The sequence below is a fragment of the Pyxidicoccus sp. M15 genome (genome assembly GCF_056858435.1).
This window is the reverse complement of record NZ_CM166495.1, coordinates 6,705,001-6,762,671: the sequence shown is the minus strand read 5'-3', so window position 1 is coordinate 6,762,671 and position 57,671 is coordinate 6,705,001. Positions and strand designations below refer to the sequence as shown.

Genomic DNA, 57,671 nt, shown 5'->3' with positions numbered 1-57,671 from the left:
AGGCGATGTGCTCCCGGTGGGGCGCGTCCGAGATCGGCTGGCCTCAGGAAACATCCTCATCAACGGGTACGGCCCGACGGAGAACACGACGTTCTCCGCGTGCCACCGGATGGAGGGCGCGGAAGAGCTGGGCGCCTCGGTGCCCATCGGCCGTCCCATCACCAACACGTCGACGTACGTGCTGGACGGGGCGATGCAGCCGGTGCCGGTGGGAGTGCCAGGCGAGCTGTACGTGGGAGGAGAAGGCCTTGCGGTGGGGTACGTGGGCCGGCCGGAGCTGACGGCGGAGCGCTTCGTGCCCAGTCCCTTCGGGCAGGGAGCCCGGCTGTACCGGACGGGCGACGTGGTGCGCTGGAGAGGGGACGGGACGCTGGAGTTCCTGGGCCGGCGAGACACGCAGGTGAAGGTGCGGGGCTTCCGCATCGAGCTGGGAGAGGTGGAGACGGCACTGGCGCAGCACTCGGGCGTCAACGAAGTCGTCGTCATCGCGAGGGAGGACGGCACCGAGGGCAAGCGGCTGGTGGCGTACGTGACGGCGAAGGAGGGTGCGGCCCTCGACGCGGCCACGCTGCGCACGCACGTGAAGCAGCGGCTGCCGGAGTACATGGTGCCGTCGGCGTACGTGGTGCTGGACGCGCTGCCACTGACGCCCAACGGCAAGGTGGACCGAAAGGCCCTGCCGACACCGGACGCCCAGGCTCCGAAGCCGGAGACGTTCGAGGCGCCGCGCACGGAGACGGAGCAGAAGCTGGCGGCCATCTTCGCGGAGGTGCTGAACGTCGAGCAGGTCGGCCTGCACGGGGACTTCTTCGAGCTGGGCGGGCACTCGCTGCTCGCCACGCAGCTGGTCTCGCGCGTGCTGGAAGCCTTCCAGGTCGAGCTGCCCCTGCGCGATGTCTTCGAAGCCTCCACGGTGGAGACGCTGGCCGGGCGGATAGATGCAGGGGCCCGCGGGGACTCGAAGGGCCTCCGGGCGCCCCCCTTGAAGCGTGCGCCGCGCGACGGAGCACTTCCGCTGTCGTTTGCGCAGCAGCGGCTCTGGTTCCTGGACCAACTGGAGCCGGGCAGCGCCTTCTACAACGTGCCGTCGGTGGTGAAGCTGACGGGGCATCTGGATGTCGATGCCCTGGAAAAGAGCTTCCGCGAGCTGGTCCGCCGTCATGAGTCACTGCGAACCACGTTCCGCACCGAAGCGGGCACTCCCGTGCAGGTCATCTCGACGGAGCCGGCACCCGCCATCGTGCGGGAGGACCTGAGCCTGCTGCCGGAAGCGGAGCGGAGCACCGCGGCCCAGCGCTGGGTGGAAGAGGAAATCGAGCGTCCCTTCAACCTGGAGCAGGGCCCGCTGTTGAGGACGACACTGGTGAAGGTGTCGGAGCAGGAGCACGTGCTGGTGCTGGTGATGCACCACATCGTGTCGGACGGCTGGTCGATGGGCATCCTCGTGCGCGAGATGGTGGCGCTGTACGAGGCGTATGCACAGGGCCGACAGCCGACCCTGCCGGAGTTGGCGGTGCAATACGCGGACTACGCGGTGTGGCAGCGCGAGTGGCTCAAGGGCGAGGTGCTGGACGCGCAACTCGGGTACTGGAGGAAGCAGCTCGAAGGTGCACCGGCCGCGCTGGAGCTGCCGACGGACAAGCCGCGTCCGGCGGTGCAGAGCTTCCGTGGCGACACGCGCACCTTCCAGTGGTCGAAGGCGCTGTGGGAGTCGGTGAAGGCCCTGGCCCAGAAGGAAGGGGCCACGCCCTTCATGGTGCTGCTGGCGGCTTTCCAGACGGTGTTGGGGAGGTACTCCGGGCAGGACGACGTGAGCGTGGGCACGGCCATCGCGAACCGCACGCGCGCGGAAACGGAAGGGCTGATTGGCTTCTTCGTCAACACGCTGGTGCTGCGGGCTCGGCTGGACGGCAACGCCACCTTCCGCGAGCTGCTGAGGCAGGTACGGGAGACGACGCTGGGCGCGTACGCGCACCAGGAGGTGCCCTTCGAGCGACTGGTGGAGGAGTTGCAGCCCGAGCGGGACATGAGCCGGGGCGCGCTCTTCCAGGTGATGTTCGTGCTGCAGAACGCGCCGGGCTCGGCGGTGAGCTTGCCGGGACTGACGCTGGAGGGGACCGAGTCGTCGGGCAAGACGTCGAAGTTCGACCTGACGCTCGGCATGGCCGAGTCGGGCGACGGCGGAGTCGCGGGCGCGCTGGAGTTCAACATCGACCTGTTCGAGCCGGCCACCATCGAGCGGCTGATGGGGCACCTGCGCGTGCTGTTGGAGTCGGCGGTGTCCCGCCCGGAGCAGCGGTTGGAATCGCTGCCGCTGATGCTCGGAGTGGAGCGGCGGCGACTGGTGCAGGACTGGAGCGGGAGAGCTGGGGAGTACCCGCGAGAGGCGTCGCTGGCGGAGCTGTTCGAGGCACAGGTGCGGAGGACGCCGCGTGCCGTGGCCGTGGAGTATGCGGGCCAGCGAATGACGTACGCGGAGCTCAACCGCGGGGCCAATCAGCTGGCGCACCATCTGAGGGGAATGGGAGTGGGCCCCGAGGTGAGAGTGGGCCTGTGCGTGGAGCGCTCGCTGGAGCTGGTGGTGAGCGTGCTGGGCATCCTGAAGGCCGGTGGCGTGTACGTGCCCCTGGACGCGAGCTACCCGTCGGAACGCCTGGCGTGGATGAAGCAGGAGTCCGACGTAGCGCTGCTGGTGACCCAGCAGAAGCTGCTTCCTTCCTTGCATCTGAAGGACGTCGAGCGGGTTGTGTGCGTGGACACGGATGGGGCCGCCATCGCGCGCCAGCCGGAGAGCAACCTGCTGGCACGAGTGGGAGGAGAGAACCTGGCGTACGTGATGTTCACGTCGGGAAGCACGGGCCGTCCGAAGGGAGTGGGAGTGCCGCACCGGGCGGTGTCGCGACTGGTGCTGGGGACGGACTACGCACGCTTCGGGCCGGAAGAGGTGTGGCTGCAGCTGGCACCCATCTCCTTCGACGCATCGACGCTGGAGGTGTGGGGAGCGCTGCTGCACGGGGCGAAGCTGGTGGTGTACCCGGCGGGAGCGCCTTCGCTGGAGGAGCTGGGCCGCACGCTGGGCGAAGCGGGCATCACGTCACTGTGGCTGACGGCGGCGCTCTTCGAGCAGATGCAGGCAAGGCAGCCGGAAGCCCTGGCCGGAGTGAAGCAGTTGCTGGCCGGTGGTGACGTGCTGCCCGTCGGACGGGTGAAGGAGCGACTGGCTGCCGGTGGGGTCCTCATCAACGGCTACGGCCCGACAGAGAACACGACGTTCTCCACGTGCCACCGGATGGAGGTCGCGGAAGAGCTGGGTGCTTCGGTGCCCATCGGCCGTCCCATCACCAACACGTCGGCATACGTGCTGGACGGGGCGATGCAGCCGGTGCCGGTGGGAGTGCCAGGCGAGCTGTACGTGGGAGGAGAGGGTCTTGCGGTGGGGTACGTGGGCCGGCCGGAGCTGACGGCGGAGCGCTTCGTGCCCAGTCCCTTCGGGCAGGGGGCCCGGCTGTACCGCACGGGCGACGTGGTGCGCTGGAGAGGGGACGGGACGCTGGAGTTCCTGGGCCGGCGCGACACGCAGGTGAAGGTGCGGGGCTTCCGCATCGAGCTGGGAGAGGTGGAAACGGCACTGGCGCAGCACTCGGGCGTCAACGAAGTTGTCGTCATTGCGAGGGAGGACGGCACCGAGGGCAAGCGACTGGTGGCGTACGTGACGGCGAAGGAGGGAGCGGCCCTCGACGCGGCCACGCTGCGCACGCACGTGAAGCAGCGGCTGCCGGAGTACATGGTGCCGTCGGCGTACGTGGTGCTGGACGCGCTGCCGCTGACGCCCAACGGCAAGGTGGACCGCAAGGCCCTGCCCGAACCGACGGACTCGACCCGCACCGCCAGCACGGAATACGAGGCGCCGCGCACGCCCACGGAGGAACTGCTCGCAGGGCTCTTTGCCCAGGTGCTGGGAGTCGAGCGCGTCGGCACGAAGGACAATTTCTTCGAGCTGGGCGGTCACTCCCTGCTGGCGACGCAGGTCGTTTCGCGGATACGGAGCACGTTTGGTGTCGAGCTTCCGTTGCGTGAGCTCTTCGAGGCACCCACGGTGGCGTCACTCGCCGGCCGGACCGAGCACGCGGCACGTGCGGGTCATGCGCTGGCGGCTCCTCCGCTGAAGCCGCGTACGGAACGGCAGGCGGTACTGCCACTGTCGTTCGCGCAGCAGCGGCTGTGGTTCCTGGACCGTCTGGAGCCGGGCAGCGCCTTCTACAACGTGCCGGCCGTGGTGCGTGCGGAGGGCGCGCTGGACGTGGGGGTCCTCCAGCGAAGCTTCGAAGAGCTGGTCCTCCGGCATGAAGCGCTGCGTACGACCTTCGGTAGCAAGGACGGGAAGCCCGTCCAGGTCATCTCCTCGGAGTCGTTGCTTGGCTTCGACGTGCGGGACCTGCGCGCGGTGGCGGAAGGCGTTCGCGAAGCGGAGGCCATGCGGCTCGTGGAGGAGGAGGCGCAACGGCCCTTCGACCTGGAGCACGGGCCGCTGCTGCGGATGACGCTGCTGAAGCTGTCGGAGCAGGAGCACGTGCTGGTGCTGGTGACGCACCACATCGTCTCGGATGGCTGGTCGATGAATGTCCTCGTGCGCGAGATTGCGGCGCTCTACGAGGCGTTCTCGGAAGGCCGCTCGTCCCCGCTGCCGGAGCTGGCGGTGCAGTACGCGGACTACGCGGTGTGGCAGCGCGAGTGGCTCAAGGGCGAGGTGCTGGAGGAGCAGCTCGGGTACTGGAGGCGACAGCTCGAAGGGGCCAGCCGAGCCCTGGAGCTGCCGACGGACCGGCCTCGCCCGGCGGTGCAGACCTTCCGCGGAGGACACGTCGAGGTCCAGTGGTCGAAGCGGTTGTGGGACGGCGCGAAGACCCTGGCACAACGCGAGGGGGCAACGCCGTTCATGGTGCTGCTGGCGGCGTTCCAGACGGTGCTGTCGCGCTACGCGGGTCAGGAGGACGTGAGCGTGGGAGCGCCCATCGCGGGGCGCACGCAGGGGGAAACGGAAGGGCTGATTGGCTTCTTCGCCAACATGCTGGTGCTGAGGGCGAAGGTGGAGGGAGGGCAGAGCTTCCGGCAGCTGCTGAGGCAGGTGCGGGAGACGACGCTGGGGGCGTATGCGCACCAGGAGGTGCCGTTCGAGAAGCTGGTGGAGGAGCTGCAGCCGGAGAGAGACCTGAGCCGCAGTCCGCTGTTCCAGGTGACGCTGACGCTGCAGAACACGCCGACGACGGAAGTGAAGCTGAAGCAGGGGCTGACGCTGTCGGGAGTGGAGTCGGAAGACAGGACATCGAAGTTCGACCTGTCGCTGGTGGTGCAGGAGGTGCCGCAGGGAGTGGCAGCGGCGGTGAACTACAACAGCGACCTCTTCGACGCGGCGACGATGGAGCGGTTGCTGAGCCATCTGCGCGTGCTGCTGGATGCGGCAGTCACCCATCCGGAGCAGCGACTGGATGCGCTGCCGCTGATGGGCGAAGAGGAGCGGCGACTGGTTACGCAGTGGAGCGGTCGCGCCGTGGAGTACCCGCGAGAGGTGTCGCTCGCGGAGCTGTTCGAAGCGCAGGTGCGGAGGACGCCGCGTGCCGTGGCCGTGGAGTATGCGGGCCAGCGACTGACGTACGAGGAGCTGGACCGCCGGGCCAATCAGCTGGCGCACCACCTGAAGGGGATGGGACTGGGCCCCGAGGTGAGGGTGGGCCTGTGCGTGGAGCGTTCGCTGGAGCTGGTGGTGAGCGTGCTGGGCATCCTGAAGGCCGGTGGCGTGTACGTGCCGCTGGACGCGAGCTACCCGCTGGAGCGTCTGTCCTGGATGAAGCGAGAGGCGGGCGTCGCGGTCCTCGTCGCGCAGGAGAAGCTGGCGGATGAGATTGCCGAAGGCGGCGAGCTGCTGGTGTGCGTCGATTCGGACTGGGACGCCATCGCACGCCAGCCGGAGAGCGCCCTGTCGTCCCCGGTGGGAGGAGAGAACCTGGCGTACGTGATGTTCACGTCGGGAAGCACGGGCCGTCCGAAGGGAGTGGGAGTGCCGCACCGGGCGGTGTCGCGACTGGTGCTGGGGACGGACTTCGCACGCTTCGGGCCTGAAGAGGTGTGGCTGCAGTTGGCGCCCATCTCTTTCGACGCGTCGACGCTGGAGGTGTGGGGAGCGCTGCTGCACGGCGCGAAGCTGGTGGTGTACCCGGCGGGAGCGCCGTCGTTGGAGGAACTGGGCCGCACGCTGGGAGAAGCGGGCATCACGTCGCTGTGGCTGACGGCGGCGCTCTTCGAGCAGATGCAGGCGAGACAGCCGGAGGCGCTGGCTGGCGTGAAGCAGTTGCTGGCCGGCGGCGACGTGCTCCCGGTGGGCCGAGTCCGAGAGCGACTGACGTCCGGAAACATCCTCATCAACGGGTATGGACCGACGGAGAACACGACGTTCTCCGCGTGCCACCGGATGGAGGGCGCGGAAGAGCTGGGCGCCTCGGTGCCGATTGGCCGCCCCATTACAAATACGTCGACGTACGTGCTGGACGGAGCGATGCAGCCGGTGCCGGTGGGAGTGCCGGGCGAGCTGTACGTGGGAGGAGAGGGCCTTGCGGTGGGGTACGTGGGGCGGCCGGAGCTGACGGCGGAGCGCTTCGTGCCCAGTCCCTTCGGGCAGGGGGCCCGGCTGTACCGGACGGGCGACGTGGTGCGCTGGCGAGGGGACGGGACGCTGGAGTTCCTGGGCCGGCGAGACACGCAGGTGAAGGTGCGCGGCTTCCGCATCGAGCTGGGAGAGGTGGAGACAGCGCTGGCGCAGCACTCGGGCGTCAACGAGGTCGTCGTCATCGCGAGGGAGGACGGCGCGGAGGGCAAGCGACTGGTGGCGTACGTGACGGCGAAGGTGGGGGCGGAGCTGGAGCCCGGCGTCCTGCGCACGCACGTGAAGCAGCGGCTGCCGGAGTACATGGTGCCGTCGGCGTACGTGGTGCTGGATACGCTGCCGCTGACGCCCAACGGCAAGGTGGACCGCAAGGCCCTGCCCGCACCGGACGCCCACGCTCCGAAGCCGGAGTCGTTCGAAGCGCCGCGCACGGAGGCCGAGCAGAAGCTGGCGGCCATCTTCGCGGAGGTGTTGAACGTCGAGCGGGTCGGCCTGCACGAGGACTTCTTCGAGCTGGGCGGACACTCGCTGCTGGCGACGCAACTCGTCTCCAGGGTGCGCGAGGCGTTCCAGGTCGAGCTGCCCCTGCGCGACGTCTTCGAAGCCTCCACGGTGGAGAAGCTCGCGTTGAAGCTGGACGGGGCGGGCACGAGTGCAAGGTTGAAGGCGCCGCCTCTGGCCCGCGTATCTCGCGATCGCGCCCTGCCGCTGTCGTTCGCGCAGCAGCGCCTGTGGTTCCTGGATCAATTGGAGCCGGGCAGCTCCTTCTACAATGTCCCCGTGGCGGTGAAGCTGACCGGGACGCTCGACTTCCGAGCCCTGGAGCGGAGCTTCGAAGCGCTGGTCCGCCGTCACGAGTCGCTGCGCACGGTGTTCCGAACCGAGAACGGGCTCCCCGTGCAGGTCATCGAGCACGGGATGCAGGCTCGGCTGGAGGTGGTGGACCTGGGCTCCCTGCCCGAGGTTGCCCGTGCCACCGAGGCGAAGCGCCTGGCCGGACAGGAAGCCCAACGCCCGTTCAACCTGGAGCAGGGCCCGCTGCTGAGGACGACGCTGCTGAAGGTGTCGGAGCAGGAGCACGTGCTGGTGCTGGTGATGCACCACATCGTGTCGGACGGCTGGTCGATGGGCATCCTCGTGCGCGAGGTGGTGGCGCTCTACGAGGCGTATGCACAGGGCCGACAGCCGACCCTGCCGGAGTTGGCGGTGCAGTACGCGGACTACGCGGTGTGGCAGCGCGAGTGGCTCAAGGGCGAGGTGCTGGACGCACAGCTCGCGTACTGGAAGAAGCAGCTCACCGGGGCTCCGCGAGCGCTGGAGCTGCCGACGGACAAGCCGCGTCCGGCGGTGCAGAGCTTCCGGGGCGACACGCGCACCTTCCAGTGGTCGAAGGCGTTGTGGGAGTCGGTGAAGGCCCTGGCCCAGAAGGAAGGGGCCACACCCTTCATGGTGCTGCTGGCGGCCTTCCAGACGGTGCTGTCCCGCTACTCCGGGCAGAATGACGTGAGCGTGGGCACGGCCATCGCCAACCGGACTCGGGCGGAGACGGAGGGGCTCATCGGCTTCTTCGTCAACACGCTGGTGCTGCGGACCCGGCTGGACGGCAACGCCACCTTCCGCGAGCTGCTGGGGCAGGTACGGGAAACGACGCTGGGCGCGTACGCGCACCAGGAAGTGCCCTTCGAGCGATTGGTGGAGGAGCTGCAGCCCGAGCGGGACATGAGCCGCGGTCCGCTCTTCCAGGTGATGTTCGTGCTGCAGAATGCGCCGGGCTCGGCGGTGAGCTTGCCGGGGCTGACGCTGGAGGCCGCCGAGTCGTCGGGCAAGACGTCGAAGTTCGACCTGACGCTCGGCATGGGTGAGTCGGAGGAGGGCCTCTCCGGCGGCCTGGAGTTCAACAGCGATTTGTTCGAGCCCGCCACCATCGATCGGCTGCTGGGGCACCTGCGCGTGCTGCTGGAGTCGGCCGTCTCCCATCCGGAGCAACGCCTGGAGGCCCTGCCGCTGATGGGCGAGCAGGAGCAGCGGCGACTGGTGGAGGAGTGGAGTGGGAAGGCCGTGGAGTACCCGCGCGAGGCGTCGCTGGCGGAGTTGTTCGAAGCGCAGGTGCAGCGGACGCCGCGGGCCGTGGCCGTGGAGCATGCGGGCCAGCGGCTCACGTACGAGGAGCTGAACCGGCGGGCCAACCAACTGGCGCACCACCTGAAGGGGATGGGAGTGGGCCCCGAGGTGAGGGTGGGCCTGTGCGTGGAGCGCTCGCTGGAGTTGGTGGTGAGCGTGCTGGGCATCCTGAAAGCCGGCGGCGTGTACGTGCCGCTGGACGCAAGCTACCCACGGGAGCGGCTGCAGTGGATGAAGCGCGAGGCCGGCGTCACGGTGCTCGTGTCTCAGGAGAAACTGGCTGTGGCCGAGGACGGCGAGCCGGTGGTGCTCGTGGACTCCGGGCTATCGGCCTTCTCGAGTCAACCCGAGAGCACGCCACCGGTCCGGGTGGGTGGCGGCAATCTCGCCTACGTGATGTTCACGTCGGGAAGCACGGGCCGCCCGAAGGGCGTGGGGGTGCCGCACCGGGCAGTGTCGCGGCTGGTGCTGGGGACGGACTACGCACGCTTCGGGCCGGAAGAGGTGTGGCTGCAGCTGGCGCCCATCTCCTTCGACGCGTCGACGCTGGAGGTGTGGGGAGCGCTGCTGCACGGGGCGAAGCTGGTGGTGTACCCGGCGGGAGCGCCATCGCTGGAGGAGCTGGGCCGCACGCTGGGCGAAGCGGGCATCACGTCACTGTGGCTGACGGCGGCACTCTTCGAGCAGATGCAGGCGAGGCAGCCGGAGGCGCTGGCCGCTGTGAAGCAGGTGCTTGCGGGTGGTGACGTGCTGCCCGTCGGACGGGTGAGGGAGCGACTGGCGTCTGGAAACATCCTCATCAACGGGTACGGCCCGACGGAGAACACGACGTTCTCCGCGTGCCACCGCATGGAGGGCGCGGAAGAGCTGGGCGCCTCGGTGCCCATCGGCCGTCCCATCACCAACACGTCGACGTACGTGCTGGACGGAGCGATGCAGCCGGTGCCGGTGGGAGTGCCAGGCGAGCTGTACGTGGGAGGAGAGGGCCTTGCGGTGGGGTACGTGGGCCGGCCGGAGCTGACGGCGGAGCGCTTCGTGCCCAGTCCCTTCGGGCAGGGGGCCCGGCTGTACCGGACGGGCGACGTGGTGCGCTGGCGAGGAGACGGGACGCTGGAGTTCCTGGGCCGGCGAGACACGCAGGTGAAGGTGCGCGGCTTCCGCATCGAGCTGGGAGAGGTGGAGACGGCACTGGCGCAGCACTCGGGAGTCAACGAAGTCGTCGTCATCGCGAGAGAGGACGGCACCGAGGGCAAGCGACTGGTGGCGTACGTGACGGCGAAGGAGGGGGCGGCCCTCGACGCGGCCACGCTGCGCATGCACGTGAAGCATCGACTGCCGGAGTACATGGTGCCGTCGGCGTACGTGGTGCTGGACGCGCTGCCGCTGACGCCCAACGGCAAGGTGGACCGCAAGGCCCTGCCCGCACCGGACTCGGTGTCGGCTTCCCACCGTCACGACTACGTCGCGCCGCGCACGCCGGTGGAGCAGACCCTGGCCAGGTTGTGGTCGGAAGTCCTGCGCCATGACCGCCCCGGCGTCCTCGATGACTTCTTCGAGCTGGGCGGGCACTCGCTGCTCGCCACCCAGCTCGTGTCGCGCATCCGCGATGCGTTCCAGGTGGAGCTGCCGCTGCGCGAGCTGTTCGAGTCGCCCACGGTGGCCCGACTGGCTCAACGCGTGGAGGCCGCTCGCGCCCGCACGGCCGGGACACAAGCTCCCCCCTTGAAGCGCGCTCCTCGCGACGGCGTACTCCCGCTGTCGTTCGCGCAGCAGCGCCTGTGGTTCCTGGAGCAGCTGGAGCCGGGCAGCACCGTCTACAATGTGCCCTCCGTGGTGCGACTGTCCGGGGGGCTCGACACGCACGCCCTGGAGCGCGCCTTCGACGCGCTCGTGGACCGCCACGAGTCGCTGCGCACGACGTTCCAGGTGGTGAACGGCTCGCCGGTCCAGGTCATCCACCCGCTCGGCCACACCCGACTCCACGGCGTGGACCTCACCTCCCTTGCCGAGGCCTCGCGCGACGCTGAGGCACGTCAGTGGGCGCTGGTGGAGTCTCAGCGCCCGTTCGACCTGGCGCAGGGGCCGTTGCTGCGGACCACGCTCCTGAAGCTCTCCGAGCAGGAGCACGTGCTGGTGCTGGTGATGCACCACATCATCTCCGACGGCTGGTCCATGGGGCTGCTGGTCCACGAGGTCGCGGAGCTGTATGCGGCCTTCTCCCAGGGGCGTCCTTCGCCGCTGCCAGAGCTGCCGCTCCAGTACGCGGACTACGCGGTATGGCAGCGCGAGTGGCTGCGTGGCGACGTGCTGGACGCACAGCTCGGCTACTGGAGGCAGCAGCTCGACGGCGCTCCTCGCTTGCTGGAGCTGCCCACGGACCTGCCTCGGCCCGCGGTGCAATCACTGGAAGGCGCCATTGCGCCGTTCTCCCTCGGCCGCGAGCTGACGGACGCCGTGAAGGCGCTCGGCAGGCGTGAGGGCGTGACGCCGTTCATGGTGATGCTGGCCGCATTCCAGGCGGTGCTCGCGCGCTACTCGGGGCAGGACGACGTGTGCGTCGGCTCGCCCATCGCGGGCCGGACGCGAGCGGAGACGGAGGGCCTCATCGGCTTCTTCGTCAACACGCTCGTGCTGCGGACCCGCCTGGACGGCAACCCCTCCTTCCGCGAGCTGCTGGCTCGGGTGCGCGAGGTGACGCTCGGTGCCTACGCGCACCAGGACGTGCCCTTCGAGAAGCTCGTGGAGGAGCTGCGCCCCGAGCGCAGCCTGAGTCACTCGCCGCTCTTCCAGGTGATGCTCACCCTCGACAGCACGCCCAAGGCGGCTGGGCAGGGCCTCCCGGACCTGCTGCTCCATCCTGTCGAGGTGGAGCACCGGGTGGCACGGTTCGACCTCACCCTGGGCCTCGTGGATGGGGAAGATGGGCTCACCGGCGGGCTGGAGTACAGCACCGCGCTGTTCGAGCCCGAGACGGTGGAGCGGCTGCTTGGCCACCTGAAGACGCTGCTCGAAGGCGCTCTGGCCCGGCCCGAGGCGCCCGTCTTCACCGTACCCATGCTGCGCGACGCGGAGCAGCGCCGCCTGCTGGTGGAGTGGAACGACACCGGCTCGACGGGTCCCGCGGACGCATGTATCCACACCCTCTTCGAGCGGCAGGTGTCCGCCACCCCGGACGCACTGGCGGTGCTCGCGGGGGACGTGTCGCTGACGTACCGGGAGCTCGACACGCGGGCCAACCGGCTCGCACACCACCTGCGCGGCCTGGGCGTGGGGCCCGAGGTGCGCGTCGGCCTGTGCGTCGAGCGCACGGCGGAGCTGGTGGTCGCGGTGCTCGGCATCCTCAAGGCGGGCGGCGCGTACGTCCCGTTGGATCCGGCGTACCCGCGCCAGCGGCTCGCGTTCATGCTGGAGGACGCGAAGCCCCGCGTGCTCGTGGGGCAGCGCCACCTGCTGGACTCCCTGCCACCGGCGGAGGCGGCATGGGTGGCGCTCGACGACGCGAACACCCTGGCGGCCGGGCCCGCGGAGGTATCGGTCTCCGGCGTCACGCCGGACCACCTCGCCTACGTGCTGTTCACGTCGGGCAGCACCGGCAGGCCCAAGGGCGTCGCGCTGGAGCACCGGAGCGCGGTGGCCTTCCTGCGGTGGACGGCGCGCGTCTTCCCCGCGGACACGCTCGCCGGCGTGCTGGCCTCCACCTCGCTCAACTTCGACCTCTCCGTCTTCGAGCTCTTCGCGCCGCTCACCCGCGGTGGCGCGGTGGTGGTGGCGAGGAATGCGCTCGAGCTGCCCTCGCTGCCGGCGGCCGGTCGTGTCACCCTCATCAACATCGTCCCCTCGGCCATGGCGGAGCTGGTGCGCGCCCACGCCGTCCCCGGCTCGGTGCGCACGGTGAACCTCGCGGGCGAGCCACTGGCCAACTCGCTGGTGCAGGCCATCCACGAGGCCGCTCCCGGCGTGGAGCGCGTGCTCAACCTCTATGGCCCCACCGAGGACACGACGTACTCCACCTGGACGCTGGCTCCCCGGGGCGCGGCGCGGGAGCCGACGCTGGGCAGGCCGTTGGCTGGGACGCGGGCGTACGTGCTGGATGTATTCGGCCAGCCCGTCCCCACGGGCGTCGCGGGCGAGCTGTACCTCGCAGGCGCCGGCCTGGCCCGGGGTTACGTCGACCGGCCGGAGCTGACGGCGGAGCGCTTCGTGCCGGACCCGTTCAGCACGACGCCGGGCGCGCGCCTGTACCGCACGGGAGACCGGGTGCGGTGGCTCGCGGAGGGGGTGTTGCAGTACTTCGGCCGCATCGACCAGCAGGTGAAGGTGCGTGGCTTCCGCATCGAGCTGGGCGAAATCGAGGCGGCGCTGCGCCAGCATCCCGACGTGCGCGAAGCCGTCGTGCTGGCCCGCGAGAGCGGCGCCGAGGGCAAGCGACTGGTGGCCTGGCTCGTGGCCCGGGAGGGGGCGACTCGGGACACGGCGGAGCTGCGGCGCTTCCTGAAGGAGCGGGTGCCTGACTTCATGGTGCCCTCCGCCTTCGTGCCGCTGGACGCGCTGCCGCTCACACCCAACGGCAAGGTGGACCGCAAGGCGCTTCCGTCGCCGGACGCCCCGACGGAGCCGGCCCGTGCCTACGTGCCCCCGCGCGACGACCTGGAGCTGCGCCTCGCGCGCATCTGGGAGGAGCTGCTGGGGGTGTCGCCCATCGGCATCCACTCGGACTTCTTCGAGCTGGGGGGCCACTCCCTCCTGGCGATGCGGATGATGTCCCTCATCCGCGAGCGCCTGGGCCGGAGCCTGCCGGTGGTGTCCCTCTTCCAGTCGGGCACGCTCGAGGAGCTGGCCGCGCGGCTGCGCGAGGCGCCGGGACAGCTGTCACCGTGGGTGCCACTCACCACCGGAGGCTCGCGCCGGCCGTTCTTCTGCGTCCACCCCGTCAGCGGCAATGTCCTGCCCTACCTGGAGCTGGCTCGTGCGCTGGGCCCGGACCAGCCGTTCCACGCCTTCCAGGCGCCCGGCCTCGAGGACGCACAGGCCCCGCTGGAAACGGTGGAGGCCCTGGCGGCGCGCTACGTGGAGGCCCTCCGCGAAGTCCAGCCCGCCGGCCCGTACCGGCTGGGTGGCTGGTCCCTGGGCGGCATGGTGGCCTTCGAGATGGCGCGCCAGCTGGAGCAGCGGGGCGAGCGGGTGGAGCAGCTCGTGCTCATCGACTCCTACGCCTTCGACCAGCGCCCGCCGGAAGGGGCAGGGGAGTCATGGCTCGCGGCCCGGTTCGTGGAGTTCACTGCCCGGCTCGCCGGTCTGCCGGCTCCCGAGCTGGATGAGCAGGCCCTGCCAACGGGCGACGCGCTGCTGCACGGGTTGCTGGAGGCAGGGAGGAACGCCGGAGTCCTCGCCCGGGGCGTGGGCGTCGAGCAGCTCCGCACGCTCTACCGCGTCTTCGCGAGCAATCTCCGCGCGCTCTGGCGCTACGAGCCCGGCGCGTACGGAGGCCGCGTCACGCTGGTGCGTGCGAGCGAGACGCAGGTGCCCACCGGCCCGGATGGCGGCTGGGCCCGGCTCGCGGCCGGCGGCGTGGAGGTGTGCGAGCTTCCTGGCGACCACCACTCCGTGCTTCGTGCCCCGACGGTGGAGGCGCTCGCGAAGAAGCTCCAGGAGTGAGCGGGACACGGGCGTGTCGAGCGGCACGCCCGTGTCCTGGCGCGGACGGGCTCAGCCCTGGGCGCTCGCGTCCTGCTCGGCGTCCCGGGCCTCAGGGGGCGCGATGGACGATGACCGTCGACTGTTCCTCGATGGGGAGCGCGTCACGCGGCTCCATGGTCCGCGTGGGCGCATCATCCAGCGCGGGTTCCGCCGGACGCTCCCGCGTGAGCAGCACCTCGACCTCGGAGGGCGTGGGGTCGCTGAGCTCCGACAACTCCCGCTCGCGGCCCCAGCGCTCCGCGAAGTTCTCCCGCAGCCAGGGGGCGAGGTCGCTGGCCGGAAGCACCTGTCGAATCGGGTCGAGCGCGCGCTGGAAGCGCCAGGCTTCGGTGAAGCGCTCCTCCGGGCGCGCCTGGAGCGCGGTGTCGAGGACGTCCCGGAGCCTCCGGTACGCCTCGGGTGCCTCGGGCCGCTCCAGGCTCGGAAGGCGGGGGGCTCCCGTGGCCGAGTGCGGGGCCGGAAGCGTGCCGAACAGCAACTCGTGGAGCACGCAGCCGAGCGCGTAGAGGTCGCCGGACGCGGTCGCCTCGGCCCCCGCGCGGCGCTCGGGCGGCATGTACGCGTACTTTCCGATGACGTCGCCCACCTGGGTGAGCCGCTCCGAGGACGGAACCGCCCACGTCCCCGTGACCTGCTCACGGGCGTCCCGGGAGCCATGCGCGATGCCGAAGTCGACGACCTTCACCACGCCATCGAAGGACACGACGAGGTTGTCCGCGCTGATGTCGCGATGCACCACGCCCCGCTCATGCGCGTAGGCGAGCCCGCGCAGGGCCTGGTGGCAGAGCTCCACCACCACCTCGAGCGGCAGCGCGGCGCCCTTCCTGACGCGCCGTGCGAGCTCCAGCATGCTCACGCCGCTCAGGTACTCCATGACGATGAACCACCCGCCATCCATCTGCCCGAGGTCGTAGACGGACACGACGTGCGGGTGGTGCAGGCGCGCGGCGGTGCGGGCCTCGCCGATGAAGCGGTGGAGCCGGACCGTGGGGTCCTCGCCGCCGCCCTCGTCCAGCATCCGCTTGAGCACGACGAGCCGGTTGAAGCCCGCTCGTCCCGTCCTCACCGCGAGCCACACCTCGCCCATGCCGCCACGCCCCAGCCGGACGAGCCGGCGGTAGCGGTGGATGCCCGTCCCCAGGTCCGCGCCCCGGAGCGAGCGCGCGGTGAGGATGGCGAGCGCGGTGGAGGCGAGCAGGAGGAACGGCAACCCCACCAGCGCGAAGAGCGAAGGCCCCGGAAGCCAGCCGACGTCAACCGCCAGCTCACGGCCCAGGAGCGCGAGCGCGCAGAGCGAAGCGACGAGCACGGCCACCGCCATGGCCCCACGGCGCTTCAGGAGGCGCACCGCTTCGAAGGCCCACGTCCCCGCCACACACGCCGCGAGGAGCCAGAACAGCGGCAGGCTCAGGCCCGCCGTCGCCCGCGAGAGCTCCTCCGACGTCAGTCGCGTCGCCGGGAGTGCGAGCACTGAGGCGGAGATGTCGAGCACCCGCACCGCGCCGAGCGCCACGGCCACGCCCAGCATCACCCGCCGGCCGAAGGTGAGCGGCTGGTCCAGCAGCGACCACGCCACGCGAAGCAGGGGGTAGGGGAGCACCACCGACGTGAGCGTGCCGAACACCAGCCACGGGCGCGTGTCGGCGAACATCGCGCTGGCCTCGCGGCTGGTGAGGCCGATGGTGAAGCTGATGACCGCGAACCCGAGGAAGCTCCAGGCGAGCCAGAGCTGCACTCGCTGCGAGCGGACCGCGAGCCAGGTCGCGAGGTGCACCAGCGCGAGCACGAAGAACGCTCCCGCGAGCGCCAGGTGCAGCATCGTGTAGGGGGTCACAGGCCGGGAGCGTATTCGAGCCTGCGACTGTGCGTGAAGGCCGGGGGGCTGGAACGAAGCCAGCAAGGGGGGAGTCGCGGTACACTCATGGTGTCAGGGGAAAGGACGGCTTCCGCGTGCCCGTGCGAACGACGAGAACTTCCGGTGGGGCGCCAGGCTGGGGGCTCGTCGCCCTGTGCGCGGCGCTGCTCTCCGTCACGGCGGGCGCCCAGACGTCCGAGGACCGCGCCTACGTCAGCTACAGCCTCGCGCGCGGCACCGCCATCGGCTCGGACGGGGGGAAGCTCGACCACTGGAATCAGCTGGACCTCCGCCTGCCCCTGCCGCCCGTCTTCCTCGGGAAGACGATTGTCGTCCCGTCGCTGGCGTATGAGACACGCTGGCTGGCGCTGGAGCCGCGGGGCGCCCTGGCGGGCCTCGACGAGGACGTACTGGGCCGTCGCTTCCACCGCCTCCAGCTGGGGCTGACGGTGGTGCGGCCGCTCGCGCCCCGGTGGCTGCTGTTCGCGGGCGGGTCCGGCATCGCACGCACCGACTTCCGCAACAGCTTCGACGTCGGCATGGACATGTCCTGGGTGGGCTACGCCATGGCGAACTACCTGATTGGTGGTGACCCGGGCATGCGGCTGATGTTCGGGCTCGTCGTGCTGTGGCCCTTCAACCTCCTTCCCGTCATCCCCATGGTGGGCTTCACCTACCGCAAGGGGGCCTATGTCGTGGAGCTCGGCCTGCCGCGGCTCGCCCTGCTGCGGAAGTTCGGTGACGGGCTGGAAGTGGGCCTCACCGGCGCGTTCGATCAGCAGATCTTCCACGCCCGTCTCCCCGGGGACGGACAGCCGCTGGGTGCGCACTTCGTGCGGGAGACGTCGATGCACGTCGGACCCACGGCGAACGTCCGGCTGGGGGGCGGCAGCGTCTGGCTGAGCACGTCCGTCGGGCTCGACCTGCTCAACGACTTCGCGCTGCTCGACGGCGACCGGGAGCGGCTGGACCTCGGTGCCAGCTCCACGCGCGCCGCGCCCTTCGTCCGGGTGGCGGTGAACTGGCGCCCACCCCGGCGCATGCCGAAGGCTCCGGAGCCGCCAGGCAGCGGCGCCGCCCCCGCGGCCCGATGAGCGCCGTGGGGGCGTCACGCCGTCACGTCATCGCGTGGCGGTCGGCTTCTCGAGGCGCTTGAGGGTCTCCACCGCGCCCGTGTTCTTGGGGTTCAGCTCCACGGCGCGGCGGTAGTTCAGGAGTGCCTGCTCCTTGTTCCCGCCGGCCAGGTACGCCTCGCCGAGGCTGTCGTAGACGTTCCCCGCGCCGGGGAACATCTCCACGTTGAGCTTGAAGATTTCGATAGCCTCGGCCACGCGCCCGGAGCCGAGCAGCTGGTAGCCCACATCGTTCAGCTCGCGCTCGGCGAAGTCGTACTCGGCGGCCCGGGTGGCTTTGAGGGTCCGGTACCGGGCGATGGCCTCCGCTGCAGAGGACTTCTCGAGGACCGTCATCACGACCTCTCCGATGGACGCCTGCGGCTGCTTCGGAGGGATGCCATGGAGGATGCTCAGTGTCCCCGTCGCAATCGCCTTCAACTTCGAGCCACGGGCCGTGTTGTCGAGGAGGATGACGACCTCCTTCCGCTCGGGCGCGCGGATGAGCAGGGCGCTGAAGCCATTGATGCCGCCGCTGTGGCTGATGGTGGCGACCTCCGTCTTGCCGTCATCCAGCCGCAGGGGTTTGACGTGCCAGCCGAAGGCGTAGTCGCTCAGCGCCGGAGTGAACATCCGCTGCTTGAGCGGTGCGGGAAGCAGCGTGTCTCCGTAGAGGGCGCGGTCCCAGCGGTAGAGGTCCTGCACCGTCGAGTAGATCGAGCCCGCGGCGAAGGGGAGACTCATGTCGAGGTAGGGCGCGTTGACGTACCCGCGGGGCTGCGCCTCGTAGCCGCTGGCGCGCTTCGGGAGCACCGTGGCGGACACGTCGTAGCCCGTGTTCTTCAGGCCCACCGGGTCGAAGATGCGCTGCTGCAGGGCCTGCGCGTACGTCTGTCCGGTGAGCTTCTCGATGACGGCGCCGAGCAGGAAGTAGCCGGAGTTGCTGTAGTTGAACTTCGTGCCGGGCTCGAACTCCAGGTCGCCGCTGCAGAACTTCTTCACGAAGTCCGCGACGGGGTATGGGTCGCGTGAGGCGGTCTTGAAGAAGGTGGCGTTCGTGTAGTTGGGGAGGCCGGAGGTGTGGTTCAGCAGGTGGGCGATGGTGATGCGGTCGCCCGTGTCCTTGCGGTAGTCGGGCAGGTGCTTCGTGACGGAGTCCTCGACCTGGAGCTTCCCCTCCGCCACGAGCTGCATGATGACCATCGCGGTGAACTGCTTCGTCACCGAGCCGATGCGGAACTTCGTGTCCGGCGTATTGGGCACCTGCCACTCGAAGTTCGCGGAGCCGTAGCCCTTCTCGAGGATGACGCCCTTCTCGTTCGCCACGAGCACGCTGCCGTTGAACTGGTTCATCTGCTGGTACTTCGTGATGAGCCGGTCCAGCTCCTGCCGCTGCGTCGCCGCCTCGGCGGCAGGCCCCACGCACACCCACGCCACCAGCGCGCCCACGCAGAGCGCCTTCAGCCAGTTCATTCGTCCTCCAGGAGGTTCCCGGAGCATACGTTGGCTGGCGGCGGTGATTGCGTGGGGGCGTCACACCGCCAGGGCGAACTGCAGGCGCTACTCCGAGACGGCGAGCCGGCGCCCGAGGCCGAAGAGCTTCGGCAGGTTCCGCTCGACGGCTTCGACGAGCTCACGTCCCCGCAGCTCATAGGTCTCCACCTCGGAGGGGGCCTGGCCATTGGCGAGCTCGACGGTGTAGCGGGCAGAGTAGACGAAGCGGAAGTCAGGCGGCGCGAACCAGTGCTCGGGGTCACCGTCGGGATGGAGCGTCACCGGCCACCGGCTCACGAAAGGAGGCGGCTGCAGCTTCCGCTGTGCCATCAGGAAGTGCTCTTCCGTGTAGTTGCCCGTCATCTCCTCGAGCGTCGCGCCCTTCTCGAAAGGCACGTGCGGGAAGAGCCGGTAGTTCGTGTGGTGGTAGTCGAGCGCGTAGAGCCACGCCTCAGGAGGAACGAGCTCCCGGAAGACCGCGAGCATCCGCTCCGCCAGGTCTCGATAGAGCTGGAGCAGCTCATCCCTTGCCCGTGAGCGCAGCGCCTCGTCGACGACGAACCGGACGCCGCCCTCCCGTGGCTCGGGCCATGGGTGATTCAGCGCGGACGTCTCTTCGTCGCCGGAGAGGCGGACCCAGGCCTGGGGCTCGTGCGTGCTCATGCCAGCGGTTATGGCCCTGGATGCCGGCCGGGGCAATGCGTCACGCTGTCCGCTTCCGGGATGCCGCGTGCCATCTCCGAACATGGCCCGGGCCTCATGTGCACGTCGGCTGCGTGGAGGGCGGGGCCGAGCGCCCCGCTGCCGTCTGGCGCTAGAGTTGCAGTCGCCCCAGGTCCCCCATGTCCCAGCTCCTCCAGGACGTCCGTCTCAGCCTGCGCCGCATGCGGCGCGAGCTCGGCTTCACGCTGGTCATTATCGCCACGCTGGCACTGGCCATCGGCGCCACCACCGCCGTCTTCAGCGTGGTGTACCAGGTGCTGCTGCGGCCCCTGCCGTACACCGAGCCGGAGCGGCTGGTCCGCCTGTTCCAGTCGAGCCCCCGGATGGAGCGCGTGGGCGTGTCGCTCCACATCCTCCAGGCCTGGCGCGAGCGCACGCATTCCTTCCAGTCCATGGAGGGCCTGTCGGTGCGTGACTTCACGCTCACCGGCGACGGCCCGGCGGAGCGCCTGCGCGCGGGGCGCGCGACGGTGAACCTGCTCCCCATGCTCGGCGTGCGCCCCATCCTCGGCCAGACGTTCGGCGCGGAGATGGAGGTGGCCGGGCGCGACCAGGTCCTCCTGCTGTCCCATGCGCTGTGGCAGCGCCGCTTCGGCGGAAGCCCGGACGTGGTGGGCCGGACGATGAACCTCGGTGGCCGGCCGTACACGGTGCTGGGCGTGCTGCCCGCGGACTTCCGCCTCGCGCCGGGCGTGGACCTCTGGACGCCGCTGGCTCCGGACCTCGCCGGCGGAGAGCGCCCGGAGGACATCTACCTGCGCGCCCTGGGCCGCCTCCGTCCCGGCATTCCGGTGGAGCGCGCCCGGGAGGAGCTGGATGCGCTGGCGGCCTCGATGGCCCAGGAGGAGTCCTTCAAGAGCGAAGACCCGGGCGTGCGCATGCTGCCCCTGCACGCGCAGGTGGTGGAGAACACGCGGGGGCAGCTCTGGCTGCTCGCGGGGGTGGTGGCGCTGGTGCTGCTCGTGGCCTGCGCCAACGTGGCGAACCTGCTCCTGGCCCGGGCCAGCGCGCGGGAGCGCGAGGTGTCGGTGCGCGCCGCCCTCGGCGCGGGCCGTGTCCAGTTGATGCGGCAGTTCCTGGTGGAGAGCGGAATGCTCGCACTCGCCGGAGGCGCGGCGGGCCTGCTGCTGGCCCTGTGGGGCACGGACCTGCTGCGTGCGTTGATTCCCGCTGAGGTGCTGGCCCCGGAGTCGGTGCGGTTGGAGCCGCACGTGCTGGCCACCGCCGGGGCGCTGTCCCTGCTCACCAGCGTCCTGTTCGGCCTGGTGCCCGCGCTGAGGGCCGCTCGGGCCGACGGACGTGGAGCGCTCGGGGGATTGCAGGGCGGCCGGGGCGCCACGGGGCGGGGGCGGACTCGCGCCGCGCTGGTGGTGGCGCAGGTGGCGCTGGCGCTGGTGCCGCTGGTGGGCGCGGGGCTGATGCTGCGCACCCTCCACTCGCTGCACCAGGTGCCGCTGGGCTTCGAGCCTCGCGGCGTCACCGTGGCGGAGGTGTTCGTTCCCCGGGAGAAGTACAAGGACGACACGGCCCGGCGCGCGGTCCTCGCTTCCGTGCTGGAGCGGGTACGGGGGCTGGCGGGCGTGGAGTCCGCGGGCATGGCCAGCACGGTGCCGCTGTGGGGGCGCAAGGGCATGGCCCCGGTGCTGCTGCCCGGCGAGCCCGCCTCCGTCGCGAAGACGCGCGAGCTGAGCACCTTCCGCACCGCGAGCGACAGCTACTTCGCCACCCTGCGCATCCCCATCAAGGAGGGGCGCGGCCTCGAGGCCTCGGATGGCCCGGGCACGGCGCCCGTGGTGGTGGTCAGTGAGACGTTCGCCCGCCGCTACTTCCCCGGCCGCAGCGCCGTGGGGCAGCGTGTGAAGCTGGAGCTCGACGACGAGCCCTTCCGCGAGGTGGTGGGCGTGGTGGGTGACGTCCACCACGACAGCGTGGACGAGGAGCCGGCCCGCGAGGTGTACCTCCCCGTGGGCCAGTTCGAGGTGCTGTACATGCTGCTCACCGTGCGCACCTCGGAGGACTCGGCCGCGCTGGCGCCCCTGCTGCGCGAGACGCTGCGCGCGGTGGACCCGGACCTGCCGCTGGTCCAGGTCCGCTCCATGGTGGACCTGGTGGACGCCAATCTCGCTGGCACGCAGGTGCTGGGCACGCTGCTGGCGGCGCTGGCGGTGCTGGGGCTGGCGCTGGCGGGGGTGGGGCTGTACGGCGTGCTGGCGTACTCGGTGAGCCAGCGCACCCGCGAGCTGGGCATCCGCATCGCGCTGGGCGCCCGGGACAGCCAGCTGGTGTGGCTGGTGGTGGGGCAGGGCGTGCGGCTCGCCGCGGTGGGGGTGGCCCTGGGCCTGGTGGGGGCCGCCGTGCTCGCGCGCAGCCTCTCCAGTCTGCTCTACGGCGTGGGCGAGTTCGACGCCTTCACCTTCGGCGTCGTGCCCCTGTTGCTCGGGGCCGTGGCGCTGCTGGCCAGCTGGCTCCCCGCCCGCCGCGCCTTGCGCGTGCCTCCCAACGAGGCACTTCGCGGCGACGGCTGAGCGACGCGCACGGGCCCGGTAGGCGCCGGGCCCGCGCGCTTCAGCTCACTACGGGCAGCTCATCAGGCCGGTGGCCGACTTGCGCGTCCCCGTGCCACCGCTGGCGGTGCTGCCGGAGTGGGCGCCGCAGGTGGCCCAGGCCCTCACGGCGGCGGGCGGGTTGAAGGGGTTGAAGGGGCCAATCCAGAACGAGCCGCGCTCCACCTTCTCCGTGTTGCTGGCGGTGGTGGTGCCGCCGCTGAAGGCGGTGCCCAGCAGGTCCACGTACGTGACGGCCACCCGCATCGAGTGCGGCTCGCCGACCTGCCGCGAGCACACCCACGGGATGAAGCCCTTCCAGCAGAAGTAGCGCTCCGTCCGCATCCCGCCGCTGACGCGCTCGGTGGCGCTGCTGGTCCAGCTGAACACCGAGTGCAGGTTGATGGCGTAGCCCCGGATGCACAAGCCGGAGGCGTTGCAGAACGTGCCGGTGCCATCGGACGCGTAACGCTCCCCCTGCGCCGTGGGGCCCGTGCCCGGAAGCGCCTGCGCGGCCTTCCCGTCCTTCGGCGGAATCTGCACGTCCCCGCAGATCTCCGGGCGGACGCAGATGGGCTCCTTGCCGATGTAGATGTACCCCTGGAGCCCGCCGAGGAAGGCGCCTACCGGGTTGACGACGTCGTGCACCGTCTTCGTCTCGGCGTCCGCGATTCCCGGCGCACCGGCGATGTCATAGTCGCCGCTGACGCCCTCGAATTCGCCCGTCTCGGGGTGGAGGTGGACGCGGGCGTTGACCGTCTTCTGCGCGAACTCCGCGAAGGCCTTCCAGTCCCTGAACTGCAACGGATTGGCGCTGGCGGGCTGGAACACCACCTTGTCACCGGTGGCGTCGAAGCGGACGAAGCCCGGCTTCTCGGTGCTGAAGACGGTGACGGTGGGCTGCCCCGGCAGGGGCTCCTCCGCGAGGGCGGTGACGGTGCCAGGCTCCACTTCGGGTGTCTCGCCCGCCGTGCCCCCGCACGCGGTGGTGAGCGCCATGAGCCATGCGACGAGCTGCTTCCTGTTGCTGTACATGATGTTTCCCCCATTTCTCGCGCGGATGGATGTGAGGCTTTGCGCGAGCGGGGGCAGTATTCACGGCCTTTCGTGTTTCATCCAGTTTGTCTTTGTTTTTTTATCCGTGGAGGGGCGTGCGCTCACCCGGGGTGAGCCACGTCACGCGGTCCGCGAGCCCCGCCAGGGTGAGCTCCCGCCGGGCCTCGTCGGGGCCCTGCTTGAAGTGGGTCCACCCGTCGTAGTGCACTGGGATGATGCGCCGCGCCGCGAGCGCCTGGGCGGCGACCACGGCCTCCCGGGCGTTGAACGTGTAGCGGAGCGGCCCGGTGATGGGGAACCCCACGCTGCCCAGGTGGAGGAAGGCGGTGTGGACGCGGAAGCGCCGGGCCACCTCCGCGACACCGTCGAACCAGACGGTGTCGCCGGAGATGTAGACGGGCCCCGGGAGCGCCGGGGACTCCAGGAGGAAGCCCACCACGTGCCCGACGATGGGCAGCGAGCCCGGCGGGCCATGGCGCGCGGGCGTGGCGGTGATGCGCACGTCGCCCACCAGGGTCGACTCGAAGGGCTTCAGTCCCACCGCGCCAGCGTGGCCCAGGCGCCGGGCCGCCGCCTGCGTCGTCACCACGTGGGGCGCGCGGGGTAGCAGGGCGCGACCCGCGTCATCCAGGTTGTCGGCGTGCTGGTCATGGGTGAGCAGCACCGCGTCAAGGTGTCCGAGCCCCTCCAGGGGAAGGGCGGGGCCCGCGGTGCGCTTCGAGCGCGTCCCCCAGCCGAAGCCGTAGGTGCGCCCCGGCGGGTCGAACGCCGGGTCCGTGAGGATGCGGAGCGGGCCGATTTCGAGCAGCAGGGTGGCAGTGCCGATGTGGGTCGCCGCGAAGTTCATGGCTCACCTTGCTCGGGGGCTCCCCCACGAAGGCAACGTCCAGGGTTTCATTACCCTGGGATGTCTCGCTTCACACGTGGTGAATATCGTACAGTCTAGGATTCGTGGAATTTTCTGCCGATTCCACGAGCCTGGACCACGACCGGCCGGGGTCCATCCATGGCAGGGGGCGCGGCCGTCCGCGCGAGTACGAGGTCACACATGAAGCGGGTGAGTGATTGGAAGCAGAGCTCCTGGCGTCTGGCGCTGGGAGGCGTCGCGCTGGCGTGGGCGGTGGGCTGTGGCGAGGCGCCTCCGGAGGCCTCGCCTCCCGTGGCGATTCCGGATGTGGCTCCGGAAGTCGCCGTCCCGGAGCAGTCGTCGCACCCGGAGCGCCGCGGCATCGGCGCGGTGGCGCTGCCGCCACAGGGGCCCTCGGCGCAGGTCGTCATCGTGGACCCGCGCAGCTCGCTCATCGTCACCGATGACGCCATCGTGAAGAACTTCCCGCTGCTGAAGGTGATGCAGCAATTGGTGTCCCAGTCCGGCGTCCCGGGCCTCACCCCGCTGGCGCTCTTCCAGGACTGGTGGAGGACGGAGCTGCCGCCCTTCTGTACGCCGCTCTTCAACAACTACGCCTACCAGTGTCCGCGCGTCGAGGGGAACCAGTCCACCGTCAACCCCTTCATCAACCCCGGGGTCAACCCGGACGAGTACGTGCCCACCGCGCTGGTCAACCGCTTCGACCTGGCGCCGCTGAGCGGAACGGACTGCGGCGAGTACCGCATCATCTACGCGAAGCGCTCCGGCTTCACCAACCCGGGCCAGCGCAACCTCATCATCTTCGAGGCGGTGCTGCCCAACCCCAACCCGGGCCTCGGGCTGGCGGGCTGCACGCCGGTGGCGAACTTCTGGGCGGCGCTGACCTCCACGACCAGCCTCACCACGCGCATCTCCATGCTGCAGAACTTCTACTTCACCGGTCTGGGCGGCGGCTTCATGCCGGTGGTCCACTTCGACAACTACGGCAACCGCACGGGGACTCCAGTCTCCGGCCAGGTGCGCACCAACCAGTTCATGCAGCCGCCCTGGACGCTGCGCGAGTTCAAGGTCCGCCTGTCGACGTGCGGCGGGTTGCCCTGCGCGCTGAACTTCCGGCCGGTGGTGGACGCGACCAACCCGGGCGGGCTGCTCTTCGACCCGCTCTCCGGCCATCCGCAGGCGTTCAACTTCCAGAACGCGCAGTTCCCGTCGCAGGTGCCCAACCTGGCCATCAACGACATCAACCTGTTCAACTTCGCCTCCACGCAGCCGGAGAACAGCGGGCAGAGCAACGCGCAGGGCCCGGAGAATGACTACCTCTTCCACTTCGGCCCGGGCCCCAGCGCCTTCCACACCAACATCCAGAACGCGCTCTTCGCCATCCCCAGCCCCCTGACGCCGCAGCAGGTCGTGTCGCGCTCGCTGGCCCTGTCGTGCGCGGGCTGCCACCAGTTCAGCAACGGCGCCAACCTGGGCGGTGGCATCATCTGGCCCCCGTCGCTGGGCTTCGTCCACGTGGCGGAGCAGACGAACCCCGGCCCGTTCGGCCCGCGCTACATCATCTCCCCGGCGCTCACCAACGTCTTCCTGCCGCACCGCAAGGCCGTGCTGGAGACCTTCCTCAACTCCTCGTGCGGTGACGCCATCTGCCAGCCGTGGGAGACGACCTCCGTCTGCCCGGTGGACTGCCCGTAGTCGCTCCACCCACTGTCTCGGGGCCCTGCGCACACCGGGCCCCGAGACATGTTTCATGTGAATGAAGTCATCAATGCCCGGGGCGGGTCACTCCCGCCTCTGTAGGCAGACAGGAGCGTGCGGGTGTGTTTCGCATCCCGCTCCATGTTTATGCTCTGGTTGTGCAAAGGCAGTCATAAACAAGGCATGGCGGCACACACGGGTTTTTAAGTAAGACCCGACAAGCTAGACGGCGCCCCCCGCGCCTTCGTGGCTCCCCCTCATGCTTCCGCCTCTGCCCGTCATCGACATGTCTGCGTGGCCTCATGGCTCGGGGGCCCGCCAGCCCTCCGGCCTGCCGTGCAGGGGCCTGCTTCTCACACGCCTGCTCGGTGGTGAGGAGTGTGAGCATCTGCCGCGGGTGCCACGCTCCGTCGTGCAGGTCCGCGCCGTCTCCGCGTGTTCCCACCGCGCGCCAGGTGGCGCCGCCACCGGGAGTACCGTCGGAGCTCGCTTCATCCACAGTGGCCGCATTGGCCCCACCGAATCGATGGGAATCCCGCAATGGAACCATTGAAGAAGAGCCTCCCCGCGCCGGAGCGGGCTCGAGCGCCGGTCATCGTGGCGCGCACGGAGGAAGCGGAGCTGTCCTTCGCCCAGCTCCGGCTGTGGCTCGTGGACCAGTACCAGCCGGGCACCGCGCTCTACAACATCCCGGCCGCGCTGCGACTGAAGGGCGCGCTCGACGTGTCGGCGCTGGAGCGGGCCTTCACGGAGGTGGTGCGCCGCCACCAGTCGCTGCGCACCACGTTCCGCGCGCGCGAGGGCCGGCCCGTCCAGGTCATCCACCCCGGCGTGCCGTGCGAGCTGGACGTGGTGGACCTGCGGCACCTGCCCGGCCCGGAGCGGGAAGGGGAGGCGCGGCGCCTGGCGCGCGAGGAGGCGCGGCGCCCCTTCGAGCTGGCGCGCGGTCCGCTGCTGCGCACCGGGCTCGTCCGCCTCTCGGAAGAGGAGCACGTGCTCCTGGTGACGATGCATCACATCGTCTCCGACGCGTGGTCGCTCTCCGTGCTCATCCGCGAGGTGGGCGCGCTGTACGACGCCTTCCTCTCCGGCCTGCCGTCGCCGTTGCCGGAGCTGCCCATCCAGTACGTGGACTACGCCGTGCGGCAGCGCGAGTGGCTCCAGGAGGACGTGCTGGACGGTCAGCTCGCGTACTGGAAGCGGCAGCTGGAAGGCGCGCCGCCCCAGCTGGAGCTGCCCACGGACCGGCCGCGCACCGCGGACACGCGCAACCCCGGCGCGATGATGAACGTGGAGCTGCCCGCGGCCCTCACCCGGAACCTGCGCAACTTCTGCCGCGCGGAAGGGGCCACGCTGTTCATGGCCCTGCTGGCGGGGCTCCAGGCGGTGCTGGCGCGGTACTCGGGCCAGGACGACATCTGCGTGGGCGCGCCCATCGCCGGGCGCCGCCAGGCGGAGACGGAGGGGCTCATCGGCTTCTTCGTCAACACGCTGGTGCTGCGCACGCGGCTGGGCGCGGACCCCACCTTCCGCGAGCTGCTCGCGCGCGTGAAGGAGGTGACGCTGGGCGCCTACTCCCACCAGGACGTGCCCTTCGAGAAGCTGGTGGAGGTGCTCCAGCCGGCGCGGCAGCTGGGGCACACGCCGTTCTTCCAGGCGGTGCTGGGGCTGGTCAACACGCCGCCCCTGGACCTGTCGCTGCGCGGCCTCACGCTCACGCCGCTGGACGCGGTGGACAGCGGCACGTCCAAGTTCGACTTCACCCTCACGCTGGTGGAGTCGCCCCAGAAGATCGCCGGCACCCTGGAGTACCGGACGGACCTCTTCGAGCCGGCCACGGTGGCGCGGATGATGGAGCACCTGCGCGTGCTCCTGGAGAACGCCGTCCTCTACCCGACGCGGCGCCTGTCCGAGCTGTCCCTCCAGTCCACCCTGGAGCGGCGGCGGGTGCTGGTGGACTGGAACGCCACCTCCGTGGAGTACCCGCGCGACGCCAGCCTGCCCGCGCTGTTCGAGGCCCGCGCCGCCGCCACTCCGGAGGCCGTGGCGGTGGAGTCCGCGGACCGGACGCTCACCTACGCGGAGCTCGACGGCCGCGCCAACCGGCTCGCCAACCACCTGCTCGCCGAGGGCGTGCGCCCCGGGGACAGGGTGGCCCTGTGCATGGAGCACTCGCTGGAGGCCGTGGTGGCGGTGCTCGGCATCCTGAAGGCCGGCGCCGCCTATGTGCCCCTGGACCCGTCCGCGCCGACCGGGCGGCTCGGCTTCATGCTGGAGGACACCGGCGCCTCGCGCGTGCTCACGCTGGAGGGCGCGGCGAAGCACCTGCCCCCGGGCGCCGTGCGGCCGCTCTTCCTCGACGCGGACGCCGCGCGCATCGCCGCCGCTCCGGACACCGCGCCCCGCGTGCAGACCACGGGCGCGGACCTCGCGTACGTCATGTACACGTCCGGCTCCACCGGCCGGCCCAAGGGCGTCTGCGTGCCCCACCGCGCGGTGACGCGGCTGGTGCTGGGCACGACGTTCGCGCGGCTGGGGCCGGACGAGGTCTTCCTCCAGCTCGCGCCGCTGGCCTTCGACGCCTCCACCTTCGAGCTGTGGGGCAGCCTGCTCCACGGCGCCCGCCTGGTGGTGCCGCCGTCGCACCCGCTGTCACTGGAGGAACTGGGCCGTGTCCTGGACGCGCATGGCATCACCACGCTGTGGCTGACGGCCGCGCTCTACGAGCAGATGGTGGCGGCCCAGCCCGCGGCGCTCGCGCGGGTGCGGCAGGTGCTCGCCGGTGGCGACGTGTTGCCGCCGGAGCGCGTGCGCGAGCACCTGGCGCTCGGCGGGCGGCTGGTGAATGGCTACGGCCCCACCGAAGGCACCACCTTCACCTGCTGCCACGTGCTGACCGACGCGGCCGAGGTGGGGCACTCGGTCTCCATCGGCCGGCCCATCGCCAACACGCGCGTGTACCTGCTGGATGGGCACCTGCGGCCGGTGCCCGTGGGCGTGCCGGGCGAGCTGTTCATCGCGGGTGACGGGCTGGCGTGGGGCTACCTGCGGCGGGCGGACTTGACGGCGGAGTGCTTCATCCCCGACCCGTACAGCTCCACGCCCGGCGCGCGCCTCTACCGCTCCGGAGACCTCGCGCGCTGGCTGCCGGACGGGCGGCTCCAGTTCCTCGGCCGCCGCGACGCGCAGGTGAAGCTGCGTGGCTTCCGAATCGAACCCGGCGAGGTGGAGGTGGCGCTGTCCCGCCACCCGGAAGTGCGCGAAGTGACGGTCCTCGCCCGCGACGACATGCCCGGCGGCAAGGCGCTGGTGGCCTACCTCGCGCCGCGCAACGCGGTGACGCCGGACGCCCAGGCCCTGCGCGCCTTCCTCCGCCAGAGCCTGCCCGAGTACATGGTGCCCTCGGCCTTCGTGGTGCTGGACGCGCTGCCCGTCACCAGCAACGGCAAGGTGGACCGCCGCGCGCTGCCGCATCCGGACACCGTGGGCGCGGGCCTGAAGGGCCGCGAGCACGTGGCGCCGCGCACGCCCGTGGAGGAGAAGGTGGCCGCGCTGGTGTGCCAGGTGCTCCGGCGCGAGCGCGTCAGCGTCCACGACGACTTCTTCGCGCTGGGCGGCCACTCGCTGCTCGCCACCCAGCTCCTCTCCCGCCTCCAGCACACGCTGGGCGTGGAGCTGCCGCTGCGCGCCATGTTCGAGGGGCCCACCGTGGCCGACCTCGCGCGGCGCATCGAAGCGGAGCAGGGCGCGCCGGCGCGCTCGCTGCCGCCGCTGGTCCGCGTGCCCCGTGACGGGCCGCTGCCGCTGTCCTTCTCGCAGGAGCGGCTCTGGAAGCTGTTCAAGCTGAACCCCGCGTCCACGGCCTACAACCAGCTGGGGACCTACCGCTTCGTCGGGGACATGAACGTGGAGGCGCTCCACGGCGCGCTCCAGGCGATGGTGGACCGGCATGAGTCGCTGCGCACCACCTTCGTCGAGGAGGACGGTCGCCCGCTGCAGAAGGTGGCCCCGGCGCTGCGCTTCGAGCTGCCGGTGACGGACCTGCGCGGGCGGGAGGACGCTCGGGACGAGGTGTTCCGCCGCATCGCCGAGGAGGCGCGCAGCCCCTTCGACCTGACGCGCGGGCCGCTGGTGCGCGGCGAGCTGTTCCGGCTCGCGGACGACGAGCACCTGCTGCTCTTCAGCAAGCACCACATCCTGTCGGACGGCTGGTCCGAGGGCATCCTCACCCGCGAGGTGGGGCTGTTCTACACGGCGCTCGCCACGGGCGTGTCGCCTGCGCTGCCGCCGCTGCGCGTGCAGTACCCGGACTTCGCGGCGTGGCAGCGGGGCTGGCTCGCCGGGAGCGAGCTGGAGTCCCGGCTGGGCTACTGGCGCGCGGCGCTGGCCGGTGCGCCCACGCTGCTGAACCTGCCCACCGACAAGCCCCGGCCCGCGACGCGGACCTTCAACGGCACCTCGCTGCCAGTTGAGCTGGGCCGCGCGCGCAGTGAGGCCCTCAACGCCCTCTGCCAGCAGGAGCGGGTGACGCCCTTCATGGGGCTGCTGGCCCTGTTCGGCACGGTGCTCTGCCGTGAGTCGGGCCAGGACGAGGTCGTCATCGGCTCGCCCATCGCCAACCGCACGCTGCCGGACCTGGAGCCGCTCATCGGCCTGTTCGTGAACGGGCTGGCGCTCCGCGTGGACCTGCGCGGCGGCCCCACCTTCCGCCAGCTCCTCGCCCGCGTGCGGGACGTCACCCTGGGCGCGTACGCGCACCAGGAGGTGCCCTTCGAGCAGGTGGTGGACGCCATCGGCATCCAGCGCCTGCCCAACCGCTCGCCGCTCTTCCAGGCCATGTTCGCGCTGCAGAACGCGCCCGCCGAGCCGGTGCCGTTGCCCGGGCTGACGCTGGCGCCGATGGAGTCCGCGGACCGGGGCTCCTCCATCTACGAGCTGTCCCTGGCGTTCTACGAGAGGGAGGAAGGCTTCAGCGGCAGCCTGGAGTTCAACACCGATTTGTTCGAGCCCCCCACCGCGGAGCGCTGGCGCGATGCGCTGCTCGTGCTCCTGGACCGGGTGCTGGCCAACCCCGATTCGCTGTGAGGGTTTCCATGGAAGAGAAGAACCGCTACCGCAACACGGAGTCGATGATCGTCCACGGCAATCCCTCCTTCCAGGCGGCGAAGGAGGCGGGGCTGCTGGACCTGTCGGTGCGCAACACCGGCCGCGGCTCGCTCGCGCTGCCGGACGGGCGCGAGTTCATCAACATGTGCTCCTGCTCGTACCTGGGGCTGGACTCGCACCCCGACGTGCTCGAGGGCGCGATTGGCGCCCTGCGCCGCGAGAAGACCATGGACATGGCCATCTCCCGGCTGCGGGTGCGCGTGTCCATCCTGGACGAGCTGGAGGAGGAGCTGTCCCGGCTCTGGCGCGCGAAGACGGTGGTCACCACCACCGCCAGCGCCGCCAGCGCGGGGCTGCTGCCGCTCATCGCCTCGGGGCACCTGCTGCCCGAGAAACAGAAGCCGGTGCTCGTCTTCGACAAGGCGGCGCACTTCTCGATGAACCTCATCAAGCCCATCTGCGCGGACGAGACGGAGGTGCTCACCGCTCCGCACAATGATTTGAACTTCCTGGAGGACGTCTGCCGCAAGCACGCGCGCGTGGCCTACGTGGCGGACGGCTTCTACTCCATGGGCGGCGCGGCGGTGGTGAAGGACCTGCTCGCGCTGCAGGACCGCTACGGCCTGTTCCTCTACTTCGACGACTCGCACTCCCTCTCCCTCTACGGCACGGCGGGCGAGGGCTTCGTGCGGACGCTGATTGGCGGCGAGCTGGGGCCGCGCACCATCATCATCGGCTCGCTGGGCAAGGGGTTCGGCACGGCGGGTGGGGCGGTGATGCTCGGCGCGGCCCACCACACGGACCTGGTGGGGCGCTTCGCGGGGCCGCTGGGCTGGTCCCAGAGCCTCTGCATTCCCGCCATTGGCGCCAGCCTGGGCTCGGCGCGCATCCATGGTTCACCGGAGCTGGCACAGCGGCAGCAGGCGCTGCGCGCCAACATCCGCGCCTTCGACGCGCGCATCCCCACGCGCACCCTGGGCGAGGACTTCCCCATCAAGGTCATCGAGGTGGGGCCCGAGGCCGCGGCGGTGGAGCGCTCGCGCCGGATGCTGGAGCGGGGCTTCTACACGTCGGCCGTGTTCTTCCCCATCGTCCCCAGGGGGCGGGCGGGCCTGCGCATCATGATGCGCGCCAACCTGTCCCTGGATGACGTGAATCGCCTGTGTGACGCCGTGCAGGAAGTGTCAGCCCCGGTGGCCTGAAGAGAGAGAAAGCGGAGGCGTCATGCCGTTGCCCATTCCCAGCAGGACCTACCTCGTGACTCCCGCCCTGGACCCCACGCGCTTCGACAAGGCGGTGGTGGTGGGGGCGGACGTGGGGCTGCTCGACCTGGAGGACGGCGTGCCTTGTGCCCTCAAGGCCGAGGCCCGCCGGCTCGCCGTCGACCACCTCTGCCGCGACCGCCCCAGGGGCCCCATGTCCGTGCGCATCAACAGCCTGCGCACCGTGGAGGGCCTGCGGGACGTGCTCGCCCTGCTGGACGCGGGTGCCCAGCCGGATGCCATCCTGCTGCCCAAGGTGGAGTCGCCCGTGGAGCTGCAGCAGCTCGACGAGCTGCTCGGCGAGCGAATCCCGGACGCCGTGCTGCTGGCCATCATCGAGACGCCCCGGGGCGTGTCGGCGGTGGATGCCATCGCCGGCGCCACGCCCCGGCTGCGGGGCCTCATCTTCGGCGCGGCGGACCTGTCGTCACAGCTCGGCGTGCCGCTGACGTGGGAGCCCATGCTGTACGCACGCTCGCGCATCGCCATGGCCGCGGGCCTCGCCGGGCTGGCCGCCATCGACTCGCCCTTCTTCGACCTGGAGGACCCGGCGGGCCTGGTGGAGGAGACGCGCCGGGCGCGTGCGCTGGGCTTCACCGCGAAGATCGTCATCCACCCGGACCAGGTGGACCTCATCCACGAGGCGCTCCGTCCCAGCGCCCACATGGTGGACCACGCACGGCGGGTGCTGGCCCAGGCGGATGACGGGAAGGGTGGCATCCACCTCGTCGGCGGCAACATGGTGGGCCCGCCGCTGGTGGCGGCCGCGCGGCGGGTGCTGGCGAGCGTGAAGCTGGAGGAGGCCCTGGAGCCCGTCGCGCTGCGCACGAGCGCCGGCAGGGGAGACACATGAAGAAGATGGTCACCGCCCACAAGAAGGTGGGCAAGCAGCGCTACCGCGAGACGCACGGCCTTTTCTACGAGGACTTCGAGGTGGGTGACGTGTTCGAGCACCGGCCCGGACGCACCCTCACCGACGTGGACAACATCTGGCAGTCGCTGCTGTGCCTGAACACGCACCCGCTCCACATCGACGCGGTGTATGCCAGCAAGACGGAGTGGAAGCGGCCGCTGATGTCGAGCCTGGTGACGCTGGCCATCGTTGGAGGTATGAGCCTCAACAGCACCAGCGCCAAGGGCGTGGCCAACCTGGGCTGGGACAAGGTCCGTCTCACCGCCCCCGTCTTCGTGGGCGATACCATCTACGCGGAGAGCCGCGTGCTGGACAAACGCATGTCGAAGTCGCGCAAGACGCAGGGCGTGGTCTCCGTGGAGACGAAGGGCTTGAAGGCGGACGGCACCGTCTTCATGACCTTCGAGCGTTCCTTCCTGGTGCCGCTGCGCAAGCACGCGGTGGACATCGATGCCAACTACTGAAGCGACCATGCGGGCTGTGGTGCTGGAGGAGTTCGGCGGGCCGGAGGTCATGCGGCTGGGGGAGGTGCCCCGTCCGCAGCCGGGCCCGCGCCAGCTGCGCGTGCGCGTGCGCGCCGCCGCCCTGAATCGCGGGGACACGGTGCAGCGCAGCGGCGGCTACCCGCTGCCTCCCGGCATCAAGAGCCCGCGCATGGGCATCGAGGTGGCGGGCGAGGTGGAGGCGGTGGGCGCCGAGGTGCGCGGCTTCACCCCGGGCCAGCGCGTCTTCGGCCTGGTGGACGGCGGCGGCTACGCCGAGGCGTGCCTCATGGAGGAGGGGATGGCCGTCCCCATGCCGGACGGCTGGTCCTTCGTGGACGCCGCGGCCACCCCGGAGGCCTTCATCACCGCCAACGAGTCGCTGCTGGAGCTGGGCGGCCTGCGCAAGGGCCAGTCCGTGCTCATCCACGCGGGTGGCAGCGGGATTGGCACCGCCTGCATCCAGGTGGCGCGCGCGGTGGGGGCGAAGGTGTTCTTCACCGTGAGCACGGAGGAGAAGCGGCGCCGGTGCCTGGAGCTGGGCGCCGACGCGGGCGTGCTGCGCACGGAGCGCAACTTCGCCCGCGAGGTGCCGGCGCTCAATGGCAACTCAGGCGTGGACCTGGTGGAGGACTTCGTGGGCGGCGCGGCGCTGGAGCGCAACCTGTCCGTCCTGAAGTTCGGCGGGTGCCTGCTGCTACTGGGCATGCTGGAGGGGATGAGCGCGGAGCTGGACCTGCGGCAGGTGGTGATGCGCCGCCTGCAGCTCAAGGGCATGGCGCTGCGCCCGCTGCCCCCGGAGGAGAAGGCGGCCGTCACCCGGCGCTTCCGCGAGCGGTGGCTGCCGGAGCTGGTCGCCGGGCGCGTTCGCCCCATCATCGACTCCACCTTCCCCATCGAGCGCGTGGCGGATGCGCACCGGCGCATGGAGTCCAACGCCAGCTTCGGGAAGATCGTCCTGGAGGTGTAGTCGCGCTCGCGGCAGCAGAAGCTGAGCGGGCGCGTTCGTGAGGTAGCCGACGCGGTGTCCATCCGCCGGTCAACTTCACCACCGCCCATTGACGCCTACCTTGAGGCCTTCATGCCCACCAGGAGCGCGTCATGCCGTTGAAGGAATACGAGCCGGGAAAAGCATTCAACGGAGTTGCTGGACGGACCTTCGAGGAGTCCGAGCCGTCCTGGCCCAGTCCGCTGCGAGCCAGGCCGGGAGCGGCGAACGTCGTCTTCATCGTCCTGGACGACACCGGCTTCGGGCAGCTGGGGTGCTACGGCTCACCCATCCGCACGCCGAACCTGGACCGGCTCGCGGCGGGCGGCCTCCGGTACAACAACCTTCACACCACCGCGCTGTGCTCGCCCAGCCGTTCCTGCATCCTGACGGGCCGCAACCACCACTCCAACGCCATGGCGTGCATCACCGAGGGGGCCACCGGCTATCCCGGCTCCAACGGCTCCATCCCCTTCGAGAACGGCTTCCTCTCTGAATTGCTCCTGCCCCACGGGTACAACACCTTCGCGTTGGGCAAGTGGCACCTGACCCCCGCCGAGCAGGGGAGCGCCGCCGGGCCCTACGACAGGTGGCCGCTGGGACGCGGCTTCGAGCGCTACTACGGCTTCCTCGGTGGCGACACCCACCAGTACTTCCCGGACCTCGTCTACGACAACCACCAGGTGAGGCCGCCGAAGACGCCTGAGCAGGGCTATCACCTCACCGAGGACCTGGTGGACCACGCCATCGAGTTCATCGCGGACGCCCGGCAGGTCGCGCCCGACAAGCCCTTCTTCCTCTACTTCGCGCCCGGCGCGATGCACGCCCCCCACCACGTCCCGCGGGAGTGGGCGGAGCGCTACAGGGGACAGTTCGACGACGGCTGGGACGCATACCGCGAGAAGGTCTTCCAGCAGCAGAAGCGGATGGGGCTGTTGCCGAAGGGCACCCGCCTGTCGCCGAGGGATCCGGACGTCCAGGCCTGGACGTCGCTGTCCGCCGACGAACGCCGTCTCTACGCGCGGATGATGGAGGTGTTCGCCGGGTTCCTCGAGCACACCGACCATCAGCTTGGCCGGCTCATCCAGTTCCTGGAGGGGACGGGGCAGCTCGAGAACACGATTCTCATGGTCGTCAGCGACAACGGCGCCAGCGCCGAGGGTGGCCCGCATGGGTCGGTCAACGAGAACCTGTTCTTCAACAACGTCCCCGAGCGGCTGGAGGACAGCCTCGCCGCCATCGATGACCTGGGGAGCCCCAGGTACTACAACCACTATGCGTGGGGCTGGGCCTGGGCGGGCAACACGCCCTTCCGCCGGTGGAAGCGGGAAACCTACCGTGGCGGCACCAGCGACCCCTTCATCGTGCACTGGCCCAAGGGCATCAAGGCCCGGGGAGAGGTGCGGGACCAGTACGCCCACGTGATTGACCTGGTGCCCACCGTGCTGGATTGCCTCGGGCTGGAGGCACCGAAGCAGGTCCGCGGGGTGACACAGTCCCCCATCCAGGGCGTCTCATTCGCGCGGAGCTTCGACGACGCGAAGGCGGAGAGCCTGCACCGCACGCAATACTTCGAGATGTTCGCGCACCGGTCCATCTACCACGAGGGCTGGCGCGCCGTGTGTCCGGTGCCCGGGCCGTCCTTCGCCGAGGCCGGCATGGGCTTCGGTGAGCTGATTGTCACCGAGGACAAGCTGCGCGAGCTGGATGCGAAGGGCTGGGAGCTGTACCACGTCGCCGAGGACTTCTCCGAGACGAAGAACGTCGCGGCGAGCCATCCCGCGAAGCTCATCGAGATGATTGCGCTCTGGTACGTGGAGGCCGGCAAGTACAACGTGTTGCCATTGGACAGCCGCGGCGCCACCCGACTGGCGGAGGAGCGCCCGCAGCTCGCCAAGGGCCTCCAGCGGTATGTCTTCTACCCGGGCACGTCGACCGTCTCGAACAAGATTGCGCCACGCCTCCTCAACCGGCCGCACAGCATCACCGCCACGGTCGAAATCCAGAACGGCGCGGAGGGCGTCCTCGTGGCGCAAGGCGGTGCGTCCGGCGGGTACTCGCTCTACGTGAAGGACCACCGGCTGCACTACGCCTACAACTACGTGGGCATGGAGCAGCACCACCTGGCCTCGAGCGTGACGATTCCCGAAGGCCGGCATGAGCTCCGCTTCGAGTTCGAGCCCACGGGAAAGCCTGACGTCAGGCACGGCAAGGGCTCGCCGGGGCGGGCGCAGCTCTACATCGACCGCCAGTTGGCCGGTCAGCTCCAGCTCCCGGTGACCATTCCGCTCGACATCGGCATCACCGAGGGCCTCACCTGCGGGCGGGATGAAGGCTCCCCCGTGACGGAGGACTACCGCACGCCGTTCCCCTTCACCGGGAAGCTCGAGCAGGTCGTGGTCGACGTGTCCGGCGACATCATCGAGGACAAGGCGGCCGAGATGCGGAACATCATGGCCCACCAGTGACGGCTTGGGCCCCTCGCCGGCGGGAGGGGGGCTCGACCTCTCCTGTCGTGTGCGGTCGCGGATGTCGTCGGCGAGCCGCCCATCCCTCCCAGAAGGGATGGGTGTCCTTCCACCATGGGCTGGCCACCCTGTCTGGCGTGCGAGAGCGGCCCGCGGCCCGTCAAGGGCCGAGGGCATGAAGCCCGGGGGCGGTCCGCACGGTTCAGGAAGGCGGAAGCGGCATGGCAACTCAGGAGAAGAAGGGCAAGACGTCGGGCAACGGCCACGGGCGCGGCGGGAACGGAAAGGGCGAGGGGCAGCGCAAGCCGAACATCCTGGTCATCTGGGGAGACGACATCGGCTTCTGGAATGTCAGCGCCTACAACCAGGGGATGATGGGCTATCGCACGCCCAACATCGACCGCATCGCCAAGGAGGGCGCGCTGCTGACGGACTGCTACGGGCAGCAGAGCTGCACCGCGGGCCGCGCGGCCTTCATCACCGGCATGAACCCGCTGCGCACGGGGCTCACGACCATTGGCATGCCGGGCGCGGACTACGGGCTCCAGGAGGGCGACCCCACCATCGCGGAGCTGCTGAAGCCACTGGGCTACACCTGTGGCCACTTCGGCAAGAATCACCTGGGGGACTCGAACCGGTTCCTGCCCACGGTGCACGGCTTCGACGAGTTCCACGGCAACCTCTACCACCTCAACGCGGAGAACGAGCCGGAGTGCCCGGACTACCCGAAGGACCCGGCCTTCAAGGCGAAGTTCGGCCCCCGGGGCGTGCTCCACTGCCATGCCACGGACCGCGATGACCCCACCGAGGACCCGCGCTGGGGCCGCGTGGGCCGGCAGCGCATCGAGGACACGGGCCCGCTGACGAAGAAGCGGATGGAGACGGTGGACGAGGAGTTCCTGGCCTCCTCGCTCTCCTTCATGGAGCGCGCGGTGAAGGACGACAAGCCCTTCTTCATCTGGCACAACACCACGCGCACGCACGTGTGGACGTTCCTGCAGGAGAAGTACCGCAACAAGACGGGCAAGGGGCTGTACGCGGACGCCATGGCGGAGCTGGACGACCACGTCGGCGTGCTCCTGGCGAAGCTGGATGAGCTGGGCATCGCCGACAACACCCTCGTCGTCTTCTCCACGGACAACGGCGTGGAGAAGATGGGCTGGCCGGATGGCGGCAATGCGCCGTTCCGGGGAGAGAAGGGCTCCACCTGGGAGGGCGGCGTCCGCGTCCCGTGCGCGGTGCGCTGGCCGGGCGTCATCGAGCCGGGCCGCGTCATCAACGACATCTTCGCCCACGAGGACTGGATGCCGACGCTGGTCGCCGCGGCGGGCGGCCCGGAGGACCTGGTCGAGAAGTGCAAGCAGGGCCACCAGGTGGGGAACAAGAAGTTCCGCGTCCATCTGGACGGGTATGACCAGCGCGCGTTGCTGGCCGGCACGGAGCCCGGCCGGCGCCACGAGTTCATCTACGTCCTCGACAGCGGCAGCATCGCGGCGGTGCGGTACGACGACTGGAAGGTCGTCTTCAGCTACCAGGACGGCGAGGGCCCCGACATGTGGTTCAGCGGCAAGCGCTTCAACCCGGCGTGGCCGTACCTCTTCAACCTGCGCTCCGACCCCTTCGAGTACGCGACGCACTCGGGCCTGTACACGAGCTGGTACGGCGAGCGCATGTTCCTCTTCGTCCCGGCCCAGGGGCTGGTGAAGAAGTTCGCGGAGAGCCTCATCGAGTTCACGCCGAGCCAGGCACCCGGCAGCCTGAGCATCGGGCCCCTGAAGGAGCGCGTGAAGGAGAAGATGCGGCAGGCCCAGGACAACGGGAAGTCCGAGGTGGGTGACCAGGTCATGGCGCTCGCCAACGAAGTGGAGGAGGCCCTTCGCCGCTTCCAGCAAAGCCACGCCTGAGTCCCACCGTCCGGCCCGGGAGGCAGCCAGCGAAGGCTCGTTCGCTCGGCTGCCCCCGGCACCCGCCCAGGCTGTCCGCTCGGCGGGGTGAGCCTTATCTAGAAGGCGGCATGCTGACTCCGCCTTCCACCCATCCCGGCCTGCCGATGCGCGAGAAACATCCCGCCCAGCAGGGGGATGGACGCGGCCGGCTCCCGCCCCAGCGGGAGAAGCTCCTCCAGGCGCGCATCAAGGACCTGTCGCTGCGGCTCGCGGGCACGCAGCTGGAGCGCGACATCGCGCAGCTCCACACGGAGCTGGAAGCCAGGGGCATCTCCTTCAAGCCCCAGTGCTACCTGTCCGACGAGTGGGGCTGCCCGTCCGGCGTCCCCGTCATCGGCGTGCCCTTCTACCTGGCGGACGCGGATCTGCACTCCATCGAAGCGGAGCTGGGTGGAAGCGTGGAGACGGAGGAGGAGATCCTCATGTACCTCCGCCACGAGGCCGGCCACGCCTTCAACTACGCCTACCGGCTCTATGACACGGACGAGTGGCGCAAGGTGTTCGGCGACTACTCGCGCCCCTACCGCGACGACTACAAGGCGCGGCCCTTCTCGCGGCGCTACGTGCATCACATCTCCGGCTGGTACGCGCAGAAGCACCCGGACGAGGACTTCGCGGAGACCTTCGCCGTCTGGCTCACCCCCGGCAGCGACTGGCGCAAGCGCTACCAGGGCTGGGGCGCGCTGAAGAAGCTCCAGTACGTGGAGGACGCGGTGGCACGGCTGGGCCGCGCGCCGCCGCTGGTGCAGCTCGCGGAGCCGGACCTCACCACGGAGGAGATGGAGGGCACCGTCCTGGACCACTACCGCCAGCGCGAGCTGGACGCGAAGGTGGACCTGGAGCTGCGCGACGCCTTCGACCAGGCGCTGGAGGACATCTTCTACGGCCCGGGCGAAGCTCCCGCCCGCGCGGAGACGCTGGTGCGCTCCGAGCGCCAGCGCCTGCTGAGCGCGGTGAGCCGCTACACCGGCGTCAGCCCCAACGTGGTGCGCGCCCTGGTGGACCACCTCGCCGAGCGCACCGCCACGCTCGGCCTCACCCTGCACCCGGACGACAGCCGCGAGGCCGCCGTCCACATCGCCTCGCTGGTGACGGCGCTGGCGATGAACCACCTCTACACCGACCGCTTCTACGAGGAATGACCATGCCCGTCGGCCCCCTGCGCATCGCGGTCCTCCACTACCAGCCGAAGGGAGAAGCACCCGACGCCGTCGTCGGCCAGGTGCGCGCCGCCCTGGAGGAGGCGGGCCACACGACGGTGGACGTCGGCGTGGACGAGAGCGTCACCGACCTCATGCGCCAGGTGTCGTGGAGCCGCGCGGACCTCGTCTTCAACATCTGCGAGACGTTCGCCGAGGACTACCGGCTGGAGGTGAATGTGGCCGCGGTGCTGGAGCTGGCGCGCGTGCCCTTCACGGGCTCGGGGACGGCGGGGCTCCTGCTGGCGCAGGACAAGATCCTCGCCAAGCAGCTCCTCCAGTTCCACGGCGTGCTCACCCCGCGCTTCGCGACGTTCGACGGCGACTCCTTCCAGACGAGCGGCGACCTCAAGTTCCCGCTCATCGTGAAGCCGGCGCGCTCGGACGCCTCCATGGGGTTGGGCGTGGAGAAGGACATGGAGGGACTGGCGCGGCGCGTGCGGAAGATTCGCGAGGAGTTCGACGACGAGGCGCTCGCGGAGGAGTTCATCGAGGGGCGGGAAATCTACGTGGGCGTGCTCGGGGACCACGCGAATCCGGACGTGCTCCCGGTGGTGGAGCTGGACTTCGGGAAGAAGTGGAGCCGCAAGCGGATGAAGATCGCCAACCGCGAGGTGAAGTTCGCTCCGGAGACGGAGGGCAGCCCCCGGCTGGTGATGCCGCATGACTTGTCGGACGAGCTGCGCGGGCGCGTGGAGCGGGCCGCGGTGACGGCCTTCCGCGCGCTCAAGCTGCGGGACTACGCCCGCATCGACTTCCGCGTGTCCAGCCGCACGAACGAGCCGTACCTCCTGGAGGTGAATCCCAATCCCTACCTGGAGGCGCAGTGCGAGGTGGCGCTCGGCGCGCGGGAGCGGGGCATGTCCTACGCCCAGCTCGTGCAGCGCATCGTCGAGGTGGCCGCCCGCCGCCACGGCCTGTCGAAGGGCCGGGCACCCCACGCCACGTCGCCTGCTTCCGGGCACGTCACCGCGCACTGAGCGGCCCCGCGCCGAGGGGGAGGAAGGCGTCGCGCCGGTTGAAGCGTGCGGTGCGCGGCGTTATAGCCGCGCATGCACGGCGGCTCATGAGGAGCGGGCCGGGCCCGGACGAGGCGCGCCGTACCCGGTCAGGACAAGACGACGCGAACACGGGAGTCGTGCGTCATGTCGTGGATTCTGCTCATCATCGCCGGGCTGCTCGAGGTCTGCTGGGCCATCGGGCTGAAGTACACCGAGGGCTTCACCCGCCCCATCCCCAGCATCCTCACCGGTTCTGCCATCGTCGCCAGCATGGTGCTGCTGGGCCTGGCCGCGAAGACGCTGCCCATCGGCACGGCCTACGCGGTCTGGGTGGGCATCGGCGCGCTGGGCGCGGCCGTGCTGGGCATGGTCCTCTTCCACGAGCCCGCCACGCCGCTGCGCATCTTCTTCCTGTCGCTGCTGCTGGTCGCCATCGTCGGGCTGAAGGCCACGAGCGGCGCCGGCGAAGCCCCCTGACGCCCCTCGGGGGGTGGGGAGGAGTTTTTTCAGACCCACCCCCTCCAGCGCGTTCCATTTCTACAGGGAAGCAAGGAGGGCGGGCCGCAAGAGTCCGATTTTCCTCATCGTGGCGTTGGCACGCGGACTGCTTTGGGCAGCAACCGCGTATGAGGTCTCCAAGGAACATCCACCGCCCGTACACGGTCGAAATCGCGACCGAGGCCTGGGGACAGGTCTCCCACCTGCCACGCGAAACCTACCGCGCCATCCAGGCCCGGCTGGAGTCGCTGGCCCAGCAGTTCGCGGTGGCGCCCCCGGAGCCTTCCATGGAGGAGGTCCCGAGCTTCCTCATGGAGGACCTCATCATCCACTACACGGTGGATACGCGGCGCCGCCTCATCGAGCTCGTGCGCATCCGGGAGTGAGGCCCGGCCCTCAGGGCCTGGCGCGAGGAGACGCAGGGCTGAGGGCCCCTGGCCTCACGCCGCGGGTCGTGGGGCCACTTCACCCACCACCCGCATCAGCCGGCCCAGGTCCAGCGGCTTGGGAACCACGGCCCGTAGGGGCATGTCCTCGGGCACGGTGGAGCGGGCTGTCACGGCCACCACCGTGACGCCTTCCAGGGCCTGCTGGAGCTGAAGCATGCGCAGCAGCTCCTCACCGCCCATCACCGGCATCATCCAGTCCAGCAGCACCACGCAGGGACGTGGGAGCTGGCTGAGCGCCAGCAGCGCCTCGCGTCCATTCGCGGCGGAGGAGACCTGGTGCCCCTTCGCCCGCAGATACTCGGTGATGCCCTCTCGTGTGTCTTCGTTGTCCTCGACGACGAGGATGTGTACGCACCTGAAACCCATGATTGGCCGGGACATGACGTGGCCATGTCCCATCTCCTCTCCCCCGACCCGACGCCCCACCTCGCGCGGAATTTAGGCCGTGCTTTTCAAGAGGCGAGCCACCGCCAGACCTTCACGGTCCTCCCTCCGGACGGCGGGCGGGCAGGCGCGGAAAGGGGCGGCGCTCGTGCGTCCCGCCCCGGGCGTGCAGGTGCGGGACGGGGCCGGTGGCGCTCACCGTGGTGACGTCGGGGTGCCGGGAGACCTCTCGCGTCTAGGTACTCTCCCGCAGGTGTGGAGGTGGGGTTTGCGCGCTCGGAGCGGCGGCACCCAGAATGTGCCACCTCTCTGGATTCACCAGGGCGTCTTCGTTTCCTGTTCCCTGTCTGGAATGGGATTGCCCGCCGCAAGGCGCGAGGGCCCGCGATTTCTTCCCCCTGTGCCCGGATGCGACTCTCCCTCACGCAGAAGCTCACCCTCGCGCCGCTGCTGGTGGCGCTGTTCTTCACGCTGCTGTCGTTCGGCTACACCGTGCCCCGCATGCGCCAGTCCTTCGAGGACCAGGGGCGCGAGCTGGGCGCGGCGGTGCCCACGGCGCTGGCCTCCACGCTGACGAGCCAGCTCCGAGGGAAGGACCCGACGGCGGTGCAGGCCACGCTGGACACCGTGGCCCATGAAGGAAAGCTGGCCTTCGTGGCCGTGGTGGATGCGAAGGGCGACCTGGTGGCGGTGGCGGGCCCGCACGCGCGCACGCTCCGCGAGCACCACGGGCAGCTGGCGAAGGCCGCGAATGGAGGCGCGCTGCTGTCGGGCGGCTCGGAGCTGCTGGACATGAGCGCGCCCATTCCGGGCGGGCTCGGTGTGGTCCACGTGGGCTTCAACCGCACGGAGGCGCGGGACAGGGTGGAGGACATCCTGGGCAACCTGAGCCTGGTGCTCCTGGGCGCGCTGGTGTTGCTCACGGGGTTGGCCTTCGCGCTGAGCCGCCGCATCGTCGCGCCGCTGAACGAGCTCACCGCGGCGGTGCAGCGCATCGCCGAGCACGGCGACCTGCGCGAGTCGGTGCACATCAGCTCCACGGACGAGGTGGGGCAGCTGGCGCGCGCCATCGGCATCCTGGTGGGCAAGCTGAAGGACTTGCTGCACCAGCTCCAGTCGTCCACGGAGCTCTTGAGCGACTCGGTGACGGGGCTCAACGAGTCCTCCGAGGAGCAGAACCAGATGGTGACCCGCAGCGCCGCGGCGCTGCAGGAGACGCAGGTGACGGCGCAGGAGATTCGCCAGACGGCGCTGATGGCGTCGGACTCGGCCGAGTCCGTCATCCAGGTGGCCGAGCGCGCCGAGTCCCTGGGGCGCACCGGCGAGGAGGCCGTCGCCGCGAGCATCGAGGGGCTGGTGGACCTGCGCGCGCAGGTGGAGCAGATCGCCGAGCGCATCATGTCGCTGGGCGAGCGCACACGGCAGATCAGCGGAATCACGGAGACGGTGAAGGACCTGGCGGACCAGTCCCACCTGCTGGCCGTCAACGCGGCGATTGAGGCGGCGCGCTCGGGGGAGCACGGCAAGGGCTTCTCGGTGGTGGCGCGGGAGATTCGCGGCCTGGCGGACCAGTCCATCCGGGCGACGAACCAGGTGCGGGCGATTCTCTCCGACATCAGCGAGGCCATCGCCGGCACGGTGGACATCACCGCGGCGGGCACGGCCCGCATGGAGGCGGGCCTGACGCAGGTGCGCACGTCCGGGGACACGCTGCGGCAGCTCACCGGCATCGTCAAGGACAGCACGAACTCCGCGCGGCAGATTGCGCGGACGGTGAGCCAGCAGGCCACCGGCATCGAGCAGATCTTCACCGCCGTCAGCGAGCTGAACACGCTGATGGGCGACACCGTGAAGCGCATCTCCACCACCGGCGACGCGGCGGTGTCCCTGAAGCTGCTCTCCGAGCGCGTGTCCCAGGTGGTGCGGGCCTACCGCGTCTGACGTTTCAGCCCTTGCCGTCGCCCGAGCGGGCCTCTGCCAGCGCGGGCGCGGGACGGAGGCGGGGCAGCAGCCGCGCGGCCATCTCCCCCACCGAGCGCACCGGCCGGGCACCGGGCTCGGGGATGCGCGCGGCGAGCAGGCCCGCGCCCAGCCGGGCCACGGAGGACAGCACGAACAGCACGTGCAGGTTCACCCAGTCGTGGCCACCCAGCATGAACTGCTGCGGCAGGGCGGCGGCGATGGCGCCTCCCAAGGCGGCCGCGACGGAGTAGGCCAGCCCGCCCGCGGTGGCGAAGGCCGCGAGGTAGAAGGGCCGGCCCTTGCGCGGGGCCACGGTGAGGGGCAGCGCGAAGATGGCCAGGCCATGGCCGCTCCACAGCGAGCCGGCCAGCAGCACGTCGAACAGCAGCGGCCACAGGGTGCCCGCGGACGGCAGGAGCCACAGCACGGGGATGGCGCTGATGCCCAGCGAGCACGCCATCAGCACCGGCTGCGCGCCCACCTTGTCGATCATCTTTCCCCACAGCGGCGCTGTGAGGATGCGCACGCCGGCCACCGCCGCGGCATGCAGCGCCATGATGACGAAGGTCATCTTGAGGTTCTGCAGGCTGTGCAGCGCGAAGAAGGGCGCGGACACGCCCACCGCCGCGTTCCACGCCATCTGGTAACCCAGCACGCGCCGCGCCGTCGGGTCCTTCAGCGGCACCAGCGCGCCCTTCAATTCCAGGCGCGGGGTGGTGCCCGGCGGGGCCGGGTCGTGCTGCGTGGCCATCAGCAGCGTCGTCACCACGCCCATGACACAGGCGCCCAGCGCGAGCAGGGGCAGCCCCAGGCCCACGCCCTCGGGCTTGCGAAGCCTGTCCATGAGCAGGCCCGCGGTGAGCGAGGCCAGCGTACCCGCCAGGGTGGTGAGCGCGGTGCGCCGGCCGAAGAAGCGGCCCCGCACCGAGCGCGGCACCAGCTCCCCCATCCACGCCACCCACGCGTTGTTGCCCACCACGCCCAGCAGCGCGGAGCCGCCGGCCACCGCCAACAACAGATGTTGCTGCGCGGGGAGGCTCAATCCCAGCCACGGCAGCACGACCAGGGGGAACATCACCAGTCGCGACAGGCACACCGCGGTGAGCGCCACCCGGCGGTGGCCAAAGGTGGACGTCAGCCACGCCGCGGGGAACTGCACGAACTGGGCGAAGAAGGGCAGGGCCGTCATGACGCCGACGAGGAACGGCCCCAGTTCGAGGGCAATGGCCCAGGCCGTGAGCACCGTGGCGCCCGCGCACGCGGTGAACACCTCCGCGAACATGCCCTCCACCACCGAGGCGCCCATGGTGCGCCGCAGCCGGCCGGTGGCCCGGGTGGAGCCGGGGCCCGGCCCGTCCGCGGGCGGCGCGCCCAGGAGCGGCGCGGAAGAGCCCGGCAGCGACGAGCCGGGGCGGAACAGCGGGACGGCGGTGGCGAGCGAGGCGAAGCTGCTCAGGACGTGACGGCGGAAGGCGGCGGGGCTCAACGCGTTCCTTCTTCGAAGAGCGACGGGGCCCCCCGTCTGTCGCACAGCCCGTCCGGCCCCTCAATCCGCCCCCGGGTGAACCCCGCGCGCACGGTCGCCCCCCATGCGGGCGCCGGCCACATGTCCCACCTCGCCCGCCCGCCTGGAGGGGGGCGCTGGATTCAGGTGCAGTTCACGCGGTCTTGAACTATATGAACGGGCGAGGAGACGGCGCACATGGACCTGGCTCGTGAGCTGACGGACTTTCTGGGGGCGGTGGAGCAGCGGCTTGGGAGCACGCTCGTGGACGGCGACGCCGGCCCGGACGTGAAGGGAGACACCCTCATGGAGGCCGCCCGTCACCTGTGCCTGGGCAGCGGCGGCAAGCGAGCGCGTCCCATGTTGGTGCGGCTGTTCGGCGGCGCCGTGGGCGTGAAGCCGGAGCGGCTGGTGGACGTGGCCGTCGCCTCGGAGCTCATCCACTCCGCCAGCCTCCTGCACGACGACGTGGTGGACGCCGGCATGTTCCGCCGCGGCCGGCCCACGGTGAATGCGCGCTGGGGCAACATCGTGGCGGTGATGAGCGGTGACCTCATCCTCTCCACCGGCCTGCACCAGCTGTCCATGCTGGACGCGCGCCTGACGCGCAGCGCGCTCTCCGTCGTCTCCGAGATGACCCGCGCCGCCATCGCCGAGGTGGAGGCCCGAGGAGACCTGGACCTGCCGCTCAACCGGCTGCGCTTCATCGCCGAGGGCAAGACGGGCTCGCTGTTCGGCTGGTGCGGCAGCGCCGCGGCCACGCTCTCGGACAGCCCGGACGCCGTGGAGCGCTTCGACGGCTTCGGCCGCCACCTGGGCGTGGCCTTCCAGATTGCCGACGACATCCGCGACATCCTCGGCACGGATGTGGGCAAGCCGCGCTACGCGGACGTGCACTCGCGCACCCCGTCCATGCCCATCCTCCTGGCGGTGGCCAAGGACGAGTCCCTACGCCGCAAGCTGAAGGACGCCTGGGCGTTCTCCACGATTACGCCCGAGCGCACGAAGGAGATTGGCTCGGCGATCGAGGCCACGGGCGCGGTGGAGGCGTCCATGGCGCGGATGAACGTGGAGATTGAAGCGGCGCTCGACAAGCTGGGCCACTTCGCCACGGACCCGGCCGGCGCGGAGCTGGTGGGCTGGGCGCGGAAGCTGTCCGCCGGCATCGCCGAGCAGGTCCAGGGGCGCGCTGCATGAAAGGCTACCTGTGGACGGGGGCGCCCGGGAGCCCGACATCCGACGTGCCAGCGCAGGAAGGAAAGCTGGCGCCGTGGGAAGCCATCGCGGTGGACGCGGTGGGCAATGTCATCGAGTTCTGGGGCTTCAAGCGCAACCAGGGCCGGGTGTGGGCACTGCTGTATCTGCGTGGGGAGCCCCTGACCGCGGGAGAAATCGAGCGCGAGCTGGACCTGTCCAAGGGCGGCGTGTCGATGCTGCTCAGGGACCTCGAGCGCTGGGGGGTCATCCAGCGGGTGCGCCTGCCGCAGGACTCGGCGTGGCGCTACGCGGCGGAGACGGACCTGGTGCGGATGGTGACGCACGTCATCGAGGAGCGCGAGGCGGGCTTCGTGGCGCGCATCCGCGCGGACCTGGCGGAGGCGAGGCGGCTGGCGGAGTCGATGAGCGGCGTGCCCGGCGAGCGGCTGGCCCGGCTGGAGAAGATGACCACGCTGGCCGAGCACGTGGAGCGCGCGCTGCGGCTGTTCATCAAGACGTCCCGGCTGGACGTGTCCGGTGTGCTCGCCGTGTTCCGTGACGAGGCGGGCCCGTCGCGCCGGGAAAAGCGTTAAGGAGGGCGGACATGGACTCGCACTATGACCAGGTGATGAAGGCGCGCGAGGGGGCGGACCCCACGGCCACGCGCCTGTATTTCGCGTACTCCACCATCCTGGACCGCGCCGCCTTCGACGAGTGGAAGCAGCAGCACAGCTACGGCTTCTTCGAGCTGCCCGAGGGGCGGCTGGCGGAGGCGGTGGACGTGGACCTCGTCTATGACTTCCCCTCGCGCTGGTGGGGTGGGCGGGTGGCGGGGTTGGCGGACACGGCGGGCGGCAGGGTGTTCGGGCGCCTGTTCGAGATTCGTGGCCAGGACTGGCCCATCGTCCAGCACAAGGAGGGCTTCGTGACGGGGATGTGCGTGGAGCGCCCGGTCCGCGTGCGCGTGGACGGCCAGGAGGTGGAGGCCACGGCGTTCGTCACGAACCCGCGGCGCGCCTCGCAGGACGGCCCGGTGAGCCCGCGCTTCGTGGAGGCGCTGGTGCGCGGCGCCCAGGCCGCGGGCCTGCCCGCGGAGTACGTGGAGCGGCTGAAGCGCGGCGCGTAGCTCCCATCCGACAGGGTGCGCTGGTGGACAGCTTCTGCGCCCCCCGGGCTTCCCACGAGCCCGGGGATGCGCAGGTTGTTCCGCGCCCATGTTCTTCTTCTTCTCGAACAAGCTTGGCTGCCTCGGCAGCATCGCCGTCTCCGCTGCCCTGAGCGCGGTGCTCTACTTCCTCTTCATGCGCTGAGGGGCCCGCCGGCTCACGGCTCGCCGCGCCAGAGGTCGTCGGAGTCCTCGTCGCCCAGGGGGTGGACCGTCACCACGCGTCCGTCCTTGTCGGGCGTACTGCGGACCTCCTCCGACTCGGCCGGAGTGTGAGGCGCTCGCTCGGAGAAGTTGTCGTTCTGGAGGTGTCGCTGGCGTTGCTCGCTCGTCCCTCCGTAGCCCTCGACGATCTTCTTCTTCGCCATCTCCTGCCTCCTGCTCCGGGTGGAGCATCAAGCCCAACGCTGGGGGCGAGGGGAGGGGGAAGCAAGCGATGCCCGGCGCGCGCCCGCCACTGCAACCGCAGGGCAGGCGAGCGACCTCCATTCAAATGAAGTGTCGTGCCTACATGAACGGGTCTTCAGTCTGTCGCCGCTGATCGCGGCTCGGGCCTGAACGGACCCTCAGTGAGTGGCATCGAAATTGCGCACTGTCATGCCTACATGAACACCTCTTCAGGTGTTTCTGAGGTGGCTCTGGACGCGCCATGCCTACATGAACGGACCTTCAGCCATTTTCTCCACCCTCCACGGCTCAAACACATACCAATCAATGACATATCAATTGCTTGCCCCGATTGTTGTTTCGAGGGATTTGTATGTATTTGATTGAGTCCTCGTGTCACGCTGCGTCCACCCACAGGTGGGGCAGGTAATCCGGACCTATGTCGGAATCCTGGGATACTCTCCCTGTCGCATCCACCCTCACGGACGGGGAAGATCATGAAGCGCAGCACACGGTGGCTCGTTGCATGTTTTTCGCTCTCACTCGCGGCTTGCGGCTCGGAAGGGCCGGAAGCGGCCCAGGCACCTCGGGAGGATGGCGTCTCCCGAATCGCGGACATCGAGGCGGCGCTGCGGGCGCTGCCGGGCACGGAAGTCCTCGGCCTGAATGACGACGGCGTGCCGTACATGCTCGGCGGCCCGCTGGGCGAGACGGGCCGTGGCATCTCAGGCGCCTCGGCCCGCCAGGCGCATGCGCTGCTGATGCCGGCGCTCGAGCGCATCCTCCCGGTGTTCCGCCTCCGGACGCGGGACCTGGTGCCCCTGAGCGCCTCCACGGACGAGCAGGGCCACACGCACCTGCGCTACGCGCAGACGAAGAATGGCCTGCCGGTGGTGGGGCAGCAGCTCATCCTGCATCTGGACGAGAAGGGCCGGGTGTACTCGGTGAACGGCACCGCCCGGGACGGCGAGAGCGTCGCCTCCGAGCCGCGCATCAGCGCGCAGGCCGCGCGCCAGTCGGCGCTGGGCTCCACGAAGGGCGGCAACACCGTCGTCGGTGAGCCCCGGCTCGTCTACGTGCGCGCGCCCGCGACGGAGCGCCTCACGCTGGCCTTCCAGGTGCAGGTGGAGGGCGAGGAGGACGGCACGCCGGTGCGCGACCAGGTCTTCGTGGGGGCACTCGACGGAGCGGAGGTGTGGCGCTACGCGGAGGTCCACACCGCGAGGAACCGCCGGGTGTGCTCGGTGGGCGGCACGAACAACGGCACCTGCCGCAACGAGGGGCAGCCCGCGACGGGTGACGCGGCCATCGACACGGCCTACGACAACCTGGGCCGGTTCTACGACTGCTTCAACGTGAACTTCGGGCGGGATAGCTACAACAACGCGGGCGCGCAGCTTTATGCGCGCGTGCACTACATGAGCAACTTCCCGAACGCGTACTGGGACGGCACCAGCATGGTGTGCGGCGACGGGAATGGCACCACCCTCGGCCCGGTGTGCGCGGACCCGGACATCGTCGTCCACGAGGTGACGCACGCGGTGACGGACCACACCTCCGGCCTCATCTACTCGGGTGAGTCCGGAGCGCTGTCCGAGTCGTACTCCGACATCTTCGCCGCGTACTGCCACAGCTGGGCCACCGGCCCGTGGATCATGGGCACCGACGTATGGAACATCGGGGAGCTGGCGTGGACGCCCCCCACTGCCGGGGACGCGCTGCGATACATGGACGACCCCAAGCGGGACGGTGCCTCGCTGGACTACTACGCGGACTACAACTCCACCGTCAGCGTGCACTACGGCTCGGGCATCATCAACCTGGCGTTCAAGCTGCTGTCCACCGGGGGCCTGCACCCGCGTGGCCGCTCCTCGGTGAACGTGCCGGGCATCGGCATCCAGGCCGCGGGCCGCATCTTCTACCAGGCCAACCTGAACTACTTCACGGCGACCACCACCATGGCCCAGGCGAAGACGTACACCCGCCTGGCCGCGCAGGCCCTGGGCTACGGAACGGCCATCCTGGACGCGGTGGACAAGGCCTGGCTCGCGGTGGGCGTGGGGGCGGCGACTCCGCCTCCGTCTTGCACGCTGCTGACCAACGGTGTCATCCGCACCGGCATCTCCGGCGCGGCGAGCTCGCAGCAGTACTTCTGCCTGGATGCGCCGGCCAACGTGCCCGTCGCCATCACCCTGAGTGGCGGCACGGGGGACGCGGACATGTACGTGAAGTTCGGCGCGGCCCCGACGACGTCCTCGTATGACTGCCGGCCGTACCTCACCGGCAACAACGAGACGTGCAACTCGGCCGCGCGCCCCACGGCGGGGCGCTACTGGATCATGCTGCGCGGCTTCTCGGCCTACTCGGGCGTGTCGCTCAAGGGGCAGTACTAGCCCTGCATCACCCCCGGGCGTCCCGTCCTGTGCATGGGACGCCCGGTGGTGCGCCTGCTCCGCGTCAGTGCGGTGCGACCGCGTCCGCCGCGGCGACGGGCGTCCCGGTGTTCCGGGACACCCGGGGGAAGAACAGCCCGGCGGCGAAGGCGGCCACGGAGAAGGCGCAGATGAGCCAGAAGTTGACGGTGAGGCCCGTGCCGAGCGCGCCGCTGAGCGTCTTCAGGATCTCCGGAGGCACCCCGTGGCCATGCTCGGGACCGAGCAGTGCATTGGCGGCGGAGATGGGGATGCTCGGGTCCTTCATGAGCTGGGACACCATGACGCCGCCCATGATGCCCACGCCGAGCACACCGCCGATGGTGCGGAAGAACATATTGCTGGCGGTGGCCACGCCGCGCAGCTCCCAGCCCACGCTGGTCTGCACCGCGATGAGCAGCGCGGTGGACGCGAAGCCCAGGCCCACGCCGAACAGGCCCATCGCCAGCTGGAGCAGGAGGATGGGCGAGTCCGGCTTGAGGAGCAGTGCCATTGCCCCGGTGCCCGCCACCGTGAGCCCGAGCCCTCCGACGATGAGCGGGCGGAAGCCCGTCTTGAGCATCAGCCGTCCCGCGAACAGGGCGGCGGTGGGCCAGGCGACGATCATCGGGGTGATCATCCCGCCCGCCAGCGTGGGCGAGCCCCCGAGCACGGCCTGGACGTAGAGCGGCACGTAGGTGGTGGCTCCGAACATCGCCGCGGAGAAGCAGGCCCCCGCCACGGAGGAGATGGCGATGGCGGGCTGCTTGAAGATGGACATGGGAATGACGGGCTCCGGCGCCCGGCGCTCCACGAAGACGAAGGCGACGAGCAGGACGACCGCCGCGGGCAGCGCCCACAGGTTCCGTCCGAGGCCCTGGACGCCGAAGAGCAACGCCACCACGCCAGCGGCGAGCAGCGCCGCACCCGCGTAGTCGAGCTGCTGCGACCTGCGCTGCACCTGCTCATGGAAGAAGGTCATCAGCAGGAGCGAGGTGGCCACGCCCACGGGGACGTTGATGAAGAAGATCCAGTGCCAGGAGAGGTACTTCACGATGAGGCCGCCGGTGAGCGGACCCACCAGCCCGGCGATGCCCCAGACGGCGCTGAAGGCGCCCTGCACCTTCGCGCGCTCCTCGATGGTGTAGATGTCCCCGATGATGGTGAGGGAGACGGGCTGCATGGCCCCCGCGCCCAGGCCCTGCAGGGTGCGGAAGGCGATGAGCATGTTCATCGAGGTGGACAGGCCGCTGGCGATGGAGCCGACGAGGAACAGGCCGGTGCCGAAGAGAAGGATGGGCTTGCGCCCGTACAGGTCCGACAGCTTCCCGTAGATGGGGACGGTGATGGTGGAGGACAGCATGTACGCGGTGAAGACCCACGCGTAGCTCTGGATGCCTCCCAGTTCACCCACCACGGTGGGCATGGCGGTGGAGACGACGGTGACCTCCAGCGCCGCCATGAAGAGGCTCAGGGCGAGTGCCAGGGTGGTCAGGGGACGATGGGTCTTTCGCATGGAGTCGGAGCCGGGAACGCGCCCTTGTAACGGGAGCGGGCAGGGGCCGCCACCGTCATGAGGGCCCTGCCGGCCGTTCCGTCCAGCACCCGCGAAGCCGCACGCTCAGCGAAGGCCCGTGCCCACTTCCCGCAGTTGCCGGGCGGCTCGCTTGATGGCGGCGCGGATGCGCACGTAGGTGCCACACCGGCAGACGTTGTCGCTCATGGCCGCGTCGATGTCGGCGTCCGTCGGGTCCAGGTTCTTCCGCAGGAGGGCGACGGCGGCCATGATCTGCCCGGGCTGGCAGAAGCCACACTGCGCGACGTCCTCGGCGATCCATGCCTGCTGTACGGGATGGAGCCCTCCACCGCCCAGCCCTTCGATGGTGGTGACCCGCGCGCCCGCCACGCCGCTGACGGACTGGATGCAGGGGCGGAAGGCCTCGCCCTCCAGATGGCTGGTACAGGCGCCGCACACGCCCACACCGCAGCCGTACTTCGGGCCCGTCACGCCCAGCATGTCTCGCAGCGCCCAGAGCAGCGGCAGGTCCGCGGGGGCATCCACCGACACCGTCTGGCCATTGAGGATGAACTGGTAGGCCGGCATGGTCAGGCTCCTGCGTCGAGCAGCGGGAAACGGGTGGGCATGGTGCCGGTCGCTCGCGCGATGGCGTTGGTCAGGGCCGCGGCGGCGCTCGGGTAGCCGAGCTCTCCCACGCCGCCGACGCGGTCGTCGGAACGGACGAGGTGGACCGCAATCTCGGAGGGGGCCTGCCGCATGCGGAGCCACCGGTAGTCGGCGAAGCTGCCTTCGCGCACGGCGCCCGCGTCGATGTGGATGCCGGCGCTCAGGGTGGTGGAGAACGCGTCGATGGCCGCGCCCTGGAGCTGGGCCTCGATGCCCTTCGGGTTGATGGGCAGGCCGACGTCCGCGGCGATGACCACGCGAAGGACCCTGGGCGCTTCGCCGGTGACGTCGACCTCGACGAGGTGGGCGATGGCGCTGTCCCACTCCTCGAGGACGGCGACACCCTGCGCGACCCCGGGCGGCAGCGGCCGGCCCCATGCGCCTTCGAGCACCACCTTTTCCAGCACGGCCTTCAGCCGGCTCGACGAGAGCTGCGAGCGCCGCAGCTCCACCGGGTCGCGCCCGAGCTCGCGGGCGAGCTGGTCGATGAATACCTCGTTGGCCACACCGACCTGGCTGGTGAACACCGAGCGGAACGACGCGGTGGGGATGGGGAGGGAGACCTCGCGGAGCTCCTGGCCCACCAGCCCGAAGCGGTACGGCACGTGCTGCGTCAGCGCGAAGAACGTCGCGCTGGTCACCTCGGGAAGGACGATGCCGAGCAGGGAGGTGAGGAGGTCCCCGAAGCCGTGGGGGAACTCCACGGTGGGAATGGCGGCACGGTGGTTCCAGCCGAGGATGGAGCCGTTCGCACCGACATACGCGAGGATGCGGTGGTGACTGGCGGGCCGGTAGCGCCCGTGCCGCATGTCGTCGTTGCGGGTCCACATCAGCTTCACCGGCCGCGAGAGCGCGCGAGAGCTGAGGGCGGCCTCCACGGCGGCCTCGGCGAAGAACCGGCGGCCGAACCCGCCGCCGGCCCGAGCGGTATGCACGGTGACCCGCTGCGGGGTGAGGGCCCAGCCCAGTGCCTGTGCGACCTCGCGCTGGACGAACTTCGGGTCCTGCGCGCCCAGCCAGAGCTCGGCGCTGTCGGCCGTCACGCGGGCCACGCAGCTCTGCGTCTCCATGGGAGCGTGGGCGAGGTAGGGAAAGTCGAAGCGCCCTTCCAGCGTGCGCGCCGTGAACAGGGGAGGAAGCGGACGCGCGCCAATGGCATCACGCAGGCGGGCGCGGATGTCCGCATCGGACAGGTGGCTGGCCGGGCCGGGAGCCCAGGAGACGCTCAACGCATCCCGGGCCGCGAAGGCCTGCGAGAAGGTCCCGGCGGCGACCGCCACTCCCGTGGGGATGCGGGCCACGCCGAGCACGCCCGGCATCGCCAGCGCCGCCGAGGCGTCGAAGCTCCGCACCGTGCCGCGCAGCGTAGGAGGCCGTGCGATGACCACTGGCACCGCGCCGGGGATGTCCAGGTCGAGCGCGTATCGTGCCGTCCCGGTGACGAGCTCCGTGGCATCGATGCGGCCCGTGGGCTGGCCGACCACCGTGTACGCGCTCGGGTTCTTCGGCTGGGCTGAGACGAGGAGGAGCAGCACGCGCGCCGCGTCCTCCGCCAGCGAGCCATAGCCGGCACGGCGCCCATCGGGAGCGACCACCTCACCCTTCTCGGTGATGAGGCTCTGCGCCGGCACGTGCCACCGGTTCGCGGCCGCGGTGACGAGCCGGGCGCGAGCCGTCGCGGCCGCCGCGCGGAGGGGGCCCGCGAGGTAGCGCATCGTCGACGAGAGCCCCGTGAGCTGGATGACCCAGCGGGGGTCCGCGTCGGCGGTGCGGACCTCCACCGCGTCCAGGCTGACGTCCAGCTCCTCGGCCACGAGCATGGCCACACCGGTGGTGATGCCCTGGCCCATCTCCGTGCGGGGCAGGGTGGCATGGATGCCTCCATCCGCCTGGATGGCGACGTAGGCATTGAGCGAGGTCTCGTCGGTGGACGCCTGGGGCGCCTCGGCCTCCGCCGCGTCGGCCCGAGGGATTTCGAGCCCCAGCCGCGCCGCGACCACCAGCGCGGGCGAGGCCACAACCCAGGTGAGGAACCGGCGACGATCCACCACGACTTCATTCGGTTGGGGCGTGTCCGCCATGCGGCGAGCATGGCATACGGTCCACTGCGCGAGAACCCGCGAGCCTCAAACCCCGCGAGCCTCGAACCGACTCACGTGGTAAGGCTCGGGGCATGACCGTTCGGCAGTTCGACGTGGTGGTGCTCGGCTCCGGCCCGGGCGGAGAAGGCGCTTCGATGAAGGCGGTGAAGTCCGGCCGCCGGGTGTGCACCGTGGAACAGAGCCCCTTCGTGGGTGGCGCCTGCACGCACACCGCGACGATTCCCTCCAAGGCGCTGCGCCATGCGGTGCAGCGGCTCGTGGACGTGCAGGGCGACCATCCGGAGCTGCGCGCGGAGCTGGCGCGCACCACCACCCTCAAGGACATGCTGCGCGTGGCATCCTCGGTGGTGTCGCGCCAGGTGCAGCTGCGCAGCACCTTCTACGAGCGCAACCGCGTGGATCTGGTGGTCGGCCAGGCCCGTTTCCTGGACGCACAGACGGTGGAGGTCTCCGAGCCTCGGGGCTCGAGCGAGCTGCTGTCCGCCAAGGCCTTCGTCATCGCCACCGGCTCGCATCCCTACCGCCCGGCGGGAGTGGACTTCAGCCACCCGCGCATCTTCGACTCGGACACCATCCTGAAGCTGCGGGAAGCCCCGCAGACGATGATCATCTACGGCGCGGGCGTCATCGGCTGCGAGTACGCCTCCATGTTCCGGATGCTCGGCGTGAAGGTGGACCTGGTGAACACGCGAGATCGGCTGCTCTCGTTCCTCGATGACGAGATCTCCGACGCACTCTCGTATCACCTGCGCGAGCAGGGAGTGCTCATCCGCCACCAGGAGGAGATGGACCAGGTGGAGGCGCGTAACGACGGCGTGGTGCTCCACCTCAAGAGCGGCAAGCAGCTCAAGGCGGACACCTTCCTGTGGGCCAACGGGCGTACGGGCAACAGCGCCGGCCTGGGGCTGGAGGCACTGGGCATCGCCGTGGACTCGCGCGGCTGCATCCAGGTGAATGACGCGTACCAGACCGCCGTGCCCCACATCTACGCCGTGGGCGACGTGGTGGGAGCGCCGTCACTGGCGAGCGCCTCGTACGACCAGGGTCGCTTCGCCGCCACGCACATCGTCGAGGGACGGCTGGAGCACAAGCTGGTCAAGGACATCCCCACCGGCATCTACACCAGCCCGGAGATCAGCAGCCTGGGACGCACCGAGCGCGAGCTGACCAAGGCCGGCGTGCCCTACGAGGTGGGCCACGCCTTCTTCAAGAGCCTGGCGCGCGCGCAGATAACCGGACGCACCGTGGGCATGCTGAAGCTGCTGTTCCACCGGCAGACCCGGGAGCTCCTGGGCATCCACTGCTTCGGGGACAACGCCTCGGAGATCATCCACATCGGACAGGCCATCATGGCGCAGGACGGCCCGGGCAACAGCATCGACTACTTCATCAACACCACGTTCAACTACCCCACCATGGCCGAGGCCTACCGGGTGGCCGCGCTCAACGGGCTCAACCGGCTGTTCTGAACGGCAGGAGGGCAGGGGAGGTGCCGAGCGCGCTGCTGGCTGGACGCAGTGGTTTGAGCTCCTTCGAAGGCGGAAGAAAGAATCCAACGAAGCGGTTGACTCAAGACCCGGCGGTGATAGAAGCCGCGCCCCGCTCGACGCACCACCCGGCCCGACGCAGAGCCTGGTGGGAACGAAGAGCGGGGGAAGAAGAGTCAGCAGGTAGCGGTTGACTCGAAACGCGGCGGTGGTAGAAGCCGCGCCCCACTCGACGGACGGTTGGCCGGCAGCGGCCAGGCGGTTGCGAAGAGCGGGGGAAGAAGAGTCAGCAGGTAGCGGTTGACTCGAAACGCGGTGGTGGTAGAAGCCGCGCCCCTCGCACCGAAGCCCGCGCACTGGCGCGGAAGGCACTTCGGAGGCGGGACAGCAGCACCGACAGATTGAATACGGCGGTCACCGAAGCAGGTTGACGGACGACGCGGCGACGAAGTAGAAGCCGCGCCCCCGACAGAGAAAAGCCCGGGAAGAAGTGAAGCGGGCGGCTCGGTTGGGAAGGTCACGAAGCAGCGGTTGACAGGGACGGCGGCAAAGCGGTAGAAGCCGCGCCCCCTCGAAAGAAAACAGCGGAAGCCACTGGGCGGCGCTGAGGACTTCGAGAGGCCCCGAGAAAGCGAAAGCAGATGTTGCAAGCGGACGCGGACTCGAATAGAAGATGCAACCCCGCCGGCTGAAAGCAGCGGGCAGCAGACGAAGCAAACGGTAGCAGAAAGTCGCGGGTGGTACAAGCGA

General features: G+C 70.2%; 32 protein-coding genes and 1 riboswitch (1 of these 33 running past the window's edge). Of the genes, 21 read left to right on the top strand and 11 right to left on the bottom strand.

Annotation, left to right across the window (positions count from 1 at the left end; all coding sequences use genetic code 11):
- Nucleotides 1-14,434 carry the 3' portion of a non-ribosomal peptide synthase/polyketide synthase gene (locus tag ACX9TP_RS25150; RefSeq protein ID WP_482973151.1) on the top strand. 24,554 nt of this gene lie to the left of the window's left edge, so only the last 14,434 of its 38,988 coding nucleotides appear in the window; its start codon lies beyond the left edge, outside the window; its stop codon occupies nucleotides 14,432-14,434.
- Between the two features lie 91 nt (nucleotides 14,435-14,525).
- Here ACX9TP_RS25150 and ACX9TP_RS25145 read toward each other — a convergent pair whose 3' ends face one another.
- Nucleotides 14,526-16,310 carry a protein kinase domain-containing protein gene (locus ACX9TP_RS25145; protein WP_482973150.1) on the bottom strand — a complete coding sequence of 595 codons (1,785 nt, stop codon included), beginning with the start codon at nucleotides 16,308-16,310 and terminating at the stop codon, nucleotides 14,526-14,528.
- 122 nt (nucleotides 16,311-16,432) lie between these two features.
- Here ACX9TP_RS25145 and ACX9TP_RS25140 point away from each other — a divergent pair, with 122 nt between their 5' ends.
- A complete protein-coding gene (locus tag ACX9TP_RS25140; RefSeq protein ID WP_482973149.1) occupies nucleotides 16,433-17,425 on the top strand; it encodes a hypothetical protein in 993 nt (330 codons plus the stop codon).
- A gap of 27 nt (nucleotides 17,426-17,452) precedes the next feature.
- Here ACX9TP_RS25140 and ACX9TP_RS25135 read toward each other — a convergent pair whose 3' ends face one another.
- A complete protein-coding gene (locus tag ACX9TP_RS25135) occupies nucleotides 17,453-18,916 on the bottom strand; it encodes a serine hydrolase (protein WP_482973148.1) in 1,464 nt (487 codons plus the stop codon).
- A gap of 87 nt (nucleotides 18,917-19,003) precedes the next feature.
- On the bottom strand, nucleotides 19,004-19,600 hold the full coding sequence (locus ACX9TP_RS25130; RefSeq protein WP_482973147.1) for a DUF2716 domain-containing protein: 597 nt from the start codon (nucleotides 19,598-19,600) through the stop codon (nucleotides 19,004-19,006).
- A gap of 179 nt (nucleotides 19,601-19,779) precedes the next feature.
- Between ACX9TP_RS25130 and ACX9TP_RS25125 the strand changes: the two genes are divergently transcribed.
- On the top strand, nucleotides 19,780-22,185 hold the full coding sequence (locus ACX9TP_RS25125) for an ABC transporter permease (protein WP_482973146.1): 2,406 nt from the start codon (nucleotides 19,780-19,782) through the stop codon (nucleotides 22,183-22,185).
- 48 nt (nucleotides 22,186-22,233) lie between these two features.
- Here ACX9TP_RS25125 and ACX9TP_RS25120 read toward each other — a convergent pair whose 3' ends face one another.
- Both ACX9TP_RS25120 and ACX9TP_RS25115 read right to left on the bottom strand, forming a co-directional pair.
- Nucleotides 22,234-23,238: a hypothetical protein gene (locus ACX9TP_RS25120; protein WP_482973145.1), complete on the bottom strand. Its 1,005-nt coding sequence runs from the start codon at nucleotides 23,236-23,238 to the stop codon at nucleotides 22,234-22,236.
- 100 nt (nucleotides 23,239-23,338) lie between these two features.
- Nucleotides 23,339-24,106, bottom strand: a complete 768-nt coding sequence (locus tag ACX9TP_RS25115; RefSeq protein WP_482973144.1) for an MBL fold metallo-hydrolase — start codon at nucleotides 24,104-24,106, stop codon at nucleotides 23,339-23,341.
- A 201-nt stretch (nucleotides 24,107-24,307) separates the two neighbouring features.
- Between ACX9TP_RS25115 and ACX9TP_RS25110 the strand changes: the two genes are divergently transcribed.
- From ACX9TP_RS25110 to ACX9TP_RS25055, 12 genes are all read left to right on the top strand, one after another.
- Nucleotides 24,308-25,822, top strand: a complete 1,515-nt coding sequence (locus ACX9TP_RS25110; protein ID WP_482973143.1) for a hypothetical protein — start codon at nucleotides 24,308-24,310, stop codon at nucleotides 25,820-25,822.
- 543 nt (nucleotides 25,823-26,365) lie between these two features.
- Entirely contained in the window at nucleotides 26,366-30,910 is a 4,545-nt protein-coding gene (locus ACX9TP_RS25105) for an amino acid adenylation domain-containing protein (protein WP_482973142.1), read from the top strand.
- A gap of 8 nt (nucleotides 30,911-30,918) precedes the next feature.
- Nucleotides 30,919-32,133, top strand: a complete 1,215-nt coding sequence (locus ACX9TP_RS25100) for an 8-amino-7-oxononanoate synthase family protein (protein ID WP_482973141.1) — start codon at nucleotides 30,919-30,921, stop codon at nucleotides 32,131-32,133.
- A gap of 22 nt (nucleotides 32,134-32,155) precedes the next feature.
- Complete coding sequence (locus ACX9TP_RS25095; protein WP_482973140.1) at nucleotides 32,156-33,046, top strand: aldolase/citrate lyase family protein; 891 nt, start codon at nucleotides 32,156-32,158, stop codon at nucleotides 33,044-33,046.
- Complete coding sequence (locus ACX9TP_RS25090) at nucleotides 33,043-33,570, top strand: MaoC/PaaZ C-terminal domain-containing protein (RefSeq protein ID WP_482973139.1); 528 nt, start codon at nucleotides 33,043-33,045, stop codon at nucleotides 33,568-33,570. Before ACX9TP_RS25095 ends, ACX9TP_RS25090 begins: the two co-directional genes overlap by 4 nt.
- A 7-nt stretch (nucleotides 33,571-33,577) precedes the next feature.
- The gene (locus tag ACX9TP_RS25085) at nucleotides 33,578-34,558 is read left to right on the top strand and encodes an NAD(P)H-quinone oxidoreductase (protein WP_482973138.1); all 981 of its coding nucleotides are present in this window, start codon (nucleotides 33,578-33,580) and stop codon (nucleotides 34,556-34,558) included.
- A gap of 131 nt (nucleotides 34,559-34,689) precedes the next feature.
- Nucleotides 34,690-37,044: an arylsulfatase gene (locus ACX9TP_RS25080; protein WP_482973137.1), complete on the top strand. Its 2,355-nt coding sequence runs from the start codon at nucleotides 34,690-34,692 to the stop codon at nucleotides 37,042-37,044.
- Between the two features lie 221 nt (nucleotides 37,045-37,265).
- Complete coding sequence (locus ACX9TP_RS25075) at nucleotides 37,266-38,948, top strand: arylsulfatase (RefSeq protein WP_482973136.1); 1,683 nt, start codon at nucleotides 37,266-37,268, stop codon at nucleotides 38,946-38,948.
- A gap of 110 nt (nucleotides 38,949-39,058) precedes the next feature.
- Nucleotides 39,059-40,132, top strand: coding sequence for a putative zinc-binding metallopeptidase (locus ACX9TP_RS25070; RefSeq protein WP_482973135.1), 1,074 nt, complete (start codon nucleotides 39,059-39,061; stop codon nucleotides 40,130-40,132).
- Nucleotides 40,133-40,134: 2 nt separating this feature from the next.
- Nucleotides 40,135-41,169 (top strand): D-alanine--D-alanine ligase family protein, encoded by a 1,035-nt coding sequence (locus ACX9TP_RS25065; RefSeq protein ID WP_482973134.1) that lies wholly within the window; start codon nucleotides 40,135-40,137, stop codon nucleotides 41,167-41,169.
- A gap of 76 nt (nucleotides 41,170-41,245) precedes the next feature.
- Nucleotides 41,246-41,317: riboswitch (guanidine-III (ykkC-III) riboswitch) on the top strand.
- A 17-nt stretch (nucleotides 41,318-41,334) separates the two neighbouring features.
- Complete coding sequence (gene sugE / locus ACX9TP_RS25060; RefSeq protein ID WP_482973133.1) at nucleotides 41,335-41,667, top strand: quaternary ammonium compound efflux SMR transporter SugE; 333 nt, start codon at nucleotides 41,335-41,337, stop codon at nucleotides 41,665-41,667.
- 149 nt (nucleotides 41,668-41,816) lie between these two features.
- On the top strand, nucleotides 41,817-42,074 hold the full coding sequence (locus tag ACX9TP_RS25055) for a hypothetical protein (protein ID WP_482973132.1): 258 nt from the start codon (nucleotides 41,817-41,819) through the stop codon (nucleotides 42,072-42,074).
- Nucleotides 42,075-42,128: 54 nt separating this feature from the next.
- On the opposite strand, the gene ACX9TP_RS25050 is transcribed toward ACX9TP_RS25055, so the two are convergent.
- Nucleotides 42,129-42,503 carry a response regulator gene (locus ACX9TP_RS25050; RefSeq protein ID WP_482973131.1) on the bottom strand — a complete coding sequence of 125 codons (375 nt, stop codon included), beginning with the start codon at nucleotides 42,501-42,503 and terminating at the stop codon, nucleotides 42,129-42,131.
- A 426-nt stretch (nucleotides 42,504-42,929) separates the two neighbouring features.
- Between ACX9TP_RS25050 and ACX9TP_RS25045 the strand changes: the two genes are divergently transcribed.
- Nucleotides 42,930-44,462: a methyl-accepting chemotaxis protein gene (locus tag ACX9TP_RS25045; RefSeq protein ID WP_482973130.1), complete on the top strand. Its 1,533-nt coding sequence runs from the start codon at nucleotides 42,930-42,932 to the stop codon at nucleotides 44,460-44,462.
- Nucleotides 44,463-44,466: 4 nt separating this feature from the next.
- On the opposite strand, the gene ACX9TP_RS25040 is transcribed toward ACX9TP_RS25045, so the two are convergent.
- Complete coding sequence (locus ACX9TP_RS25040; protein WP_482973129.1) at nucleotides 44,467-45,969, bottom strand: MFS transporter; 1,503 nt, start codon at nucleotides 45,967-45,969, stop codon at nucleotides 44,467-44,469.
- A 216-nt stretch (nucleotides 45,970-46,185) separates the two neighbouring features.
- Here ACX9TP_RS25040 and ACX9TP_RS25035 point away from each other — a divergent pair, with 216 nt between their 5' ends.
- Genes ACX9TP_RS25035 through ACX9TP_RS25025 form a run of 3 tightly spaced genes read left to right on the top strand, consistent with a single transcriptional unit; the run spans nucleotide 46,186 to nucleotide 48,310 of the window.
- The gene (locus ACX9TP_RS25035) at nucleotides 46,186-47,184 is read left to right on the top strand and encodes a polyprenyl synthetase family protein (protein ID WP_482973128.1); all 999 of its coding nucleotides are present in this window, start codon (nucleotides 46,186-46,188) and stop codon (nucleotides 47,182-47,184) included.
- Nucleotides 47,181-47,777: a GbsR/MarR family transcriptional regulator gene (locus ACX9TP_RS25030; protein ID WP_482973127.1), complete on the top strand. Its 597-nt coding sequence runs from the start codon at nucleotides 47,181-47,183 to the stop codon at nucleotides 47,775-47,777. The genes ACX9TP_RS25035 and ACX9TP_RS25030 overlap by 4 nt, the downstream gene beginning before the upstream one ends.
- Before the next feature lie 11 nt (nucleotides 47,778-47,788).
- Nucleotides 47,789-48,310, top strand: coding sequence for a gamma-glutamylcyclotransferase family protein (locus ACX9TP_RS25025; protein ID WP_482973126.1), 522 nt, complete (start codon nucleotides 47,789-47,791; stop codon nucleotides 48,308-48,310).
- Between the two features lie 197 nt (nucleotides 48,311-48,507).
- Here the strand turns inward: ACX9TP_RS25025 and ACX9TP_RS25020 are convergent, their stop codons facing one another.
- Nucleotides 48,508-48,717: a hypothetical protein gene (locus ACX9TP_RS25020; RefSeq protein WP_482973125.1), complete on the bottom strand. Its 210-nt coding sequence runs from the start codon at nucleotides 48,715-48,717 to the stop codon at nucleotides 48,508-48,510.
- A 516-nt stretch (nucleotides 48,718-49,233) separates the two neighbouring features.
- Between ACX9TP_RS25020 and ACX9TP_RS25015 the strand changes: the two genes are divergently transcribed.
- A complete protein-coding gene (locus ACX9TP_RS25015) occupies nucleotides 49,234-51,129 on the top strand; it encodes a M4 family metallopeptidase (protein ID WP_482973124.1) in 1,896 nt (631 codons plus the stop codon).
- 64 nt (nucleotides 51,130-51,193) lie between these two features.
- Here ACX9TP_RS25015 and ACX9TP_RS25010 read toward each other — a convergent pair whose 3' ends face one another.
- The 3 genes from ACX9TP_RS25010 to ACX9TP_RS25000 all read right to left on the bottom strand — a co-directional run bounded on the left by ACX9TP_RS25010 (nucleotide 51,194) and on the right by ACX9TP_RS25000 (nucleotide 55,413).
- Entirely contained in the window at nucleotides 51,194-52,663 is a 1,470-nt protein-coding gene (locus ACX9TP_RS25010) for an MDR family MFS transporter (RefSeq protein ID WP_482973123.1), read from the bottom strand.
- Nucleotides 52,664-52,768: 105 nt separating this feature from the next.
- A complete protein-coding gene (locus ACX9TP_RS25005) occupies nucleotides 52,769-53,251 on the bottom strand; it encodes a (2Fe-2S)-binding protein (protein ID WP_482973122.1) in 483 nt (160 codons plus the stop codon).
- Between the two features lie 2 nt (nucleotides 53,252-53,253).
- The gene (locus tag ACX9TP_RS25000) at nucleotides 53,254-55,413 is read right to left on the bottom strand and encodes a xanthine dehydrogenase family protein molybdopterin-binding subunit (protein ID WP_482973121.1); all 2,160 of its coding nucleotides are present in this window, start codon (nucleotides 55,411-55,413) and stop codon (nucleotides 53,254-53,256) included.
- 92 nt (nucleotides 55,414-55,505) lie between these two features.
- Between ACX9TP_RS25000 and sthA the strand changes: the two genes are divergently transcribed.
- Nucleotides 55,506-56,903 carry a Si-specific NAD(P)(+) transhydrogenase gene (sthA, locus tag ACX9TP_RS24995; RefSeq protein WP_482973120.1) on the top strand — a complete coding sequence of 466 codons (1,398 nt, stop codon included), beginning with the start codon at nucleotides 55,506-55,508 and terminating at the stop codon, nucleotides 56,901-56,903.
- Nucleotides 56,904-57,671 lie beyond the last annotated feature (768 nt).

Coding starts and splice junctions, on each gene's coding strand:
- ACX9TP_RS25035 (WP_482973128.1), top strand. CDS start 46,186: ATGGACCTGGCTCGTGAGCTGACGGACTTTCTGGGGGCGGTGGAGCAG.
- ACX9TP_RS25070 (WP_482973135.1), top strand. CDS start 39,059: ATGCTGACTCCGCCTTCCACCCATCCCGGCCTGCCGATGCGCGAGAAA.
- ACX9TP_RS25010 (WP_482973123.1), bottom strand. CDS start 52,663: ATGCGAAAGACCCATCGTCCCCTGACCACCCTGGCACTCGCCCTGAGC.
- ACX9TP_RS25120 (WP_482973145.1), bottom strand. CDS start 23,238: ATGTACAGCAACAGGAAGCAGCTCGTCGCATGGCTCATGGCGCTCACC.
- ACX9TP_RS25065 (WP_482973134.1), top strand. CDS start 40,135: ATGCCCGTCGGCCCCCTGCGCATCGCGGTCCTCCACTACCAGCCGAAG.
- ACX9TP_RS25025 (WP_482973126.1), top strand. CDS start 47,789: ATGGACTCGCACTATGACCAGGTGATGAAGGCGCGCGAGGGGGCGGAC.
- ACX9TP_RS25020 (WP_482973125.1), bottom strand. CDS start 48,717: ATGGCGAAGAAGAAGATCGTCGAGGGCTACGGAGGGACGAGCGAGCAA.
- ACX9TP_RS25055 (WP_482973132.1), top strand. CDS start 41,817: ATGAGGTCTCCAAGGAACATCCACCGCCCGTACACGGTCGAAATCGCG.
- ACX9TP_RS25080 (WP_482973137.1), top strand. CDS start 34,690: ATGCCGTTGAAGGAATACGAGCCGGGAAAAGCATTCAACGGAGTTGCT.
- ACX9TP_RS25015 (WP_482973124.1), top strand. CDS start 49,234: ATGAAGCGCAGCACACGGTGGCTCGTTGCATGTTTTTCGCTCTCACTC.
- ACX9TP_RS25000 (WP_482973121.1), bottom strand. CDS start 55,413: ATGGCGGACACGCCCCAACCGAATGAAGTCGTGGTGGATCGTCGCCGG.
- ACX9TP_RS25135 (WP_482973148.1), bottom strand. CDS start 18,916: ATGAACTGGCTGAAGGCGCTCTGCGTGGGCGCGCTGGTGGCGTGGGTG.
- ACX9TP_RS25005 (WP_482973122.1), bottom strand. CDS start 53,251: ATGCCGGCCTACCAGTTCATCCTCAATGGCCAGACGGTGTCGGTGGAT.
- ACX9TP_RS25050 (WP_482973131.1), bottom strand. CDS start 42,503: ATGGGTTTCAGGTGCGTACACATCCTCGTCGTCGAGGACAACGAAGAC.
- ACX9TP_RS25090 (WP_482973139.1), top strand. CDS start 33,043: ATGAAGAAGATGGTCACCGCCCACAAGAAGGTGGGCAAGCAGCGCTAC.
- ACX9TP_RS25115 (WP_482973144.1), bottom strand. CDS start 24,106: ATGAACTTCGCGGCGACCCACATCGGCACTGCCACCCTGCTGCTCGAA.
- ACX9TP_RS25075 (WP_482973136.1), top strand. CDS start 37,266: ATGGCAACTCAGGAGAAGAAGGGCAAGACGTCGGGCAACGGCCACGGG.
- sthA (WP_482973120.1), top strand. CDS start 55,506: ATGACCGTTCGGCAGTTCGACGTGGTGGTGCTCGGCTCCGGCCCGGGC.
- ACX9TP_RS25085 (WP_482973138.1), top strand. CDS start 33,578: ATGCGGGCTGTGGTGCTGGAGGAGTTCGGCGGGCCGGAGGTCATGCGG.
- ACX9TP_RS25125 (WP_482973146.1), top strand. CDS start 19,780: ATGTCCCAGCTCCTCCAGGACGTCCGTCTCAGCCTGCGCCGCATGCGG.
- sugE (WP_482973133.1), top strand. CDS start 41,335: ATGTCGTGGATTCTGCTCATCATCGCCGGGCTGCTCGAGGTCTGCTGG.
- ACX9TP_RS25030 (WP_482973127.1), top strand. CDS start 47,181: ATGAAAGGCTACCTGTGGACGGGGGCGCCCGGGAGCCCGACATCCGAC.
- ACX9TP_RS25130 (WP_482973147.1), bottom strand. CDS start 19,600: ATGAGCACGCACGAGCCCCAGGCCTGGGTCCGCCTCTCCGGCGACGAA.
- ACX9TP_RS25105 (WP_482973142.1), top strand. CDS start 26,366: ATGGAACCATTGAAGAAGAGCCTCCCCGCGCCGGAGCGGGCTCGAGCG.
- ACX9TP_RS25095 (WP_482973140.1), top strand. CDS start 32,156: ATGCCGTTGCCCATTCCCAGCAGGACCTACCTCGTGACTCCCGCCCTG.
- ACX9TP_RS25110 (WP_482973143.1), top strand. CDS start 24,308: ATGAAGCGGGTGAGTGATTGGAAGCAGAGCTCCTGGCGTCTGGCGCTG.
- ACX9TP_RS25100 (WP_482973141.1), top strand. CDS start 30,919: ATGGAAGAGAAGAACCGCTACCGCAACACGGAGTCGATGATCGTCCAC.
- ACX9TP_RS25045 (WP_482973130.1), top strand. CDS start 42,930: ATGCGACTCTCCCTCACGCAGAAGCTCACCCTCGCGCCGCTGCTGGTG.